At 41.5% G+C, this 57,671-nt stretch carries 48 protein-coding genes (2 of these 48 cut by a window edge); all 48 read left to right on the forward strand.

Annotation, left to right across the window (positions count from 1 at the left end; translation table 11 throughout):
• A protein-coding gene (gene rnpM / locus C6Y07_RS01470; protein WP_058013969.1) for an RNase P modulator RnpM crosses the window boundary here: on the forward strand, positions 1–281 show its 3' portion. Its footprint begins 10 nt before the window's first position; the window shows 281 of its 291 coding nt (coding positions 11–291); its start codon lies beyond the left edge, outside the window; its stop codon occupies positions 279–281.
• The gene (locus C6Y07_RS01475) at positions 268–570 is read left to right on the forward strand and encodes a YlxQ family RNA-binding protein (protein ID WP_034662287.1); all 303 of its coding nucleotides are present in this window, start codon (positions 268–270) and stop codon (positions 568–570) included. Before rnpM ends, C6Y07_RS01475 begins: the two co-directional genes overlap by 14 nt.
• A 19-nt stretch (positions 571–589) precedes the next feature.
• Positions 590–2,710: a translation initiation factor IF-2 gene (gene infB / locus C6Y07_RS01480; RefSeq protein ID WP_106047799.1), complete on the forward strand. Its 2,121-nt coding sequence runs from the start codon at positions 590–592 to the stop codon at positions 2,708–2,710.
• Complete coding sequence (locus C6Y07_RS01485; protein ID WP_012009994.1) at positions 2,707–2,985, forward strand: DUF503 domain-containing protein; 279 nt, start codon at positions 2,707–2,709, stop codon at positions 2,983–2,985. Before infB ends, C6Y07_RS01485 begins: the two co-directional genes overlap by 4 nt.
• A 17-nt stretch (positions 2,986–3,002) precedes the next feature.
• Entirely contained in the window at positions 3,003–3,353 is a 351-nt protein-coding gene (rbfA, locus tag C6Y07_RS01490) for a 30S ribosome-binding factor RbfA (RefSeq protein ID WP_007499525.1), read from the forward strand.
• Between the two features lie 68 nt (positions 3,354–3,421).
• Positions 3,422–4,351, forward strand: coding sequence for a tRNA pseudouridine(55) synthase TruB (gene truB, locus C6Y07_RS01495; protein ID WP_066030895.1), 930 nt, complete (start codon positions 3,422–3,424; stop codon positions 4,349–4,351).
• Positions 4,352–4,369: 18 nt separating this feature from the next.
• Positions 4,370–5,320 (forward strand): bifunctional riboflavin kinase/FAD synthetase, encoded by a 951-nt coding sequence (gene ribF / locus C6Y07_RS01500; protein WP_060596294.1) that lies wholly within the window; start codon positions 4,370–4,372, stop codon positions 5,318–5,320.
• A gap of 155 nt (positions 5,321–5,475) precedes the next feature.
• The gene (gene rpsO, locus C6Y07_RS01505) at positions 5,476–5,745 is read left to right on the forward strand and encodes a 30S ribosomal protein S15 (RefSeq protein ID WP_008354438.1); all 270 of its coding nucleotides are present in this window, start codon (positions 5,476–5,478) and stop codon (positions 5,743–5,745) included.
• A gap of 181 nt (positions 5,746–5,926) precedes the next feature.
• Positions 5,927–8,044 (forward strand): polyribonucleotide nucleotidyltransferase, encoded by a 2,118-nt coding sequence (pnp, locus tag C6Y07_RS01510; RefSeq protein WP_106038733.1) that lies wholly within the window; start codon positions 5,927–5,929, stop codon positions 8,042–8,044.
• 174 nt (positions 8,045–8,218) lie between these two features.
• Positions 8,219–9,112: a polysaccharide deacetylase family protein gene (locus tag C6Y07_RS01515; RefSeq protein WP_223250457.1), complete on the forward strand. Its 894-nt coding sequence runs from the start codon at positions 8,219–8,221 to the stop codon at positions 9,110–9,112.
• 33 nt (positions 9,113–9,145) lie between these two features.
• Positions 9,146–10,375, forward strand: coding sequence for a M16 family metallopeptidase (locus C6Y07_RS01520; RefSeq protein ID WP_106036798.1), 1,230 nt, complete (start codon positions 9,146–9,148; stop codon positions 10,373–10,375).
• A gap of 73 nt (positions 10,376–10,448) precedes the next feature.
• Positions 10,449–11,372, forward strand: a complete 924-nt coding sequence (locus C6Y07_RS01525) for an aminoglycoside phosphotransferase family protein (protein WP_106038732.1) — start codon at positions 10,449–10,451, stop codon at positions 11,370–11,372.
• Between the two features lie 70 nt (positions 11,373–11,442).
• Entirely contained in the window at positions 11,443–11,715 is a 273-nt protein-coding gene (locus tag C6Y07_RS01530) for a YlmC/YmxH family sporulation protein (protein WP_106038838.1), read from the forward strand.
• Positions 11,716–11,838: 123 nt separating this feature from the next.
• Entirely contained in the window at positions 11,839–12,741 is a 903-nt protein-coding gene (gene dpaA, locus C6Y07_RS01535) for a dipicolinic acid synthetase subunit A (protein ID WP_003212195.1), read from the forward strand.
• Complete coding sequence (dpaB, locus tag C6Y07_RS01540; protein ID WP_060596299.1) at positions 12,738–13,331, forward strand: dipicolinate synthase subunit B; 594 nt, start codon at positions 12,738–12,740, stop codon at positions 13,329–13,331. The genes dpaA and dpaB overlap by 4 nt, the downstream gene beginning before the upstream one ends.
• A 139-nt stretch (positions 13,332–13,470) precedes the next feature.
• Positions 13,471–14,490, forward strand: a complete 1,020-nt coding sequence (gene asd, locus C6Y07_RS01545) for an aspartate-semialdehyde dehydrogenase (protein WP_034662256.1) — start codon at positions 13,471–13,473, stop codon at positions 14,488–14,490.
• Between the two features lie 92 nt (positions 14,491–14,582).
• Positions 14,583–15,797 (forward strand): aspartate kinase, encoded by a 1,215-nt coding sequence (dapG, locus tag C6Y07_RS01550; RefSeq protein WP_034662253.1) that lies wholly within the window; start codon positions 14,583–14,585, stop codon positions 15,795–15,797.
• A gap of 30 nt (positions 15,798–15,827) precedes the next feature.
• Positions 15,828–16,694 (forward strand): 4-hydroxy-tetrahydrodipicolinate synthase, encoded by an 867-nt coding sequence (gene dapA, locus C6Y07_RS01555; RefSeq protein ID WP_044142095.1) that lies wholly within the window; start codon positions 15,828–15,830, stop codon positions 16,692–16,694.
• A gap of 171 nt (positions 16,695–16,865) precedes the next feature.
• The gene (gene rnjB, locus C6Y07_RS01560) at positions 16,866–18,533 is read left to right on the forward strand and encodes a ribonuclease J2 (protein ID WP_060596304.1); all 1,668 of its coding nucleotides are present in this window, start codon (positions 16,866–16,868) and stop codon (positions 18,531–18,533) included.
• 119 nt (positions 18,534–18,652) lie between these two features.
• Positions 18,653–19,381 (forward strand): ClpP family protease, encoded by a 729-nt coding sequence (locus C6Y07_RS01565; RefSeq protein WP_034662249.1) that lies wholly within the window; start codon positions 18,653–18,655, stop codon positions 19,379–19,381.
• A complete protein-coding gene (locus tag C6Y07_RS01570; RefSeq protein WP_060596305.1) occupies positions 19,378–19,614 on the forward strand; it encodes a YlzJ-like family protein in 237 nt (78 codons plus the stop codon). The genes C6Y07_RS01565 and C6Y07_RS01570 overlap by 4 nt, the downstream gene beginning before the upstream one ends.
• Positions 19,615–19,724: 110 nt before the next feature.
• A complete protein-coding gene (locus tag C6Y07_RS01575) occupies positions 19,725–22,097 on the forward strand; it encodes an FtsK/SpoIIIE family DNA translocase (protein ID WP_060596307.1) in 2,373 nt (790 codons plus the stop codon).
• Between the two features lie 165 nt (positions 22,098–22,262).
• Positions 22,263–22,988 (forward strand): GntR family transcriptional regulator, encoded by a 726-nt coding sequence (locus C6Y07_RS01580; protein ID WP_060596309.1) that lies wholly within the window; start codon positions 22,263–22,265, stop codon positions 22,986–22,988.
• Between the two features lie 102 nt (positions 22,989–23,090).
• Positions 23,091–24,320 carry a bacillibactin exporter BcbE gene (gene bcbE, locus C6Y07_RS01585; protein ID WP_223254136.1) on the forward strand — a complete coding sequence of 410 codons (1,230 nt, stop codon included), beginning with the start codon at positions 23,091–23,093 and terminating at the stop codon, positions 24,318–24,320.
• Between the two features lie 317 nt (positions 24,321–24,637).
• Positions 24,638–27,754 carry an MMPL family transporter gene (locus C6Y07_RS01590; protein ID WP_106156156.1) on the forward strand — a complete coding sequence of 1,039 codons (3,117 nt, stop codon included), beginning with the start codon at positions 24,638–24,640 and terminating at the stop codon, positions 27,752–27,754.
• 145 nt (positions 27,755–27,899) lie between these two features.
• Positions 27,900–29,180, forward strand: coding sequence for an EF-P 5-aminopentanol modification-associated protein YfmF (gene yfmF, locus C6Y07_RS01595; protein WP_106036802.1), 1,281 nt, complete (start codon positions 27,900–27,902; stop codon positions 29,178–29,180).
• Complete coding sequence (gene yfmH, locus C6Y07_RS01600) at positions 29,177–30,469, forward strand: EF-P 5-aminopentanol modification-associated protein YfmH (RefSeq protein ID WP_106072727.1); 1,293 nt, start codon at positions 29,177–29,179, stop codon at positions 30,467–30,469. Before yfmF ends, yfmH begins: the two co-directional genes overlap by 4 nt.
• Positions 30,470–30,621: 152 nt before the next feature.
• A complete protein-coding gene (locus C6Y07_RS01605) occupies positions 30,622–31,098 on the forward strand; it encodes a MarR family winged helix-turn-helix transcriptional regulator (RefSeq protein ID WP_060596316.1) in 477 nt (158 codons plus the stop codon).
• Positions 31,076–34,195 carry an MMPL family transporter gene (locus tag C6Y07_RS01610; RefSeq protein ID WP_106156157.1) on the forward strand — a complete coding sequence of 1,040 codons (3,120 nt, stop codon included), beginning with the start codon at positions 31,076–31,078 and terminating at the stop codon, positions 34,193–34,195. Before C6Y07_RS01605 ends, C6Y07_RS01610 begins: the two co-directional genes overlap by 23 nt.
• A 31-nt stretch (positions 34,196–34,226) precedes the next feature.
• Positions 34,227–34,955 (forward strand): elongation factor P 5-aminopentanone reductase, encoded by a 729-nt coding sequence (gene ymfI, locus C6Y07_RS01615; RefSeq protein WP_106071510.1) that lies wholly within the window; start codon positions 34,227–34,229, stop codon positions 34,953–34,955.
• 73 nt (positions 34,956–35,028) lie between these two features.
• Positions 35,029–35,286: a DUF3243 domain-containing protein gene (locus C6Y07_RS01620; RefSeq protein WP_003211590.1), complete on the forward strand. Its 258-nt coding sequence runs from the start codon at positions 35,029–35,031 to the stop codon at positions 35,284–35,286.
• Between the two features lie 131 nt (positions 35,287–35,417).
• Positions 35,418–36,209 (forward strand): DUF3388 domain-containing protein, encoded by a 792-nt coding sequence (locus tag C6Y07_RS01625; protein WP_003211480.1) that lies wholly within the window; start codon positions 35,418–35,420, stop codon positions 36,207–36,209.
• A gap of 23 nt (positions 36,210–36,232) precedes the next feature.
• On the forward strand, positions 36,233–37,144 hold the full coding sequence (locus C6Y07_RS01630; RefSeq protein ID WP_106071509.1) for a helix-turn-helix domain-containing protein: 912 nt from the start codon (positions 36,233–36,235) through the stop codon (positions 37,142–37,144).
• A 75-nt stretch (positions 37,145–37,219) separates the two neighbouring features.
• Positions 37,220–37,801: a CDP-diacylglycerol--glycerol-3-phosphate 3-phosphatidyltransferase gene (gene pgsA, locus C6Y07_RS01635; protein WP_066030887.1), complete on the forward strand. Its 582-nt coding sequence runs from the start codon at positions 37,220–37,222 to the stop codon at positions 37,799–37,801.
• Positions 37,802–37,817: 16 nt separating this feature from the next.
• Complete coding sequence (locus C6Y07_RS01640) at positions 37,818–39,068, forward strand: competence/damage-inducible protein A (protein ID WP_106156159.1); 1,251 nt, start codon at positions 37,818–37,820, stop codon at positions 39,066–39,068.
• A gap of 176 nt (positions 39,069–39,244) precedes the next feature.
• Entirely contained in the window at positions 39,245–40,285 is a 1,041-nt protein-coding gene (gene recA / locus C6Y07_RS01645) for a recombinase RecA (RefSeq protein WP_034662211.1), read from the forward strand.
• Between the two features lie 500 nt (positions 40,286–40,785).
• Positions 40,786–42,348, forward strand: a complete 1,563-nt coding sequence (gene rny, locus C6Y07_RS01650) for a ribonuclease Y (protein WP_003211958.1) — start codon at positions 40,786–40,788, stop codon at positions 42,346–42,348.
• An 88-nt stretch (positions 42,349–42,436) separates the two neighbouring features.
• Positions 42,437–43,231, forward strand: coding sequence for a TIGR00282 family metallophosphoesterase (locus C6Y07_RS01655; protein ID WP_034662209.1), 795 nt, complete (start codon positions 42,437–42,439; stop codon positions 43,229–43,231).
• A 201-nt stretch (positions 43,232–43,432) separates the two neighbouring features.
• Complete coding sequence (gene spoVS / locus C6Y07_RS01660; protein WP_003211281.1) at positions 43,433–43,693, forward strand: stage V sporulation protein SpoVS; 261 nt, start codon at positions 43,433–43,435, stop codon at positions 43,691–43,693.
• Between the two features lie 202 nt (positions 43,694–43,895).
• On the forward strand, positions 43,896–46,940 hold the full coding sequence (locus C6Y07_RS01665; protein ID WP_106156161.1) for an efflux RND transporter permease subunit: 3,045 nt from the start codon (positions 43,896–43,898) through the stop codon (positions 46,938–46,940).
• 175 nt (positions 46,941–47,115) lie between these two features.
• Entirely contained in the window at positions 47,116–48,180 is a 1,065-nt protein-coding gene (gene tdh, locus C6Y07_RS01670; RefSeq protein ID WP_066030885.1) for an L-threonine 3-dehydrogenase, read from the forward strand.
• Positions 48,177–49,358, forward strand: a complete 1,182-nt coding sequence (locus tag C6Y07_RS01675; protein WP_106036803.1) for a glycine C-acetyltransferase — start codon at positions 48,177–48,179, stop codon at positions 49,356–49,358. The genes tdh and C6Y07_RS01675 overlap by 4 nt, the downstream gene beginning before the upstream one ends.
• Positions 49,359–49,460: 102 nt before the next feature.
• Positions 49,461–50,576, forward strand: coding sequence for an MrcB family domain-containing protein (locus C6Y07_RS01680; RefSeq protein ID WP_106071506.1), 1,116 nt, complete (start codon positions 49,461–49,463; stop codon positions 50,574–50,576).
• A gap of 90 nt (positions 50,577–50,666) precedes the next feature.
• The gene (gene miaB, locus C6Y07_RS01685) at positions 50,667–52,193 is read left to right on the forward strand and encodes a tRNA (N6-isopentenyl adenosine(37)-C2)-methylthiotransferase MiaB (RefSeq protein ID WP_060596336.1); all 1,527 of its coding nucleotides are present in this window, start codon (positions 50,667–50,669) and stop codon (positions 52,191–52,193) included.
• Position 52,194: 1 nt separating this feature from the next.
• The gene (ricA, locus tag C6Y07_RS01690; RefSeq protein ID WP_003211238.1) at positions 52,195–52,629 is read left to right on the forward strand and encodes a regulatory iron-sulfur-containing complex subunit RicA; all 435 of its coding nucleotides are present in this window, start codon (positions 52,195–52,197) and stop codon (positions 52,627–52,629) included.
• A 269-nt stretch (positions 52,630–52,898) separates the two neighbouring features.
• Positions 52,899–53,444: an outer spore coat protein CotE gene (gene cotE / locus C6Y07_RS01695; RefSeq protein WP_106156162.1), complete on the forward strand. Its 546-nt coding sequence runs from the start codon at positions 52,899–52,901 to the stop codon at positions 53,442–53,444.
• Between the two features lie 124 nt (positions 53,445–53,568).
• Positions 53,569–56,145 carry a DNA mismatch repair protein MutS gene (mutS, locus tag C6Y07_RS01700; protein ID WP_106156164.1) on the forward strand — a complete coding sequence of 859 codons (2,577 nt, stop codon included), beginning with the start codon at positions 53,569–53,571 and terminating at the stop codon, positions 56,143–56,145.
• Between the two features lie 20 nt (positions 56,146–56,165).
• Positions 56,166–57,671: the 5' portion of a DNA mismatch repair endonuclease MutL gene (mutL, locus tag C6Y07_RS01705; protein ID WP_106156165.1), read on the forward strand. The gene runs 396 nt beyond the window's last position; the window shows 1,506 of its 1,902 coding nt (coding positions 1–1,506); the start codon lies at positions 56,166–56,168; the stop codon falls past the right edge of the window.

The following is a 57,671-nucleotide window of genomic DNA, read 5'->3' on the forward strand; positions in this document are numbered from 1 at the left end:
GAAAAAAAATCCCGCTTAGAAAATGTGTCGTGACGGGAGAAATGAAACCAAAGAAAGAACTGATCCGTGTTGTTCGATCTAAAGAAGGTGAAGTGTCTGTTGACGCAACCGGAAAAAAGAACGGACGCGGAGCTTACCTTTCTCTCGATAAAGAAACCATTCTTGCGGCAAAGAACAAACGCAGTTTACAGCAGCAATTTCAGACACAGATTGACGAACACATATTTGAAGAATTACTAGAACTAGCTGAAAAGGTGAAAAAACCAAATGACTCAATCTGAATGGTATCCTTTGCTTGGTCTAGCAAATCGAGCTCGTAAAGTCGTGTCAGGAGAAGATCTTGTGATCAAAGAAATTAGACATGCGCGTGCTAAGCTGGTTCTTCTTGCAGCAGATGCCTCATCGAACACAGAGAAAAAGGTATCTGACAAATGCAAATTTTATAATGTTCCGGTTAGAAAAGTTGAAGACCGTTCCGTTCTCGGACGTTCTATTGGGAAAGAAGCTCGCGTAGTTGTCGCTGTCACTGACCAAGGCTTCGCTAAGAAGCTGATAAGCTTGCTCGATTAATTTATTTGGGGGTGAACGAATGGCTAAAGTGAGAGTATATGAATACGCAAAAGCCATAGATGTTTCAAGTAAAGATATTATAGCAGCGCTTAAGGATATGAACGTGGAAGTGAACAACCACATGGCGACGCTTGAAAACGACACTGTGAAAAAGCTAGACGCTATCTATAAAAAAGCCAAAGCAAAAGAGACAGCTAACGAGAAACCCGCAGAACAAAAAAAACAATCATCTAACAAAAACAATGATAGAAAGAAGAATGACGTGCAGAATAATCAATTTAATAAAAACAAAAAAAACAACAACCAAAACAAAAACAAAAATAAACGCGGTGGGAATAACAAACCGCAGCATCAGCAAGCTAGACCTGTGAAGCCTAAGAAAGAGCTTCCTGAAAAAATTGAATTTACAAATTCAATGACAGTAGGCCAGTTGGCTGAAGAGCTTGGAAAAGAAACAGCTGAAATTATCAAAAAGCTGATGATGCTTGGTGTTATGGCAACCATTAACCAAGAGCTGGATAAAGATACAGTTGAATTAATCGCTTCTGAATATGGCGTTCCAGTAGAGGAAGTCATTATTTTAGAAGAAACTGAACTTGAAAAGTATGAAGTTGAAGATAAAGAAGAAGATATGCAAGTACGCCCTCCAGTTGTGACGATCATGGGACACGTTGACCACGGGAAAACAACGCTTCTTGACAGCATTCGTAAGACGAAAGTCGTCGAAGGCGAAGCTGGTGGAATCACGCAGCATATCGGTGCTTACCAAATTGAAGAAAACGGCAAGAAAATCACGTTCCTTGATACACCTGGACACGCAGCATTTACAACGATGCGTGCACGTGGTGCTGAGGTAACAGATACGACAATTCTGGTCGTTGCAGCAGATGATGGCGTGATGCCGCAAACGATTGAAGCCATTAACCATGCGAAAGCGGCAGAAGTGCCAATCATTGTCGCTGTCAACAAAATTGACAAACCAACAGCGAACCCTGACCGTGTGATGCAGGAATTAACGGAGCATGGTTTAGTACCAGAAGCTTGGGGCGGCGAAACGATCTTCGTTCCTCTATCTGCAAAAACAGGTGAAGGCATTGACGAATTGATCGAAATGATCCTTCTTGTCAGCGAAGTAGGAGAACTGAAAGCCAACCCAAATCGTGCGGCAAAAGGGACTGTCATCGAGGCTGAGCTTGATAAAGGAAGAGGATCTGTTGCAACCCTTCTTGTTCAAACTGGTACACTTCATGTAGGTGACCCAATCGTTGTCGGAAATACATTTGGCCGCGTTCGTGCAATGGTTAATGACATCGGACGCCGCGTGAAAACAGCAGGACCATCTACACCTGTTGAAATCACTGGTTTAAATGATGTACCGAATGCAGGGGATCAGTTCCTCGTATTCAAAGACGAAAAAACAGCTCGTCAAGTGGGTGAGGCGCGTGCTTCGAAACAGCTTGATGAACAGCGTTCAGACAAAGCGAAATTATCTCTAGATGACCTATTTGAGCAAATCAAACAAGGTGAAGTGAAAGATATCAACTTGATCGTGAAAGCAGACGTACAAGGTTCTGCTGAAGCACTGACGGCCGCTCTTCAAAAAATTGAAGTAGAAGGCGTAAAAGTGAAAATCATCCATACGGGTGTTGGAGCGATTACAGAATCTGATATTATATTAGCAAGTGCTTCTAATGCGATCGTGATCGGATTTAACGTACGTCCTGATGGAAATGCGAAGAGCACAGCTGAAACAGAAAACGTAGATATCCGCTTACACCGCATTATTTATAAAGTCATCGATGAAATTGAAGCTGCGATGAAAGGAATGCTTGACCCTGAATATGAAGAAAAAGTCATCGGTCAAGTTGAAGTTCGTCAAACGTTCAAAGTATCTAAAATCGGTACAATTGCTGGTGGTTATGTCACTGAAGGAACCATCACAAGAGATAGTGGTATCCGCTTAATCCGTGACGGCGTCGTTATTTTTGAAGGCGAAGTTGACGTATTAAAACGATTCAAAGATGACGTGAAAGAAGTTTCACAAGGCTATGAATGTGGTATTACCATTAAGAAGTACAATGATATCCGTGAAGGTGATGTCATGGAATCATTCGTTATGCAAGAAATCGAAAGAAAATGATCGGTTATACCGAATGTGAGTGCATCATCTATGATGCCTCCTCACTGAAGGAAAAACGTGCGGTTCTTCAGCGTATATTGACAAGAACGCGCCATAAATTCAATGTAACCATGGCTGAAATGGATTACCAGGACACATGGCAGCGTACATCAATTGGAATCGCCGTGATTTCCTCCTCTCGGGTTCAAGTGGAAAAGGAATTGCAGCGTGTTTTAAGCTTTATTGATTCTTTTCCTGAAATTGAACGAACGATCACGAAAACTGAGTGGTTTTAATTAGAGGTGATAAGATCATGAGTATGAGAGCAACCCGCGTGGGTGAGCAGATGAAAAAAGAATTAGGTGACATCCTAGGCAGAAAGCTAAAAGATCCAAGAATTGGCTTTTTGACTGTAACCGATGTTGAAGTATCCGGTGATTTGCAAATTGCGAAAGTTTACATTTCTGTTCTCGGTGACGAGAAAAAAAGAGAGGAAACCTTAAAAGGCCTTGCAAAGGCTAAAGGGTATATCCGCTCTGAAATCGGCAATCGAATTAGACTTCGCAAAACACCAGAACTGCACTTTGAATTCGATGAATCCGTAGATTATGGAAATCGAATTGAAAGCCTGATTGCTGAACTAAACACAAAAGATCATGAATAAGACGTTGAAATAAGGATAGGCGATGATCGTCTGTCCTTTTTCATCGTTTATGAAAGGAGAGAACGCAGATGATAAATGGTGTTCTTTTATTACATAAAGAAAGAGGAATGACCTCTCACGACTGTGTGTTCAAAGTGAGAAAGATCTTGCATACAAAAAAAGTCGGACATACAGGCACTCTCGACCCGGAGGTATCAGGTGTTCTGCCCATTTGTATCGGAAGAGCAACGAAGATTGTCGAATACTTAACAGATAAATCGAAAACGTATGATGCAGAAATCACGATTGGCTTTTCTACAACAACAGAAGACCAAACAGGTGAGATCGTAGAAGAAGAAAAGGTTCAAAAACCCATCTCAGAAGAAGAAATTGATGCTGTGCTGAAACAGTTTCAAGGAACCATTGAACAAATTCCTCCCATGTTTTCTGCTGTGAAAATTGGCGGAAAAAAACTCTATGAATATGCAAGAGAAGGCATTGAAATTGAGCGGCCGAGCCGTGAAATTACGATTCACCGTATCGAGCGGACAACACCTGCTTTATTTGAGAATGGAAAGGTATCATTTAGATTCACCGTTTTATGCTCAAAAGGAACGTATGTCAGAACCTTAGCGGTTGATATTGGAAAGAAACTAGGGTTTCCAGCCCATATGTCACATCTCATTCGCACAGGGTCAGGTGATTTTACACTAGATGAATGCATCACCCTTGATGAGCTCCGAAATATAAGCGAGGAAGGAGCAGTAGATGAGCACCTTGTCCCGATCGAGCGCGCGCTCAATCATTTGCCGAAATGGGAGATAAATGATACATTAGCAAGTAAAGTGGAAAACGGTGCAGTCCTGCCAATGCCTGATGAATTCGCTCATTTCGCAGAGGAAGATCGTGTCGCTGTCTTTGCTCCTTCAGGTCGCTGTATGGCGATATATATGAAGCACCCGACCAAACAGAATCTGATGAAGCCGGCGAAGATCTTATCTCAGGACAAGCAATCTTAAAGAAAAGGTGACCATCTCGTGAAGACTATACATATTTCACACCCACATACATTGAATCAAAAGGATCAAGACCCTTCTGTTATGGCTTTAGGGTATTTTGACGGTGTTCACCTCGGACATCAAAAAGTTATTGACGCAGCGAAAAGCATTGCGAGAAAAGAAGGATTGGCTTTAGCAGTCATGACCTTTCATCCGCATCCATCACATGTTTTGCAAAAAGCACGTGAACCAAAGGACTTAATTACACCGCTTGAGGATAAAATTGATTTCATCGAACAGCTGGGCGCTGACTATTTATACATTGTGCAATTCAGCGAAACCTTTGCAGCGCTGTCTCCTCAAGAGTTTGTGGATCAATATTTGGATGAGCTGAATGTGAAGCACGCAGTAGCCGGTTTTGATTTTACGTTTGGCCGTTTTGGTGCAGGCACAATGGAAACATTCGATGAGTACGGAAAAGGGCGTATTACGGCCACCATCGTTCCTAAGTTGTCCAATCAAGACCGTAAAGTCAGCTCTACACTCATACGTTCCGCATTGAAAAATGGGGATGTTGAATATGTGAGTGAGCTTTTAGGAAAACCTTATCAGCTGCGCGGTATTGTCATTCATGGAGATAAGCGAGGACGGACGATCGGCTTTCCGACTGCAAATGTCGGTTTATCTGCTGAATACATTATTCCGCCAACAGGGGTTTATGCAGTAAGAGCAGAAGTCAAAGGCAAAGTGTATGACGGTGTTTGTAACGTTGGCTATAAACCAACCTTTTATGAAAAGCGCCCTGATCAGCCTGCCATTGAAGTAAACCTCTTTGATTTTAACGAAGAAATATATGGTGAACCGATTAAATTACAGTGGTTCAAACGCATTCGCAGTGAACAAAAATTTAACGGAATCCAGGAGTTAACGGCTCAAATCAGTCAAGATAAAGAAGAAGCGATTCAGTTTTTTCAAGATCAGCTAAGGTAAACAAAAAATTCATAGAAAAACAGCTCTACCATTTGCAAATTCAGCATATTTTTAGTATGATTATTCCTGTAGCTTTAAAACCACTTACTTGGCAGGCCGACTTCACCGACGGTTGCGAGGTAGATGGGGCTAACATGATTTGGAGGTGAAACAGGATGGCTATTACTCAAGAGCGTAAAACTCAATTAATTAATGAGTTCAAAACACACGAATCTGATACTGGATCTCCAGAAGTTCAGATCGCTGTCCTAACAGAATCAATTAACAACTTGAACGAGCATTTACGTACTCATAAGAAAGATCACCACTCACGTCGCGGTCTTTTGAAAATGGTAGGTAGACGTCGTAATCTTCTTACGTATCTACGTAATAAAGACGTAACTCGTTACCGTGAGTTAATTAACAAACTAGGCTTACGTCGATAATCGTAAAAAGCGGGAGGATTCCCGCTTTTTTATCGTATAATCACTAATATTTTATGGTTAAAATGTTGAAAGAATGGCAAAAACCCTTCTACATACACCTTTCACATTGATATGTGAAAATCATTTTGTTCATAATAAGAATTAACTAAAATTTCAAGATAAGAGAGGAGTTTTTCTCAGAATGGGACAAGAGAAACATGTCTTCACCATAGACTGGGCTGGACGTCAACTGACAGTTGAAACTGGCCAGCTTGCAAAGCAAGCAAACGGAGCGGTCCTCGTACGCTACGGAGATACAGCTGTGCTTAGCTCAGCAACAGCTTCTAAAGAACCAAAACCACTTGATTTTTTCCCGCTCACTGTGAACTACGAAGAAAGATTATACGCAGTAGGTAAAATTCCTGGAGGCTTCATTAAAAGAGAAGGCCGTCCAAGTGAAAAAGCGATCCTTGCGAGCCGCTTAATTGACAGACCAATCCGTCCATTATTTGCAGATGGATTTAGAAACGAAGTACAAGTCATTAGTATCGTCATGAGTGTGGATCAAGATTGTTCATCTGAAATGGCTGCAATGTTTGGCTCATCTTTAGCATTATGTGTGTCTGACATTCCATTTGAGGGACCAATCGCCGGCGTTACAGTAGGACGAGTTGATGGAAAGCTGATCATCAATCCAAATGTAGAGCAGCTTGAACAAAGTGACATCAACCTTGTAGTCGCTGGAACAAAAGATGCGATCAACATGGTCGAAGCTGGTGCTGATGAAGTACCAGAAGAAACAATGCTTGAAGCCATCATGTATGGTCACCAAGAGATCAAACGCTTAATCGAATTCCAAGAGGAAATTGTCAAGGCAGTCGGTAAAGCAAAAATCGATATTCCTTTATATGAAGTAGATCAAACGTTAGCAGACGAAGTAAAAGCACTTGCTGAAACAGACCTGCTGAAAGCGATTCAAGTACATGAGAAGCATGCACGTGAGGATGCAATCAGTGCTGTGAAAAAAGCTGTGGTTGAGAAATTTGAAGAAGAAGATCGCGACGAAGCGACGATTAAACAAGCGAAGGATGTATTAAACAAGCTTGTCAAAAATGAAGTTCGCCGTCTGATCACTGAAGAGAAAGTACGTCCAGATGGACGCGGTGTAGATCAAATCCGTCCACTTTCTTCAGAAGTAGGACTTCTGCCAAGAACGCACGGTTCAGGTCTATTTACAAGAGGACAAACACAGGCGCTCAGTATTTGTACATTAGGTGCACTTGGCGATGTGCAAATTCTTGACGGTCTAGGCGTTGAAGAATCGAAACGCTTCATGCACCATTACAACTTCCCGCAATTCAGTGTTGGTGAGACAGGTCCAATGCGTGGCCCAGGCCGCCGTGAAATCGGACATGGAGCGCTAGGTGAACGTGCATTAGAACCAGTGATCCCATCTGAAAAAGATTTCCCTTATACGGTTCGCCTTGTGTCTGAGGTACTAGAATCAAATGGATCTACTTCACAAGCAAGTATTTGCGCAAGCACACTTGCGATGATGGATGCGGGTGTTCCAATTAAAGCACCAGTTGCAGGGATTGCAATGGGGCTTGTGAAATCTGGTGAATACTACACAGTGCTGACAGACATTCAAGGAATGGAAGATGCACTTGGCGATATGGACTTTAAAGTTGCCGGTACATCAAAAGGTGTAACAGCGCTTCAAATGGATATCAAAATCGATGGTCTATCAAAAGACATCTTGGAGGAAGCTCTCCAACAAGCGAAAAAAGGAAGAATGGAAATCTTAGAAAGCATGCTGTCAACGATTCCTGCTTCTAGAGGAGAATTGTCTCGTTATGCACCAAAAATCTTAACGATGAAGATCAATCCTGATAAAATTCGTGATGTCATTGGACCAAGCGGTAAACAAATCAATAAAATCATTGAAGATACCGGTGTGAAAATCGATATTGAACAAGATGGTACAATCTTTATCTCTTCTACAGAAGAAGACATGAACCAAAAAGCGAAGAAAATCATTGAAGATCTTGTGAGAGAAGTTGAAGTGGGGCAACTTTACTTAGGTAAAGTAAAACGCATTGAAAAATTCGGTGCTTTCCTTGAAATCTTCAGCGGCAAAGATGGACTTGTTCATATTTCTGAGCTTGCGCTTGACCGTGTAGGCAAAGTAGAAGATGTCGTGAAGATTGGCGATGAATTACTTGTCAAAGTCACTGAAATCGATAAACAAGGCCGTGTGAACCTTTCTCGCAAAGCTGTTTTACGTGAAGAAAAGGAAAAAGAAGAAAAACAGTCTTAATGAAATGTGTTAGAAGCCAGGTATCCGTACCAGGCTTCTTTCTTTTCTTGCGCTAACAATAGTTCTAGCTTGTTTCTCCCCATCATAATTTGTGGTAAAGGGGAGGGACAGCCATTGAAAAAAACGTTACCATTCATTGTGTTTGTATTTTTACTGCTCGTGTCATATCAAACGATGAAGCAGCCGGCTGCTGTTACATATATTGAATCAATGAAAGAGCATGCTGAGGTTGCATCTGTTTCAAAAGATATTTTATATCAAGAGATTGAATCGAAGTCTTCTGACTATGAAGTGAAGGCGCAAAATGCTAAGATTGATAAAGTGTGGAAAAAGATGCCTGGTCTAAATGGACAGACAGTCAATATCGATGCCTCTTATGAAAAAATGAAAAAACAAGGGTCATTTGATGAAAAGCTGCTTGTTTTCAATGAAACAAAACCTTCTATTCATTTACACGAACTTGGTGCTGAGCCCATTTACAAGGGACATCCAGATAAAAAAATGAATGCTTTCCTCATCAACGTGGCTTGGGGTGACGAGCATTTAATCAAGATGTTAAAGACACTGGAAAAGCATCAGGTCAAGGCGACCTTTTTCTTAGAGGGCAAATGGGTGAAAAAAAGCACGGATCTTGCTAAAAAAATCGTGGCAGATGGTCATGAAATTGGAAACCATTCATACAATCACCCGGATATGCGCACACTGACAAGAGAACGAGCATTAGAGCAAATTACCAAAACGAATCGTCAAATTGAAGAATCCCTTGGAAAAAAACCGAAGTGGTTCGCCCCTCCTAGCGGCAGCTTTAAAGAAGAAACAGTGAAACTCGCTGCTGAAGAAGGAATGGAAACCATTATGTGGACGGTAGACACCATTGACTGGCAAAAACCGTCACCAGACATATTACAAAAACGGGTGCTTGGGAAAATTCACAATGGGGCGATGATATTAATGCATCCAACAGATTCGACGGCGAAAAGTCTTGACGCACTTATCACTCAAATTAAGGAAAGAGGATATGAATTAGGAACGGTTTCAGACCTCCTAAGTGAAAAAAGACATCCGTGATCCGATCTGTTTGTTGAATAGGAGGAGCAAAACTTGGTCAAAACGTATACATGCCAAAACGGAGTAAGAATTGTACTTGAAAACAATCCCACTGTAAGATCTGTCGCAATTGGCGTCTGGATTGGAACTGGTTCTAGACATGAGACACCAGAAATTAATGGAATCTCACACTTTCTGGAGCATATGTTCTTTAAAGGGACAAAGACGAGATCTGCACGTGATATCGCAGAATCCTTTGACCGCATTGGTGGTCAAGTGAATGCCTTTACGTCAAAAGAATACACTTGCTACTATGCAAAGGTGCTTGATTCACATGCTGGCTACGCCCTCGATGTATTAAGCGACATGTTCTTCCACTCCGCTTTTGATGAAGAAGAGCTGAAAAAAGAAAAAAATGTAGTCTATGAAGAAATCAAAATGTATGAGGATACACCTGATGATATCGTTCATGATCTGTTGAGCAAAGCGATTTATGGTGATCATTCTTTAGGCTTCCCGATTTTAGGAACAGAAGAAACACTTTCTACTTTTAACGGAGGCTCTCTTAGAGCTTATATGGATGAATTCTACACGCCGGACCGCGTTGTGATCTCTGTTGCAGGGAATGTGGATGACACCTTCATTCGAGAGGTTGAAAAGTTGTTCGGTTCGTATGAAACGAAAGGGAAAAAACAGCCTTTAGAAGCGCCGCAATTTCACTATGACAAGCTCACACGCAAAAAGGAAACAGAGCAAGCGCATCTATGCATGGGCTTTAATGGCCTCCCAGCTGGAGATAAAGGCATCTATGACTTAATCGTCTTAAACAATGTTCTTGGCGGAAGCATGAGCAGCCGCTTGTTCCAGGATGTAAGAGAAGACAAAGGACTCGCTTATTCCGTTTTCAGCTATCACAGTTCATTTGCAGATAACGGCATGCTGACGATTTATGGCGGGACTGGAGCGAAGCAGTTAAACCTGCTCTCTGAAACCATCTTACAAACATTAGACGTCTTAAAACGTGAGGGAATCACGCAAAAAGAGCTTGAAAACTCTAAGGAGCAAATGAAAGGGAACCTCATGCTCAGCCTTGAAAGCACAAACAGCAAGATGAGCCGAAACGGTAAAAATGAACTGCTCCTTGGCAAACATCGTACACTCGATGAAATTATTGACGAAATCAACCACGTCACATTAGACGGCGTGAATAACTTATCAAAACGAATCTTTACAGAAGATTATGCGCTCTCGCTTATTAGTCCGACGGGTGATCAGCCATCATAATGTAAACAACACGGCAGGCTTCTAAGAGGTCTGCCGTTTTATTGTATATAAAGAAGAAGGGAGCACTGCTTTCATGGAACATGAAAAACTGAAACGCCTCTCTCCGCTTCTGACACAAGCCATCTCCTTCCAGCCGATGACATCTGGCTTTTCAGGAAACCGTACTTATCTCGTCACAACATCCTCTAGTGAAAAGCTAGTGCTCAAGCTATCAAACCTCAAAACGTATTCCAGCTTTAAAAGAAAAGCGTCAGTTCAGCGAAAGTTAAAAGATCGAGGGCTTCTATGTTCTGAAGTGATGGAGATTGGAATGAATGCTGAACTTAACTGTACCTATCGTATTTTCTCCTTGATTGAAGGAGAGAATGCTAGAGCATCCATCCATCTGCTCACAAATGAAGAGCAGTATGAAATCGGGAGGCGGGCAGGCAGAGAGCTGAGTTTCATGCATACATGTCACGCACCTTCTCATGTCGCGCCATGGGATGAGAGAGTCATGGCGAAACATGAACGGTATGTACATGCCTATCAATCAAGTGGAGTAACTTTTGCTCAAGATCAATTCGTATTAGATTTTATCAAATCACATGCTGATGCGGTAAAGGCGAGACCGAACCAGTTCCAGCATGATGATTTTCATTTAGGGAATATTATCATTCAAGGAGGTGAGTATGCCGGCGTGATTGATTTTGATCAATCTGACTGGGGTGACCCGGTTCATGACTTTTATAAATTGTCCTTATTTAGTCGAGAAAGCAGTATTCCGTTTTCAGCAGGGCAACTGGATTACTATGTAAGTACGCAGGCCACAGACGATTTTTGGCTTCTTTTTTCCATCTATACAGCAATGAGCTGCTTTTCTTCTATTGTATGGACGCTTTCTTATGACCCTAAACATGTAAAAGAAATGGTGAACCGAGTGGAGAGAATGCTGGCAGACCATGATCGCTTTCATCTACTGAAACCAGCTTGGTATTCAAATTGGCATCATTCATAACTTGAAAAAGCGGGACGGTCTATTTCTTCTTGTGGCTGCATATATGATACGGAAGGGAAGTGATGCGATTTTGAGGCTAAGTGAGCTGTCAGGAAAAGAGATCGTCGATATCAAAAGAGCGGAGCGGCTTGGCGTGCTTGGACAAACCGACCTTGAAATCAATGAACTGGACGGTCAAATAACAGCACTCATCATACCTTCGGTGAAGTGGTTTGGCTTTCGAAAGCAAGGAAATGACATCCGCGTCCCGTGGAATCACATTCAAAAAATAGGATCAGATATGATCATAATCGATGTGCCTGAAGCACTTCAGCCACCCGGAGAAAAAGAGCATCCATCATAAATGGGTGCTCTTTTTCTTTTCTCTCTCCGATTTGTTCACAGGCTGAATCCTCTCCTCATATGCTAGAAGGGAGATTCAGAAAATATTACAGACTTTTTTAAATAAAGAAGGTGAACGGTCAGTATGTTGAGCGGTTTAACGGTTGCGGTGATCGGGGGAGATGCAAGGCAGCTTGAAATTATTCGCAAGCTGTCACAGCAGCATGCCAAAGTGTTTTTGGTTGGATTTGATCAGCTGGATCACGGATTTATTGGGGCTGAAAAGCTAAAAATGTCAGAACTTCCATTCGAACAGGTAGACAGTATGATCCTGCCAGTATCAGGGGCAACGGATGAAGGTGTTGTCGCGACAGTTTTCTCAAATGAACAGGTTTTACTAGAAGCAACATATTTAGAAAGAACCCCTGCCCATTGTACCTTGTACTCAGGTATTTCTAATACGTACTTAGACAATCTGGCAAAGCAGGTGAACCGAAAACTTGTGAAGCTGTTTGAGCGAGATGATATTGCCATATATAACTCTATTCCAACAGTTGAAGGGATTATCATGATGGCCATTCAGCAAACGGATTATACGATTCATGGATCACGTGTTGCTGTCCTCGGGCTCGGAAGAACAGGACTCACCATTGCCCGCACATTTCGGGCACTCGGTGCGGACGTAAAAGTAGGGGCAGCAGATACAGCGCATTTAGCGCGGGCCTTTGAAATGGGACTCGATCCATTTTCAATGGACCGGTTAAAAGAAGAAGTAACGGATGTAGATATCATCATCAATACCATTCCAAGCCTTGTATTAGATTCATCTGTCATCGTCAGTATGACACCAAAGACACTCATTTTGGATATCGCCTCCCGCCCAGGGGGAACAGACTTTGACTTTGCACAAAAACACGGAGTGAAGGCGCTTCTTGCACCAGGACTCCCGGGAATTGTTGCACCAAAGACAGCAGGGCAAATCATTGCAAAAGTGCTTTCTGGGCTCTTATGTGAACTTGCAGAGGAAAAAAGGGGGATGGAATCATGACAACATTAAAAGGGAAAAGAATCGGCTTTGGCTTAACTGGTTCCCACTGTACGTACGAAGCTGTTTATCCGCAAATCGAAGCACTTGTAAAAGAAGGAGCAGAAGTGCGTCCAGTGGTGTCATATACGGTCCAGAGTACGAATACAAGATTCGGAGATGGGGCTGACTGGATTGAGCGGATTGAGAAGCTGACTGGTTTTAAGGCGATTGACTCAATCGTGAAAGCAGAGCCGCTCGGACCTAAGCTGCCACTTGATTGTATGGTCATTGCTCCATTAACAGGGAACTCGATGGCGAAATTCGCAAATGCCATGACAGACAGCCCTGTTTTAATGGCTGCAAAAGCAACCATTCGAAATCATCGTCCTGTCGTTTTAGGAATTTCAACAAATGATGCGCTAGGCTTAAATGGTACAAATCTGATGAGGCTGATGTCGACAAAGAATATTTTCTTTATTCCATTTGGCCAAGATGATCCATTTAAAAAACCGACCTCCATGGTCGCAAACATGGATTTGCTTTCTCAAACAGTAGAAGAGGCGCTCCAGCATAGACAAATTCAGCCGATTTTAATTGGAGCAAACGAATAATAGATTCACTAGAAAATCATGAAAGATTCAAAAAAGATGCTTCAAGCCTTGCTTTTCTATGGTAAAATAAAATGTAAAAAGTCATAGGATGGCCATCCGAAAGAAAAGAATCATGGATGGGTCGGAAGGAGTTTTACTGATGGGAAGAGGATTGCATGTAGCTGTAGTTGGAGCGACTGGAGCTGTCGGTCAACAAATGTTAAAAACACTAGCTGACAGAGATTTTGAAATGGATACACTGACTCTACTATCCTCAAAACGTTCTGCTGGAACAAAAGTGACATTCAGAGGTCAAGAGTATACCGTTCAGGAAGCAACACCTGAAAGCTTTGAAGGAGTGAACATTGCATTATTCAGTGCTGGAGGAAATGTTTCCAAGGCGCTAGCTCCTGAAGCAGTCAAACGAGGTGCGATTGTTGTAGACAACACAAGTGCTTTTCGTATGGACGAAAACATCCCTCTTGTCGTACCAGAGGTAAACGAAAAAGACTTGCATGACCATCAAGGAATCATTGCAAACCCTAACTGTTCAACGATTCAAATGGTAGCGGCATTAGAACCGCTTCGTCAGGCGTATGGCATGAAAAAAGTCATCGTGTCCACTTACCAAGCCGTATCAGGTGCAGGACATGAAGCCATTGACGAACTATACAGCCAATCACAAGCCATTTTAAATAAAGAAGATGTAAAGCCGGAAGTCATGCCTTATCAAATTGCATTTAATGCGATTCCGCAAATTGATAAATTCCAAGACAATGGCTATACATTTGAAGAAATGAAAATGATCAACGAAACGAAAAAAATTATGCATATGCCAGAGCTAGAAGTAGCGGCAACATGTGTGAGACTTCCAATTGAAACAGGACATTCAGAATCTGTCTACGTCGAACTAGAATCAAATGACGCAACAGTTGACGACATTAAGTCAATTCTTAAAGATGCACCAGGCATTACACTGCAAGATGATCCGTCTCAGCAAATTTATCCAATGCCTGCAGATGCTGTTGGAAAAAACGACGTATTTGTCGGCCGCATTCGGAAAGATTTGGACCGTCCAAACGGGTTCCATATGTGGATTGTATCTGATAACCTGCTAAAAGGCGCTGCATGGAACTCAGTTCAAATTGCAGAAAGCTTAAAAGCATTAAAATTAGTTTAACATTCAATGGATGATGAGGACGAACAGAAGAGAGTTAGGCATCTTTCGCCTGCTCTCTTCTGTTACGTCAGAATGAACTTGGAGTGAAAACAGTGAAAATAATTGTCCAAAAATTTGGCGGTACATCTGTCAAAGATGATCAAGGTAGAAAAAGGGCACTTGCACATATCTTATCGGCAAAAGAGAAAGGCTATAAGTCGGTTGTCGTCGTTTCCGCAATGGGACGAAAAGGCGACCCTTATGCGACAGATACGCTGCTTGGTCTGCTTTATGGCAGCGCGCAGCATATGACAAATCGAGAAAAAGACTTGCTCGTTTCCTGCGGAGAGAATATTTCAGCTGTTGTGTTTTCAAGTATGCTGAATGAAAACGGGCTAAAGGCTGTAGCAATGACAGGCGCACAGGCGGGCTTTGTGACAGATAAGGAGCATACGAGTGCGAAAATTATTGATATGAAGTGTGAACGTCTCGAGGCGGCACTGTCTGAACATGATGTTGTCGTTGTTGCTGGGTTCCAAGGAGCTGCGAAAAATGGGGACGTGACCACAATCGGACGAGGCGGCAGTGATACGTCCGCAGCTGCTTTAGGTGCTGCATTACAGGCAGACTTCATTGATATTTTTACAGATGTAGAAGGCGTCATGACAGCAGATCCCCGCATTGTTGAAAATGCAAAGCCGCTCAGAGTCGTGACATATACGGAAATTTGCAACCTTGCATATCAAGGGGCGAAAGTCATTCACCCGAGAGCTGTCGAAATTGCGATGCAAGCAAAAGTACCAATGAGGGTCCGTTCAACATACTCTGATGATGAGGGCACACTCGTCACGTCACACTACTCAGATAAAATGAGCCATGATGTGTACGACCGCCTCATTACGGGTATTGCACATGTCAATGATGTGACGCAAATCAAGGTCCCGGCAAAAGAAGGGCAGTACAGCGTCCAAACAGAGGTCTTCAAGGCTATGGCTAACGCACAAATCAGTGTCGACTTCTTCAACATTACACCGAGTGAGATTGTGTATACAGTGACAGGTGCAATGACTGAAAAGGCAACATCGATCCTAAAAGATCTTGGCTATACGCCAATTGTGACAACAAATTGTGCAAAAGTATCAGCTGTTGGCGCAGGCATCATGGGTGTACCAGGTGTCACATCTAAAATTGTATCGGCTCTATCCGAGCAAAACATTCCGATTTTACAATCGGCTGACAGCCATACAACCATTTGGGTGCTAGTGAACGAAGAAAACATGAGAGCGGCTGTCAATGCCCTGCACGAAGTGTTTGAACTTTCAAGATAAATGTGATTGAATCATGATGAGGTGAAAAAAATGAATTTCGGAAATATCGCAACAGCTATGATTACACCTTTTGATAAAAAGGGCAACATTGATTTCCAAAAGCTATCAATTCTCATTGATTACTTATTAAAAAACGGCAGTGACTCTTTAGTCGTTGCAGGGACAACAGGCGAATCGCCAACTTTATCGACTGAAGAAAAAGTCGCTCTTTTTCAGCAATCGGTGAAATTAGCAAATGGTCGTTGTAAAATCATTGCAGGAACAGGCAGTAATAATACAAATGCGTCTATCAAACTAACGAAAAAAGCAGAAGAAGCGGGCGTTGATGCAGTGATGCTTGTCGTACCTTACTACAACAAGCCATCACAGGAAGGCATGTATGCACACTTTAAAGCCATTGCCGAGTCTACATCTCTTCCTGTCATGCTTTACAATGTACCAGGGAGAACGGTTGCGTCATTAGCCCCAGAAACAACCATTAAACTTGCGCAAATACCTAACATTGTCGCGATCAAAGAAGCAAGCGGTGATCTTGATGCCATGACAAAAATCATTGCAGAGACACCAGAAGATTTCGATGTATATTCAGGTGACGACAGCTTAACACTTCCAGCTGTATCTGTTGGTGCAAAAGGAGTGGTCTCTGTGGCGTCTCATATCGTAGGGCTTGATATGCAGCAAATGCTGAAAAGCTATGCTTCAGGTCAAACGGCCAATGCCGCATTGATCCATCAAAAGCTGCTCCCAATCATGAAACAGCTTTTCACAGCGCCAAATCCAACGCCTGTCAAAACAGCTCTTCAGCTGAAAGGACTAGATGTCGGATCTGTTCGTCTTCCGCTTTTACCTTTGTCAGAAGAAGAGAGACTGGATTTAAGCAGCGTCTTAAACAGCTGATCAAAACAAAAGATTTCGTAAGCGGTCATTCTCAGATGTCCCTGAGTATGACCGTTTTTTATACATAAACACTTTCTTAAAATGTGACTTCATCTTGTTTTCTAAAATTAGATTCAGTTATAATAGCATTAAGCGATGATGGACGGGCTTGAGACTAGGAGGATAAGAATTTTGAAAAAGAAAAATACAGAGAACGTAAGAATTATTGCACTGGGAGGCGTTGGAGAAATCGGGAAAAACCTATATGTCATTGAAATTGATTCCGACATATATGTGGTAGATGCAGGCTTGATGCATCCAGAAAACGAAATGCTAGGCATTGACGTCGTTATTCCTGATATCTCTTATTTAACAGAACGTGCTGATCGGGTGAAAGCAATTTTTCTTACCCACGGACATGATGAAGCAATCGGAGGCGTATTCCATTGCTTAAGCAAATTGTCTGTACCAGTTTACGGAACGAAGCTGACCCTTGCGTTACTTCGAGAAAAATTAAAGCAGTATGGCTTCAATCAAAAAGCTGATTTACGTGAGGTACATGCGAAATCAGTCATTACGTTTGAAACAACAAAGGTATCATTCTTTAGAACGAATCACAGCATCCCTGATTCAGTTGGGATCAGCTTCAAAACCTCTCTTGGTTCAATCGTATGCACAGGTGATTTTAAATTTGATCAAACCCCAGCGCTTAACCAAGCCTGTGACATCGGAGAGATTGCGAAAATTGGAAACAATGGCGTTTTAGCACTACTTTCAGACAGTGCCAATGCTGAAAAACCAGGTTATACACCTTCTGAGGCGCTCGTCCAAGACGAAATCTCAAATGCGATGTACAATGCTGAAAATCGAGTAATTGTCGCTGTATCTTCATCGAACATTAACCGCGTGCAGCAGATCATTAATGCAGCGAATCAAAATGGCCGTAAGCTTGCCGTAGCAGGGAAGAATATGATGACGATTCTTCAGCTGGCGATCAAACTTGGTTATGTCACAGCAGACGAAGAATTATTTGTACCAGTTCAAGAAGTGAAGAAAATGGCGAAAAACGATGTGGTCGTCCTCACAGCTGGAAGCCACGGAGAGCCTCTTGCTGCTTTAACAAAAATGGCAAAACAAAATCACAAACAGCTTCATATTGAAAAAGATGACACTGTTGTGATTGCATCTACACCTCTTCCAGGACAAGAACTCACATATTCAAAAACAGTGGATTTCCTCACAAGAAGCGGCGCACAAGTCATTTTTGCGCAAAAACGTGTGCATGTCTCTGGACATGGCTGCCAAGAAGAGTTAAAGCTGATGCTGAACTTACTAAAGCCAAAGTATTTAATTCCGGTGAATGGTGAATATCGTATGCAAAAAGCACATTCTCGTATTGCTGAAGAAGTGGGAATGAAACGAAGTGACATTTTCTTGATTGATAAAGGGGATGTTGTGGAGTTTAGAGGACAGAACGTAAAAATCGGTGAAAAAGTTCACCAAGGCAATATTTTGATCGATGGTCTTGGCGTTGGTGATATCGGGAACATTGTGTTACGCGATAGACGCCTATTGTCTCAAGATGGTATCTTAATTGTCGTTATTACGCTTGATAAACAAAAGAAACAATTAATTTCTGGACCTGAAATCATCACAAGAGGATTTGTGTATGTCAGAGAATCCGAAGAGCTGATTGTAAAAGCGACAGAAATGGTCAAAGGAATTGTCAAAGAGCAAACGGAAAACTCAATTGTTGAATGGTCAACATTGAAACAATCCATGCGCGACGTACTTAATCAATTCCTATATGAAAAAACAAAACGTAAGCCGATGATCATTCCAATTATTATGGAAGTGTGATGAGAAAGCCCAAGGAGCATAAGCTCTTTGGGCTTTTTTGATGTGGCGCTAGGAATGCGGATTGAATACGGCCTTCTTGTTCATAATAGAAGGAGAGTTTGAGGAAAGGATGGAGACAAATGGACGAAAAGAATGAACAGCAGCCTGAGCGAAAGCCAGAAGAAAAAGACAGCATTATGAGCAAAATACAGCAGCTTGGTGAAACAGCCATACCACAGCTGCCGCAAGATACAAATATACATTGCCTTACCATTATTGGACAAATTGAAGGCCACATGCAACTTCCGCCACAAAATAAAACAACCAAATACGAACATGTCATTCCGCAAATCGTCGCAGTTGAGCAAAACCCGAAAATTGAAGGTCTTTTGATCATCTTAAATACAGTAGGCGGCGATGTTGAAGCGGGACTAGCGATTGCAGAAATGCTTGCATCTTTATCGAAACCGACTGTATCGATTGTACTTGGCGGCGGCCACTCTATTGGTGTCCCGATTGCTGTATCGTGTGACTATTCCTATATTGCAGAAACAGCCACGATGACCATTCATCCTGTGCGTTTAACTGGTCTAGTGATTGGTGTCCCGCAAACCTTTGAATACTTAGATAAAATGCAGGAAAGAGTCATTAACTTTGTAACAAGCCACTCCAATATTACAGAAGAGAAGTTTAAAGAGCTCATGTTCTCAAAAGGCAATTTGACAAGAGACATTGGAACAAATGTTGTTGGTCATGAGGCAGCAGAATACGGACTCATGAATGAAGTAGGCGGCGTAGGACAAGCGATTAAAAAGTTGAACGAACTGATTGGAGACAGGGCATCTCAAAATGAGGGGCTGATCCAATGATTTTATATACACCTATGCCATATGAAGCCATTTACGCGGAGGAACAAGGAGATCGCAAACTTCAACAGGTAAACATCCAAGGCGTGCCAGTTATGGTTGAAATGAAAGAGGATGAAGCAGAAATTGTTCAAGTCATGAGTACCAATCCAATGGACTTTCTGAATCAAGAGCTTGCACCAGGCAAGCGATTGAAGTTACAATTAGGCACCAATCAAACCGACTCATATGAATGATTCTATGCTATAATAAAGGGAAAACTTACAACAAGATGCAGCCAAAACCAGGCTGCTTTCTTTCTGATCTTTCGGTAGGTTATATTTTCTTTCGTAGTAAGGTGATGAGTATGGCTAAAAAGAGAAAACGGAAAACGAGAAAAAAACAAAATAAACAGCTAAAACTGAAATATGAATTAAATGGGTTAGTCTGTATTGCCATAGCGATCATTGCCATTTTACAGCTAGGCGTCGTTGGACAAACCTTCGTACATTTATTCCGATTCTTTGCAGGTGAATGGTTCATTCTCTGCCTTATCGGATTATTTCTTTTTGGCGTGACCATCTTCTGGAAAAAACAAATCCCAGATATGTTGACAAGGAGAAAAGCAGGGCTATACTGCATCATTGCGAGTATCTTGCTTTTGTCTCATGTGAAGCTCTTTCAGCACCTCTCATCTGCGGGCGCGATAGGCTCTCAAAGTGTGATGAGAAATACATTTGAGCTTTTCTTGATGGACATGAAAGGTGAGACTGGGTCGCCTGATTTAGGAGGCGGCATGATCGGTGCCGTATTATTTGCTGCTTCTTATTTCTTATTTGCACAAGCAGGCTCTCAAATTATGGCAATCGTTCTGATGCTGATTGGAATTGTGCTGATTACAAATCGTTCTCTTCAAGAAATGGTGAAAAAAGTGACACTGCCTGTCTCACAATTTATGGTGAAGCAGTGGAAAGCGTTTGTTGAAGATATGAAAGGAATCAGGCAGGCGAAAAAGAGCGCGCCCCCTCAAAAAACAGGTGAAAAGAAAAAACGGTCTCGTATTCAGAAAGAGGACGATGATGATCAGATCTTGATCGAAGAGGAAACGCCGGTTTCTGACAATAGCCAGCCGATTATCTCAAGCTTTGCTGACAGAGATGACATTCTCACCCCGCTCGTTCAAAAAGAGCAGGTGGCAAAAGAGACAGAGCCTCTTCAAGAGTCTGTGCAAAATGCACCGGTTCCATCAGATTCTGCTGATGAACCAAAAGAGGCGCCGCCGATGACATTTACTGAACTTGAAAACAAAGATTACGAATTGCCGTCACTTGATATTTTGGCAGAGCCGCAGCACTCAGGGCAGCAAACAGACAAGAAAAATATATACGAAAATGCAAGAAAGCTTGAAAAAACGTTTCAAAGCTTTGGTGTAAAAGCAAAAGTTACACAGGTCCACTTAGGACCGGCGGTCACCAAATATGAAGTCTATCCAGATGTCGGCGTGAAGGTAAGTAAGATCGTCAATCTAAGTGATGACTTAGCCCTTGCTCTCGCAGCAAAAGACATTCGGATTGAGGCGCCGATTCCTGGTAAATCAGCCATCGGTATTGAGGTTCCTAATGCAGAAATCGCGATGGTTTCTTTAAAAGAGGTATTAGAATCAAAGCAAAATGACCGTCCAAACGCCAAGCTGCTGATTGGACTGGGCCGAAATATTTCTGGTGAAGCTGTGCTGGCTGAAATGAACAAAATGCCGCATTTACTTGTAGCAGGCTCGACTGGAAGCGGAAAAAGTGTGTGCATCAATGGTATTATCACAAGTATTCTCATGAGAGCGAAACCTCATGAAGTGAAAATGATGATGATTGATCCGAAAATGGTTGAACTAAATGTGTATAATGGCATTCCGCATCTGCTCGCTCCCGTTGTAACGGACCCTAAGAAAGCCTCCCAGGCACTTAAAAAAGTAGTCAGCGAAATGGAGCGCCGCTATGAATTATTTTCTCATACGGGGACAAGAAATATTGAAGGATACAATGATTACATTAAACGAATGAATCAATCAGAAGAGGCCAAACAGCCAGAACTTCCTTATATTGTCGTCATTGTAGACGAGCTTGCAGATTTAATGATGGTCGCTTCCTCTGATGTAGAAGATTCCATTACAAGACTTTCGCAAATGGCTCGTGCTGCCGGGATTCATTTAATTATTGCTACACAAAGACCTTCTGTCGATGTCATTACAGGTGTCATTAAAGCCAACATCCCATCTCGCATCGCCTTTAGCGTGTCCTCGCAAACAGATTCAAGGACGATCCTTGATATGGGTGGCGCAGAAAAACTGCTGGGCAGAGGGGATATGCTGTTTCTACCGGTAGGTGCAAACAAACCGGTTCGTGTGCAAGGCGCCTTTTTATCAGATGAAGAAGTGGAGCATGTCGTTGATCATGTGATCACCCAGCAAAAAGCACAATATCAAGAAGAAATGATTCCAACTGAAGAAACGCAGGATCAGCTTACAGCTGTGGATGACGATTTATATGATGAAGCAGTGGAACTCATCATCGGCATGCAGACGGCTTCTGTCTCTATGCTTCAAAGAAGATTCCGCATCGGCTATACCCGAGCGGCCCGCCTGATTGACGCAATGGAAGAGCGAGGCGTTGTCGGCCCTTATGAAGGAAGTAAACCGAGAGAAGTCCTGCTCTCAAAAGAACAATATGACGAGCTCTCTTCATAAATCGAAGAGAGCTTTCCTAAAAAAGAAGTAAACGATAGTATGATTATGTTAACTGGAAGTCAGACTATTTATTTATTTGCAAAAACATGATATAGTTGTGTTCAACTTATCTCGGAATAGAGATTTCTCATCTTATCATTTGCATTGATTAGACGGAGGGAAAACATGTCGACCAAAACAGACAATCGCCATTTATATTTGAAAGTGATTGACCGTATTAAAGAAGATATACAAACAGGCGTATATGCAGAAAAAGAAAAGCTGCCTTCTGAGTTTGAGCTCTCAAAGCTTTTAGGCGTGAGCAGAGCGACACTGCGTGAAGCCCTTCGTGTATTAGAAGAAGAGAAGTATTTAATTAGAAGGCATGGTGTGGGAACGTTCGTCAACTCTAGACCACTCTTTTCAACAGGCATAGAACAGCTGGCAAGTGTCACGAAAATGATCGAGCAGGTCAATATGACGCCTGGTACCATCTTTTTATCCTCGCAAGAAGGGGAGCCAACAGAGAATGATGTGATTCGTTTTCAGTGTGATGAATCTGATGAGATTTTTTCAATGGAACGCGTTCGAACGGCAGATGGACAGCCAGTGGTATATTGTTTAGATAAAATTCCGGTCAAGCATCTTCCCGCTTCTTTTACACATGAAGAAGAGTCTCTTTTTGAGCTGTTTGGAAGAGAACCACACAGCGGGATTAAATATGCAGTTGCTGACATCGAACCAATCGGCTACCACGATCAGGTTTCACCGATACTCGAATGTGACCCTGAAACAGCATTATTATTACTGAAACAAATGCACTATGATCAGGATGATCAGCCGGTCTTATACTCGCTTAATTATTTTCGAGCGGATAAATTCAGCTTTCATGTGATACGTAAACGATTTTAACAAGCAGTCGCTTCCATAAGCGGTTGCTTTTTGTTTGCCCATACATAATACCCGTAAAACTTGCCACACTAATACGTAACAGTATATAGAATTGGGTGAATGATGTTGGGCGAGAAAACAGTCAGTAAAAAGAATATTATTGCATTATCATCAGTGCCTCTAATCATGACACTTGGGAACTCGATGTTAATACCTGTATTGCCAGAGATAGAAAAGACACTCTCCATCACTTCCTTTCAAGTCTCCCTCATTATTACGGTATACTCTGTTGTAGCGATCTTATGTATTCCAATCGCCGGCTATTTATCGGACCGAATCGGGCGTAAAAAGGTACTCCTGCCGTGTCTGTTAATCGCAGGTCTTGGTGGGGCTGTGGCAGCAGTTGCCTCAACGATCATGAAAGAACCCTACATGTGGATTCTATTTGGAAGGGTCCTTCAAGGTGTTGGCTCAGCCGGGGCAGCACCTGTCGTGATGCCGTTTATAGGAGATTTGTTTCATGATGATGAAGAAGTAAGTGCGGGACTTGGCGCCATCGAAACCTCTAACACAGCTGGAAAGGTATTAAGCCCGATTATTGGGGCGCTTCTGGCTTCATGGTTTTGGTTTGTGCCGTTTTGGTTTATTCCGTTCTTTTCAATCATCAGCTTTCTCATGGTACTGTTCATGGTAGAGTCCGCGAAAAAAGAGGAGGACCCGCCTACATTCAAAGAATTTTTAAAATCAACAAAGACCATTTTTAAGCATGAGGGACGCTGGCTTTATGCCATTTTTGCAATTGGCGGTTTTATTATGTTTCTTCTTTTTGGTGTGCTTTTTTACTTATCTGATAACCTAGAGGCAGCTTATCAAATTAAGGGTGTCAAAAAAGGGCTCCTGCTTAGTATCCCGCTCCTTTTTCTATCCATCAGTTCATACATTGCTGGGAAAACGATTGGAAAAGAAAAAGGGAAAATGAGAATCTTTATAATCATAGGCATGGCCTTGTTATCACTTTCCTATATGTTTTTATGGTGGAATCACAGCTTTTACGTATTGTTTATCTGTTTAAGCATTGGCGGTGTTGGCATCGGTATTGTACTGCCTGCACTTGATGCCCTGATCACAGAAGGAATCGAAAAAGAGCAGTGCGGAACCATTACGTCATTTTACAGCAGTATGCGTTTTATCGGTGTCGCTTTAGGACCTCCGATTTACGCCTATCTCATGGATAAAGGGGACTCCATCGTTTTTATTCTCTCGACCATTTGCAGTCTTATTTCACTATTTTTGGTCCTCTTCTTCATCCAGCCAGATGAAAAGGATGAAAGTGAACAATTAAAAACGGTTTAATCTAGAAAAAAGACGGTATTTTGCCATCTTTTTTCTTTTTTATAAATTGACATGTAAAATTTTGATAGTTAAACTAATGTATAGTAATATCTTTTAAATTATCCCAAATAGGAGGTGTTCAAAAACATTCATTTTCTGTCTTTCTTCAGGCAGAAATTGAGCTCGCGTGCTGATGATGAATATGTGTTTCTTCAACACGAAAAGACAATTGAATAGGTCATCCTGCCATTAGCACGTTGAAGGAGACGCAGTCAGCACTTCAGACACGCTCAAATACAGCAAATTGATTGATGAACTAGAAGGAGCTTGAAGCAGCTATGTTGCAAATAATTAAAGCAAGATGGATTGTATTAGTGGTGTGGATGATAACAGCTGTGATTCTGTTTATTACTGCGCCTAATTTAGAGGAATTAACAAGAGAAAAAGGGCAATTAAAGGTTCCGGAGGGGACACCAACAGCTGAGGCACTTCACTTATTGGATAAGCTATCAGATCATAACGGGAAAAAAGATACGGGTGTGATTGTATTCTCCGAACAACATCTGTTCCCTGAGAAAGAGCAGGAATTAAAAAAGGCTTTATCTGCACTCATGACTCATGCCCCAGACCTCCACATTGACGGAATTACTTCGTATTTTCATGTAGATCCGGACATTCAAAAACAACTTTTATCAAAGGATAAAAGTACACTTCTTGTTCCATTCAAATTCGACCACTACGAAACAAAAGCTGTGAAGATTAAAGAACAAATTGAGGAAGTTTTAAAGCCCTATCATGTCTCATATGAAATGACGGGTCAAAAATTTGTGGATTCAGATGTCATTAAAAGCTCTCAACAAGGTCTGAAGAAAACTGAACTTATTACGATGATTTTTATTTTCTTTATTTTAATCATTGTTTTCAGATCGATTTTGGCACCTGTTGTTCCGCTCATTACAATCGGCATTTCTTATGCCGTCAGCCGGTGTATTGTGGCTTTTCTAGTAGAATATATGCAATTTCCTCTATCTAATTTTACTCAGATTTTTATGGTAGCTATTATGTTCGGTATAGGAACAGATTATTGTATTTTGCTGTTAAGCCGTTTTAAAGAAGAGATCGGACAAGGTCGTGATGTCAAAGAGTCGATTATCATCACATATAAATGTGCAGGGAAAACGGTCTTTTTCAGTGGCTTAGCCGTGTTAGTCGGCTTCTCAAGCATTGGGTTTGCCAAATTTCAATTGTATCAATCAGCCGTTAGTGTTGCTGTTGGAGTTGGCATACTGCTGATTGCCCTAGTCACCATCGTTCCCTTTTTTATGTCTGTTTTCGGAAAATCCCTTTTTTGGCCATCTAAAAGAGAAAACATTCGCCACCCGCAAAGTAAAATGTGGGAATGGGCTGGGCGTTTTTCATTTAAAAGGCCGCTGATCAGTTTAGGTTTAGTTGCACTAATTACTGTGCCTCCTATTTTGATGTATGACGGAACTCTTTCTTATAACAGCTTAAATGAGATTGGGACAAAGTATGAATCAGTGTCTGCATTTAATACGATATCAGAGCAATTTGGCTTTGGGGAAGCGCTGCCCCTGAATGTACTTGTTGAAAGTGACAATAAGTTAGATAACCAAGAAAAGATTGTCATGATTGAAAAACTGACCCGTAAATTAAATGACATTGACGAAGTAAAAACAGTCCGCAGTGTCACTAGGCCTGTTGGAGACGGGCTAAGTCAGCTTTACGTCACCTCTCAAGCAAAAGAGCTGGGAGGAGAACTTGGCAAAGGCCACGAAGGAATCGGGAAAATTTCAGATGGCCTGACCGAAACAAATCTTGCCCTTCTCAAACAAAAACCAAAAATTCAAGAATCCGCTAAAGGCATTGATCAGCTGATTGATGGAACAAAAGCGATCAAAAGCGGAATTGGAGAAGTAAGGGAGTCCTTGATCTCTTTAGAAGATGGGGTAAGGCGCAGTAAAGATGGCGTCGGGACCATCCGAAGTAAAATCAAAGAAGCGAAAAAGGAATTAGAGCAAGAATATCGCAGCAGTGAAGCGATGATTCTAGAGCTTAAGCGAATGGTGAGTACGCTAGAACGTCATGCGAAATCCAATCAGCAGCTGATGACCACCATTAAAAAAGTAAAAAATTCCTATGAAAATGTATCGTTTGAAGCACTTGAAAAACGGCTTCCAGAAGTAAAAGATATGGATGAATATAAAGAAATCAAGAAAGTATTCAAAGACACAAAAGAAATGCTTGATCAAGCTGGGGACCAAATGAGTGTGTATGAAGAGGAAGCCTCTCACTTTAAACAAAAGATCAAAAAAGCAGATCAAGTAATTCAAACCTTATCAAGCAAGCAAAAAGACGTAAAACGCCAAGTGCAAGCACTCATGGACGGGCTCGATCAAATTTATGACGGTCTTGAACAAACAAATGAAGGACAAAAACAATTGATTAAAGAAATGCCTAAAATTGAAGATGGCGCAGATCAACTGACAGGCGGACAAAAAGCCATCAAAAAAGGATTTAATCAGCTCTCATCAAAACTTACATTATTAACAGATGGATTAGGTGAAAGTATTGAAGGGCTCGAGCAGGTCAAAAGCGGCTTCACCGAGGCGGACGGCTATTTAAAGCAGCTTCAGCAAGCGCCAGATGAAGAAATAACGGGCTGGTTTATTCCAGAAGAAGTGCTGAAACGCCATGAATTTAAGCAAATCTTTAAAACGTATATGTCTCCAGATCGTAAATTAACAACCTTAGAAGTTATTTTAAATGTGAATCCATACAGCAATGAAGCGATGAAAGGCGTTGCCAAAATTGAGGACACCCTTGATCAATATTTACCTGTCAGCGGGTTAAAGAATGCAAATTACGGTGTGTCTGGTATCTCAAGTTTAAATGTAGATTTAAAAGAAACATCTGACGGTGACTTTATTCGAACGGTCATTTTCATGTTAGTTGGCATCTTTATCATTTTAATTATATTATTACGGTCAATCGTCATGCCGATATACTTAACACTTTCACTCATTTTAACGTATTTTACTTCCGTCGGATTAACAGAATGGATCTTCAAAACATTTTTTGGCTACGACGGTCTTAGCTGGGCTGTCCCATTTTTCAGCTTTGTCATTCTTGTCACCCTTGGCATTGATTATTCGATCTTCCTAATGGATCGCTTTAATGAATGGAAGGGAGAGCATGTGCAAGCATCAATGATATCAGCGATGAGAAATATGGGTTCTGTCATTATTTCAGCAGTCGCGATATTAGCGGGGACCTTCGCCGCCATGCTGCCGTCTGGTGTATTATCACTTGTTGAAATTGCAACGGTCATACTCATTGGACTTTTATTATATGCGTTTGTTGTATTACCTCTCTTTATTCCGGTCATGGTTCGTATTTTTGGAAAATGGAATTGGTGGCCTTTTAGAATGAAATAACGACCGGCGCCTCTGCTCATAGCAGAGGCGTTTTTATTTCCTATCCTTTCCTCTGATTGATATAATGTCTATTAAATGGCTGTTTCACGTATATATCAGCTATGTTCTAATACATAATAAATAGGATGAACAAAGGAGGTTTCTCATGACGTACTTACAAGAGAAGACACTAGACACACCTGGTCTTCATACTCATATTGTCAAAACAGAAAAATTTAAAACGGTCACAATCCTTTTTAAAATGCTTGCGCCTCTATCGAAAGATGACGTCACCATGCGTTCACTTTTCCCGCATGTGCTGTTAAGAGGAACAGAAAAAATGCCGAAAACAGGAGAATTGCGTGCTTATTTTGATGAGCTTTATGGTGCTACTGTTTCAGCAGACATGGCGAAAAAAGGGGAGAATCACATCATTACCTTCCGCCTGGAAATGGCGAATGAAAAATATTTAAAGGATCAAACACCTTTACTAGAAAAAGGAATTGCTTTACTATCTGATCTACTATTCCATCCGTATGTTGAAGATGGAGCGTTTAGTCAATTATATGTAGATCAAGAAAAACGTACTTTAAAACAGCGAATTCAAGCAGTGTATGATGATAAAATGCGTTACTCGAACTTAAGGCTTGTGCAGGAAATGTGCAAAGGTGAACCATATGCACTGCACGTCAATGGAGAAATGGAAGATATCGAAACGATCACAGCTCACTCGCTTTTTGAAGCTTATGAGCATGCGCTTCAATCGAATCAGCTTGATCTTTATGTTGTGGGAGATGTTGACGAACAAGACATCAGCCGAATGGTCTCTCAATACTTCAAAACAAGTGATAGAGAACCGGTCAAACAACACGCTGAGTCAACAAGAACGCAAAAAGAAGCAAAAGAAGTCATTGATGAAGAGGACGTGAAGCAAGGCAAGCTGAATATCGGCTTTCGCACGCATACGACGATTGCAGATGAAGATTATCCGGCGCTGCATTTGTTTAATGGCATATTTGGCGGCTTCTCGCATTCGAAGCTATTCATCAATGTTCGGGAAAAAGCAAGTCTTGCGTACTACGCTGTGTCTAGACTTGAGAGCTTTAAAGGCTTGATGATGGTCATGTCAGGAATTGAAGTCGGCAACTACCAGCAGGCAGTAGACATTATTAAAGAACAATTTGAAGCGATGCAAAAGGGTGATTTTTCAGATGAAGCGATTGACCAAACAAAGGCTGTCGTCAAAAATCAGCTACTTGAAACGATCGATACATCTTATGGGACAGCAGAATACCTGTATCAGCATGCCGTTGTGCCAACAGGAGAAACGCTTGATTCCTTTTTACAAGCACTTGACCGAGTGACAAAAGAGGACATCATCAAAGTGGGTCAGAAAATCGAATGGGATACGACCTATTTTCTTAAAGGAACGGAGGGTGCTTCATGACAGTGAAAACAATTCAATTCGACCAGCTGCAAGAAACGGTCTATCACGAAAAAATGGAGAGCGGACTTGACGTTTATGTGCTCCCAAAGCAAGGGTTTAACAAAACCTATGCGACTTTTACAACCAAATATGGCTCTGTCGATAACGAATTTGTGCCGCTTGGCAAAGAAGACATGATTCGAGTGCCTGACGGAATTGCCCATTTCTTAGAGCATAAACTGTTTGAAAAAGAAGATGGAGACGTATTTCATACATTTAGCAAACAAGGAGCATCCGCAAATGCTTTTACGACATTTACGAGAACAGCTTACTTATTCTCAAGCACCTCAAATGTCGAACAAAATCTTGAGACGCTCATTGATTTTGTTCAAGAGCCTTATTTTACTGAAAAAACGGTCGAAAAAGAAAAGGGCATCATTGGTCAAGAGATTAACATGTATGATGATAATCCGGACTGGCGTTTATTCTTCGGTCTGATTGAAAATCTATATCAAGAGCATCCCGTGAGAATTGATATTGCTGGAACAGTAGAAAGTATTGCTCCGATTACAAAAGATCATTTGTATGAATGCTATGAAACGTTCTATCACCCGAGCAATATGCTTCTATTTGTTGTCGGTCCCGTTGATCCAAAGCAAATATTAGATCAAGTCAGAGCGAATCAGGCGAAAAAGCCATTTACAGACCAGCCAGAGATCAAACGAAAAGACATCAATGAGCCTGAAGGTGTGTACCGAAAAGAATACGAACTTCCAATGAACGTACAAGGCTCGAAATGTATGTTCGGGTTGAAAACAAAGAATCCTCATAAAAAAGGAAATGAGCTGCTAAAACATGAGCTCGGGATGAATCTCATTTTAGAGACGCTGTTTGGTAAAAGCTCCTTACAATATGAACAAATGTATGAAAAAGGCTTAATTGATGAGACCTTCAGCTACGATTATACGGAAGAAGGCGGCTTTGGCTTCACGTCAGTTGGCGGAGATACAAATGATCCTGATCAACTGGCAAAAGTATTAAAAGAAACACTTCTTCAAGCAAAGAACTTGATGTCAGAAGAAAAAATTGAGCTCGCGCGCAAGAAGAAAATCGGCAGCTTTTTAAAAGCCATGAACTCTCCCGAATACATTGCGAACCAATTCACTCGATATGCATTTTTAGACATGAGCTTATTTGATGTCGTGACCATGCTGGAACAAATCCAATTAGCCGACATTCAGCAAATTTTAGAGGAAGAAATTGATGAAGAACGGATGTCCGTTTTCAAAGTCGTCCCGAAAACAAAATAAATAAAAAAAGACAAACTCAGATCAAATGAGTTTGTCTTTTTTATGTCTAATTGATAAAAGCATGTTAATTGTGTGAATTTTCATTGACAATCAATTTGTTCGTTAGTTAAACTCTTTAATAGTTAAACACTTAAACTAAAAAGGAGCAGCGTATGGAACAAAATAAAATTGCACAGCTCATTCAGAGATATGCAGACGTCTATCTCATGATGGAAAAAAAGGTATCGGGTATGATCACGGAAAAGCTTGATAAAGAGCTGACGCTTGATCAGTATTACTCGCTTCGATACATCAATTTACATCCTGGATGTACATCAACTGACCTTGCAAATGTATGTAATGTGAACAAAAGTGCGGTAACCTCCATGACAAATCGTCTTTTTACGAAAAACTATATTGTCCGTGAGCACGATCAAGCCGATCGAAGAAATGTTCACCTGTACGTTACGCCAGAGGGCAAAGATGTGGTCAGCCGAATGGAAAAGCAGCTTCAGGATCTAGTTCGATCTTATTTTGAAAAGCTGGAAGAAAAAGAAATGGAATCATTTATTCAAACATATGAAAAGATCTATCAAGTGATCATCGAAGAGGAGGCACAAAGTACTAATGAGAGCAATCATAAAGGGTAGATGGCTGATCACGATTCTATGGATCGTATTAGCGGCAGTGTTACTCATCACCGCTCCTAATATGGCGCAATTAACAAAAGAAAAAGGGCAAATTTCAGTACCAGATGGCTATCCGTCCTCATATGCAAATCAGTTATTAAAGAAAATGTCTGAAAACGGTGATACAGAAAAATCAATCGTCATTGTCTTTCAAGAAAAGAACATCGTCAAAGAAAGAGAAACATCTTTAAAAAAGGCAATGGAGATTTTAGAAAAGGATCATGATCTACATGTAGAAGATATCACTTCTTATTTTGACGCCAACAAAGATATCAAAAAACAGATGCTCTCTAAAGATCGCACGACGCTCCTTGTTCCAGTTACATATGACTCAAACAAAATCAAAGCTTCCGATTTTAAAGAAAAAGTCAATGAAAAGCTGAAGAGCTTAAACCTAACATTTGAAATGACAGGACAGCCGTTAATTGATGATGATGTGATCACAAGCTCGCAAGAAGGTCTGAAGAAAACTGAGTTCATTACGATTGGGTTTATTCTCATCGTTCTTGTCCTTGTCTTTAGATCAGCTGTGGCGCCTTTCGTACCATTAGTCGCAGTAGCTCTGTCTTACTTGGTGAGTCAATCCATCGTGGCTTATTTAGTTAAATATCTCGACTTCCCGCTCTCGACCTTTACCCAAATTTTCATGGTCGCGATCATGTTTGGAATAGGAACGGACTACTGCATTCTGCTTCTCAGTCGCTTTAAAGAAGAGATCGCACACGGTAAAGATAAAATTGAGGCGATTCTGATTACGTATAAAACAGCAGGAAAGACCGTTTTATTCAGCGGAATTGCTGTGCTAATCGGTTTTACCTGTATAGGCCTGGCGCAATTCCAGCTCTATAAATCAGCTGTTGCAGTAGCAGTTGGTGTCGCTGTGCTGATTGTGGCGCTTCTCACGATTGTTCCGTTCTTTATGGCGGTTTTAGGAAAAGTGTTATTTTGGCCGATTAAAGGTGATATTGCTCATCCGCAGTCAAAAATGTGGGAAACAGCAGGACGCTTTTCATTTAAAAAACCACTTTTCAGTTTATTAATCGTAGGAATCATTACGCTTCCGCCCATTCTCATGTATAAAGGAACGCTTTCGTATAACAGCTTAGATGAAATCGGTAATAAATACGAATCAGTCAATGCATTCAATACCATTTCTGACAAATTTGGGCCAGGAGAAGCACTGCCGGCAACGATTGTCGTCAAATCAGCTGATCTGTTAGACAACAATAAAGGGCTGATTGCTGTTGAAAAACTCAGCCGTGCAATTGAACAAACAGATGGCGTAAGTAAAGTGAGAAGTGCGACACGTCCTGTCGGTAAAGGGCTGAGTGATCTGTACGTGAAATCACAAGCCAAAGAGCTGAATACCGGACTTGATAAAAGCAATGAAGGCTTGAAAAAAATCCAAGATGCACTGACGACAATGAGTAAATCTATTGAAGATCAAACGCCGCAGATCAAATCATCTGGAAAAGGCATTAACCAGCTGATTTCTGGCACTGAATCAGTACAAACAGGCATTCAAAATGTCGAGAAAATGTTAAGAAAACTGCAAAGCGGAATCGATCAAAACAAAAACGGTGTAGCAGAGATTAAAGAAAAAATTAAAAGTGCGAAAAAGGAATTAACGGCTCAAGTCGCACAAGTGAATCAGCAAGTTGCGCTATATAAAAGCATTTCCAAAGAATTAAAGGCAGCATTAGCGCAAGTTGATACGTCATCCTCTGCCGCAGCGGATGTAAAAGCATTAATCACACAAGCAAATCAACAATTTAGTACACTCGAAAAACAAATTCCGCAGGTAAAAGAAAATCAATCGTATCAAGCCATCAAAGCTTCATATAATGAACTTTCTACGACGTTAAAAGAAGGGGCGAAACAGGCAGACAGCTATGCCAAACAAGCAAAAGAAGCCAAAAAACAGCTTGAAGCAGCGGATGCCTTTATCGCAAAAGCTTCAGAGCAGCAGAAAGTCTTGACGAGTCAAATCGATGAGCTCATTGCTGGCTTAGACGCAATTGAAACTGGACTTGATCAAACGTCTAAAGGTCAAGGACAGTTAGCTGATAATATGCCGAAGCTTGCAAATGGAGCTGGCAAAGTGATTGATGGTCAAAAACAAATGAAAGAAAAGATTGGCGGCTTTGGTGATGACCTGACCAAGCTGACAGATGGGCTGAACAAGAGCGCAAGTGGCCTGGAGAAAATTTCAAGCGGGTTAATGGGTGCAGGTGACTACTTAGACGAACTGAAAAATGCACCAGATCAAGACATGGCCGGCTGGTTTATCCCAAAAGACGTGCTGAAAAACAAAGCATTCAAGCAAGTATTTGATTCATACATGTCGGATGACCGCAAGATGACAAAAATTGATGTCATTTTAGAAAAAAATCCATATGGCAATGAAGCCCTGTCGACGATCAAACAAGTAGAAGCTTCTGTCGAGCGGGCACTTCCTGAAACGAACCTAAAAGATGCATCATTCGGCGTTTCAGGTGTATCAAGTATGAACGCTGATTTAAAACAGCTGTCAGACCAAGATTTCAATAAGACGGTTCTTTACATGATGATCGGTATTTTCCTCATCCTGGTGATCCTGTTCCGTTCGCTTGTTATGCCGCTGTACTTGGTAGGTTCACTTATTTTGACTTACTTTACAGCTATCGGGATGACAGAATTTATTTTCACCCATTTCTTCGGATACCCGGGCATTAACTGGGCTGTTCCATTCTTTGGATTTGTCATATTAATGGCGCTCGGAGTCGATTATTCGATTTTCTTAATGGAGCGGTTCAATGAATACAAAACAAAAGACATTCAGTTTGCTATGACCGAATCAATGAAGAATATGGGCTCTGTCATTATGTCTGCTGCTGTTATTTTGGCAGGAACCTTTGCAGCAATGCTTCCTTCAGGAGTGCTGTCTCTCCTGCAGATTGCAACACTTGTTCTAACAGGACTTTTGCTGTACGCACTCGTTGTGCTACCATTGTTCGTACCTGTGATGGTGAAATTGTTCGGATCAGCTAACTGGTTCCCATTTAAACGAAAAGAATAGATATTTCAAATAGAAAGTAGGAATCCATGTGATGAGTCGTTGGGCGCTGATAACAGGTGCCAGTGGCGGGATTGGGCAGGCTGCAGCCAAAAAGCTTGCCCATGAAGGCTGCCACGTGATGCTCCATTATCACAAAAATGAACAGGCAGCCGTGCAGCTTGCCGCTCAGCTGGAAGAAACAAGTCATATTCAGACGCACGTCGTTCAAGCGGATTTAGCTAAAATGGGCGGAGCAGATGAGCTCGTCAGCCGTCTGCCTGTACCCCCAGATATTCTTGTATTAAATAGCGGTAAAAGTCATGTCGGATTAGTGACAGATACAGAAAAAGATGTATTAGCCAGTATGGTGCAGCTGCATGTCACAAGTCCATATGAGCTCACCCAACACCTATTGCCAGCCATGATTCAAAAAAAAGCAGGTCATATTGTTGTAGTAAGCTCGATATGGGGAGAAACAGGTGCATCGTGTGAAGTGCTGTACAGCATGGTGAAGGGGGCGCAAAATGCGTTTATTAAAGGTCTGGCAAAAGAGCTTGCCCCAAGTGGAATTAGAGCAAATGCTGTTTCGCCAGGTGCTGTCCGTACAGACATGATGAAAAGCTTCACACAAGAAGATATTGCAATGCTTGAGGAAGAAATCCCGCTTGGCCGGCTTGCATCACCTGAGGAGATTGCAAATGTCATTTGGTTTCTCGCCTCAAAGCAGTCAAGTTATATGACAGGTCAAATTTTATCCGTTAATGGCGGCTGGTACTGTTAAAAAACGTGTATAATTCGTCTCTCCATGACAAAAGCTATGGCTGTAATTCATCTTTTCGAATGGAGGAATCGACATGTCAGTACTTGAGAACTGGGACCATTGGAAAAACTTTTTAGGTGACCGTTTAAATCATGCGCAGGATAAAGGTTTAAAAGATGATACCATCAATAACCTTGCGTATGAAATTGGCGGATATTTAGCTAACGAAGTTGAAGCAAAGAACGAGCAAGAAAGAGTACTTGCTGACCTTTGGAGCGTTGCATCAGAAGATGAGCAGCGCGCTATTGCCAATATGATGGTCAAGCTGGTTGAAAATAATAGCTCGCACTAAACAAAAAGAGGGGTCGTTTGTGCCTCTCTTTTTATTTTAACCGTTTAGCAACATTGTGCTTTCTAAAAATGTGAAAATGCTTTATGATAAAGGAAGGTAAAAATTTGCCACAATGAAGGGGGTAATATCATTTGGCAAAGCTCGAATGGTATTTTGAATATGAGATACAGGTAAACCGTCCCGGACTATTAGGAGACATTTCTTCTCTAATGGGGATGCTTTCAATTAATATTGTGACAATTAATGGTGTTGATGTATCAAGACGCGGAATGCTTTTGCGCTGTGACCACACAGATCAAATTAAGCGCCTTGAATCAATTTTAAATACAATGGAAACGATAAAAGTAACGAAATTAAGACAGCCAAAACTTCGTGACCGCTTAGCGGTTCGTCACGGCAGATATATTCAGCGTGATGCGGATGACAAAAAGACGTTCCGTTTTGAAAGGGACGAGCTTGGTCTTCTTGTTGATTTTATGGCTGAACTATTTAAAAAAGAAGGACATAAATTGATTGGGATTCGCGGGATGCCGCGTGTCGGAAAGACAGAATCAATTGTGGCTTCAAGTGTATGTGCCAGCAAGAGATGGCTTTTTGTATCGTCCACTCTTTTGAAACAGACGATCCGAAGTCAGCTGATTGCGGATGAATACAGCCCAGATAACGTCTTTATTATTGATGGGATTGTGTCGACGCGAAGAGGTTCTGAGAAGCACTTGCAGCTTTTAAGAGAAATTATGAGACTGCCGGCAACGAAGGTGGTTGAGCATCCAGACATCTTTATTCAAAATTCAGAATATACAATGGATGATTTCGACTATATCATTGAATTGCGTAATAGTGCAGATGAAGAGATTACATATGAGCACGCTGAAGAACCACAAGTGTTTGATCATTCTGGTTTTTCTGGCTTCGATTTTTAATATGGTAATGGTAGGTGTTTGTTTTGACTGAATTGGGAAAACGGCTCATTGAGGCCAGAGAGGAAAAAGGGATGTCGCTGGAGGATCTTCAGACGGTGACCAAAATCCAAAAGCGCTACTTGCTAGCAATCGAACAAGGAAACTATGATATTATTCCAGGTAAATTTTACGTCAGAGCGTTTATTAAACAATATGCCGAAGCCGTTGGACTAAATCCTGAACAATTGTTCGAAGAATTTCGTAAAGATGTACCGAGCACGTATAACGATGAAGTATCTGATAAATTATCAAATATTAAGCCGCAAAGAGAGCTGCCAAAGCCTGCCTCGAAGGTGCTTGAGCTGCTGCCGACCATCTTGATTATTGGAGGCGTCCTTGTGGTCATCGCGATCATTTATGTAATTGTGCAGGCGGTCAATCATGATAGCGGGCAGAAGAACAATCAGGCGGCTCCTCAGCAGTCAGAATCTAAATATGAAGTATCTGAGGATTCATCTCTTGCAAAGGATCAAAAGAAAAAAGAAAAAGCTTCGTCAGATGATCAAGAAAAATCATCTAAAAAAGATGATTCATCAAAGGATTCATCCAAAGACGATGAAACGGTCTCTTTGAAGGCAGCGAATACGGAAGGCTCAACGACAACGTATGAAGTGTCAGGTGCAGATGAGATGGAGTTAACCATTTCTGCAACAAAAGCTTCATGGCTGCGCGTCAGAGACGAATCTGGAAAATTGCTGAAGATGGGTGAACTAAAAGATGGCGAATCGTTTAAAACAGACTTGTCTGAGCTCTCTCAGGTCGATATCCGTCTAGGCAATGCGACTGGAATTGATATCAAGGTGAATGACGAAACGCTTAAGTACGAATTAGACCCTAAAAACACCATGACACAAAACATTGTGATTGTGAATAAAGGAAAGGAAAAGTCATCTTAAGCAAGTAGATGACTTTTCTTTTGTTCCTACTATTATATATACATAAAAAAATGGCTTATTGGAGGATTGAATTTCATGTTTAACTTACCGAATAAAATAACTCTTTCCAGGATCGCCTTGATCCCTGTTTTTATGATCATTATGCTTGCACCTTTAGATTGGGGTGTTGCGCGTTTTGGTCACGTCAGCATCGAAGTGACGCATCTTGTTGGAGCAATCCTGTTTATTGTCGCTTCGACAACTGACTGGATTGATGGGTACTATGCGCGTAAACTTAACTTAGTGACAAACTTTGGTAAATTTTTAGATCCGCTTGCAGATAAATTGCTTGTTTCAGCTGCTTTAATTATACTTGTTCAATACAACCTCACACCGGCATGGATGGCGATTGTGATCATTAGCCGTGAATTTGCTGTAACCGGTCTAAGGCTTGTATTAGCCGGAGGCGGTGAAGTGGTAGCAGCTAATATGCTTGGAAAAGTGAAAACATGGGCGCAAATCATTGCGATTTCAGCACTTCTATTGCATAACCTGCCATTTGAACTTGTATCATTCCCGTTTGGTGACCTTGCGATGTGGGTAGCAGTGTTCTTCACTGTTGTGTCAGGCTGGGATTACTTTGCAAAAAACTGGGAAGCTTTAAAGAATTCTAACTAAAAAGGACGTGTACGCTTTGAAGTCAGAGAGAAAAGCAGAAATTATTGCAGTCGGGTCCGAACTTTTGCTAGGGCAAATTACGAATACGAATGCACAATTTATCAGCAAACAGCTAGCTGAAATTGGTGTGAATGTTTATTACCACACAGCAGTTGGTGACAATCCAGAGCGTTTAAAAAGGGCCATTCAAGTGGCGCAGGAAAGATCGAATTTTATTATCTTCTCAGGTGGTCTTGGACCAACCAAAGATGATTTAACAAAAGAAACCATTGCGAGTACGCTCGGAAAAGAGCTCGTGCTAAATGAAGAAGCATTTGAATCCATTCATGACTACTTTCGAAAGACTGGACGAGACATGTCGCCGAATAACCGTAAGCAGGCACTCGTTCTAGAAGGATCTGATGTGCTCGTAAACCGGTTTGGGATGGCCCCAGGTATGTTTATTCAAGAAGACGATACATTTTATATGTTGCTTCCTGGACCGCCAAGTGAACTGCATCCGATGTTTGAGAACGAGGCGAAGCCGCTGATTTCTGAGAAACTGGGTTTAAAGGAAAAAATCGTGTCTGTTGTTCTCCGCTTCTTCGGAATCGGTGAATCACAGCTTGAAACAGACCTAGAAGATTTAATTGATGCTCAAACCAACCCAACGATTGCACCTCTCGCATCTGACGGTGAAGTGACACTTAGGCTCACGGCTAAGCATGAGGATGAAAAAGAAACGGAGCGTCTGTTAAAAGAAACAGAAGCGAAAATTTTAGCGCGGGTAGGTGAGTACTTCTACGGGTATGGTGATACATCACTTGTCCGTGAAGCTTCCAAGGCCTTGCACGAACACGGGAAAACAGTGGCAGCGGCTGAGAGCCTGACTGGCGGAATGTTTTCTGAATGGCTGACAGATCTTGAAGGTGCATCGTCGATTTTAAGCGGCAGTGTCGTTTGTTATACAAATCAAGTCAAACAGCAGGTGCTTGGCTGCCGGGAGGAAACGTTGTCTTCTCATGGTGCTGTCAGCAAAGAGTGTGCTCTAGAGCTTGCTGAAGGTGCTAGAAAGCTCGCGGGAAGTGATATTGGCATTAGTTTTACGGGTGTAGCAGGCCCTGATACCCACGAGGGACAGCCTGTCGGAAAAGTGTTCATTGGGCTATCTACGAAAGACCATACAGACGTGTTTGAATGGATGTTTACAGGAAGCCGGTCGGGCATTCGAAAGCGCGCTGTGAAATACGGTCTGCATCACTTGCTCAATTTATTAAAAGAGAGTTAATTTTGTTTTTTGTTAGGTTTACTCCTTTATAAAAGAGTGTTTTTTCTAATAGAAATCACTCTTTTCTTAAAAATCTGCCAAGAAAAAATCGAATATGTGTTCGTTTTTTTCTTGGCAAATGACGTAAAACAAGGTATAGTATAGATAGTGGAATTGATAAAGGAGGAAACAATAGAATGAGTGATCGTCAAGCAGCCTTAGATATGGCTCTTAAACAAATAGAAAAACAGTTTGGTAAAGGCTCTATTATGAAACTAGGAGAGCAAACAGATACACGCATTTCAACAGTACCGAGTGGTTCGTTAGCACTTGATACTGCACTTGGAATAGGTGGATATCCTCGCGGCCGTATTATTGAAGTATATGGTCCAGAGAGTTCTGGTAAAACGACAGTAGCACTTCATGCCATTGCTGAGGTTCAGCAGCAGGGAGGACAAGCTGCATTTATCGATGCAGAGCATGCGCTCGATCCAGTTTACGCTCAAAAACTAGGTGTCAATATTGATGAGCTGTTACTTTCTCAGCCTGATACAGGAGAACAAGCACTTGAAATTGCAGAAGCTCTTGTCCGCAGTGGTGCAGTTGATATTGTTGTTATTGACTCAGTAGCTGCTCTTGTACCAAAAGCAGAGATTGAAGGGGACATGGGTGATTCACATGTTGGTTTACAAGCACGTTTGATGTCCCAAGCACTTCGTAAACTATCAGGTGCCATTAATAAATCGAAAACAATTGCCATCTTTATTAACCAAATTCGTGAAAAAGTTGGGGTCATGTTCGGTAACCCTGAAACAACGCCAGGTGGACGTGCGCTGAAGTTCTATTCGTCTGTTCGTTTAGAAGTGCGCCGTGCTGAACAGCTGAAGCAGGGCAATGACATTATGGGGAATAAAACGAGAATTAAAGTGGTGAAAAACAAAGTAGCACCGCCATTCCGTATTGCAGAAGTAGACATTATGTACGGTGAAGGAATCTCAAAAGAGGGAGAAATCATCGACCTTGGAAGCGAACTAGATATCGTACAAAAGAGCGGTGCTTGGTATTCTTATCAAGAGGAACGTCTTGGGCAAGGCCGCGAAAATGCGAAACAGTTCCTTAAAGAAAACAAAGATATTCTTCTCATGATTCAAGAACAAATTAGAGAGCACTACGGTTTGGACACAAACGGAGTGAAAGCAGCTGAAGAAGAAGAAGGACAAGAGGAATTGGAAATTTAAAGACTAAAAGACGCTGAAAAGCGTCTTAGATGGTTGACAAAGGGCTAAAATGATCTTTATTTTAGCCCTTTGTCTTCTTTTCAGCGTGATAGAAAACCTTTGAAGTCTAGGAAGGGCGAGTACCGGAGCGGAGCGAATTAAACATTCGTGAGCACCGGAGCGCAGACCTGACACCGAATGCGAGGGTTTGTCTACACGCTAAAGACGCTGAAAAGCGTCTTTTTTTTACATTTACATGACAGCTAGCAGGTCAAAAGTTCTGTCTTTGCTTGAAATAACGACTTACGCCTCAGTCTGACTAGCTTGACAAGTATTTCCGACACAATTACAATGGGAATGTATCACTTGTTTTTCTTAACATGATTGATAACTAATTTAAACTTGACAAGGGCAGTGAGGATCTCATTCCCTGTGAAGGCCCTGTATGTTGAGACACAAAACAATGTACATGCCGACACTTTATTTGTAAAACCAAGTTCATAGCAAGAGGAGGTGAAAATATGTCGCCTACGATGTTTACGATCATCTCCATTTTGCTGAGCCTAATCTGTTTAGTTGTTGGCTACTTTGTTCGTAAAACCATTGCAGAAGCAAAAATATCCGGCGCAAGAAACATGGCCGAACAAATTGTTGAGGATGCAAAGCGTGATGCGGAAGCATTGAAGAAAGAAGCGCTCTTGGAAGCGAAAGATGAAATTCATTCCTTTCGTGTAGAGGCGGAGCAAGAAGTTCGTGAAAGACGTAATGAGCTTCAAAGACAAGAAAACCGTTTACTTCAAAAAGAGGAAAATCTTGATCGCAAAGACGAATCTTTAGATAAACGGGAGTCCCTGTTGGAGAAGAGAGATCATTCTCTGAATGAACGACAACAACATATTGAAGAGATGGAAAGCAAAGTGGATGATATGATTCGTTTGCAGAAAGCCGAGTTAGAACGCATTTCTAGTTTAACTCGAGATGAAGCGAAACAAATCATTCTGGATCAAGTTGAAAATGAGCTTTCCCACGACATTGCAGTCATGACGAAAGAATCTGAAAACCGAGCGAAAGAAGAGGCTGATAAAAAGGCGAAAAACATTCTTTCACTTGCGTTACAGCGTTGTGCAGCTGATCATGTAGCTGAAACGACGGTATCTGTAGTCAATCTTCCAAATGATGAGATGAAAGGTCGTATTATCGGACGTGAAGGACGAAATATCCGTACGTTAGAAACGTTAACAGGTATTGACTTGATCATAGATGATACACCTGAAGCTGTTATCCTATCGGGCTTTGATCCGATTAGACGTGAAACAGCGAGGATAGCTCTGGACAAGCTAGTCCAGGATGGCCGCATTCATCCTGCACGAATTGAAGAAATGGTGGAAAAATCACGCCGTGAAGTCGATGATTATATCCGTGAGATGGGTGAGCAAACGACATTCGAAGTCGGAGTTCACGGTCTGCATCCGGATCTCATCAAAATTCTCGGTCGCTTAAAATTCCGTACAAGTTATGGACAAAATGTCCTGAAGCATTCAATTGAGGTTGCACATCTTGCAGGTCTCATGGCTTCAGAGCTTGGAGAAGATGCAAAGCTTGCAAAACGAGCAGGTCTTCTGCATGACATTGGAAAAGCCATTGATCATGAAGTAGAAGGAAGCCACGTAGAAATTGGCGTTGAGCTTGCGACGAAATATAAAGAGCATCCTGTTGTCATCAACAGTATTGCCTCTCACCACGGTGACCAAGAACCGACATCCATTATCGCTGTTCTTGTTGCGGCAGCAGATGCATTATCTGCAGCACGCCCTGGTGCAAGAAGTGAGACGCTTGAAAATTACATTCGGAGACTTGAGAAATTAGAAGATATCTCTGAATCTTATGAAGGTGTTGAAAAATCGTTTGCGATACAGGCTGGACGTGAAGTACGTATTATGGTGAAGCCAGATTCAATTAATGATCTTGAAGCTCACCGTCTAGCAAGGGATATTCGTAAGCGGATTGAGGACGAGCTCGATTACCCTGGTCACATTAAAGTGACGGTCATTCGAGAAACTCGCGCAGTAGAGTATGCAAAATAGAGCGGTGCGCTTAGCGCCGCTTTATTTTTTTGTGTAAATATGCAACACTGATAAGAAGTCAATTTATAAGAGAAAGGGTTCAAAGCGCATGAAAATATTATTTGTTGGAGATATCGTCGGTTCACCTGGACGAGACACACTGAAAGAATACTTACCAAAGCTAAAGAAGAAATATCAGCCCCACTTTACCATTGTCAACGGAGAAAATGCTGCTCATGGGAAAGGGATAACTGAAAAAATCTATCATGAGCTGCTGCAAGCAGGAGCTGACGTGCTTACAATGGGCAACCATACATGGGATAAAAGAGACATTTTTGATTTCATCGATGACGCAGCCAACATGGTTCGTCCGGCGAACTTCCCAGAAGGCACACCTGGTAAAGGTCTTACATTTATAAAAAAACAAGGAAAAGAACTGGCCGTCATCAATTTACAAGGACGCACTTTTTTACCGCCAATTGACTGCCCGTTTCAAAAAGTAGACGAGTTAATTGCGGAAGCATCCAAACGTACACCGTTCATTTTTATTGATTTTCATGGTGAAGCCACAAGTGAAAAGCAAGCGATGGGCTGGTATACAGACGGCCGTGCATCATGTGTCGTTGGAACGCATACACATGTTCAAACAGCAGATAACCGCGTTTTGCCAAAAGGAACTGCGTATATTTCAGATGTGGGAATGACAGGACCTTATGATGGCATTTTAGGTGTTGATCGGGAGACGATTATTAAACGATTCAAAACGAGTCTTCCAGTCCGTTTTGAGATTGCAGAAGGACGCACAACATTAAGTGCAGTAATCGTAGAAATTGACGAACAGTCGAAAAAAGCTGTCAAAATTGATCGAATTTTGATAAATGATGACCATATTTTCTTTGAATAAATGTTCACATATTTATTTCAGAAAAATATTAATCAGAAAGAAGGAATATGCGCCCTCTATCGTGAATATAGTAAAAATGGTAGGTAGCCTGCTATTTTTGAAAAACATTTTGGGGATGGATTTTCAAAAAATAGCATCATCTAACAAAGATTGTTCTAATGAACACTCACTTATCCATTGTAAATTTAAGGGGGAGCAGAAATGGAAATTTTAAAAGTTTCAGCAAAGTCAAATCCGAATTCAGTAGCAGGAGCATTAGCAGGCGTTTTACGTGAACGCGGTGCAGCGGAAATACAAGCAATCGGCGCTGGAGCGCTGAATCAGGCGGTCAAGGCTGTAGCCATAGCAAGGGGATTTGTTGCACCAAGCGGAGTGGATTTGATATGCATTCCAGCCTTTACTGACATTCTTATCGATGGAGAAGAAAGAACAGCAATCAAATTGATTGTTGAACCGCGATAATTCTAATTTTATTATTTTCAACCTGCTTACATCATGTGAGCAGGTTGTTTTTGTTTACCACTATACATTTCTTATATAACATATTCAGTTCATGAAATAGATAAAAATGACATATTAGAGCTTGCATTTTTTCACCAGGATGATAAATTAAGATGAAGTTAAAAATACTTCATCAAAAATAAATATTTAAGTAGGTGAAATAATGTTCGAAGCTTTTTTGAAAAGAGGAAAGCTTGTTTTTATTTTATTTTTTATTGTTCTCATTGCTGGCGGCTATTTATTCGCGCAGCTCCCTAAACGAGAACTGCCAGAATTCCAAGCGAATATCGTCACGATTTCCACCGTGTTTCCTGGTGCGGATGCAAAACAGGTGGAAAGTGATGTAACCAATAAGCTCGAATCAGCCATATCTGATATCAATGGTGTAGAGAAAACGAGCTCTGTTTCTGCCATTGGTTTTTCAAATATTGTGCTTGAAATTGATGATCAAGCCGACTTTCAAAAGGTGGCAAGTCAGATTAAGAATGAAACCACGAGTGCTGCGTCGTCCTTTCCTAACGGAGTGATGGAGCCGGATGTAAAGGATGAGTTCGGCAACGTGCCGGTTGGTTCTTATATGGTTGTGGCGAGTCAATTAACGGACTTGGCAAAAAGTCAGGAATCGCTGCGTGCGTTGAAGGAAAAGGTTGAGGACATCAAAGGGGTAGACAGTGTCGTCATCAAAGGATTCAATGACAAACAAGCGGTATTAAACTTAGACTCGAGTAAACTGGAGGATGAAGGGTTAAATGTAACGGATGTTACAAATGCCATCAATCAGGAATTTGACACATCTCCACTAGGCGACATTCGGGCAGGTGGCGAGAAGGTTAAGCTGTCCATTGATGCCTATGACCGTTTGGATCAAGTGACAAAGATTGAGCTTTTCTCCAAAACGAACCGTGAGCCGGTCACAATCAGTCAGCTTGGCAGCTTAAAAGAAGTAGAAAAAGAGAAAAGTGACATTGTGTCGTATAACGGAAAGCCCGCCTATTCATTTACAGTCAATATCAAACCAGGGCTTGATATTCCTAAAATGTATGACAAAGTCAGTGATGTTATTAAGAAAGAGAAGCAGCTTCCAAATGGTGTGGAGTGGGTAGACTACTATTCACAAAAAAGTGATGTGGATGCCATTTTTAATGATTTAATAAAAGAAGCCATTGTTGCGGTCATCGCTGTCATTATCGTCACCACACTTGGTCTTACCATTGGCGGTGCGTTCATCGTTTCACTTGCCATCCCATTATCGATCACAATCGGAACGATTCCGCTGCCATTTTTACAAGTGGACCTCAATCAGATTTCGATTATCGGCTTTATCATTGCCCTAGGAATACTTGTCGATGATGCCATTGTCGTCAACGATAATATTTTAAGGCAGATGAAAAAATACGAAAGTCCGCTTAAAGGAACGATTGCAGGTGTGAAAGAAGTTGCAGGGTCTATTTTGACTTCAACACTTGCGGTTGTGTTTGCTTTCTTGCCACTTGTTTTCTTATCAGGTGCAAACGGTTCATTTATACGAGCATTACCGTCTGTCCTAGTCACGACTGTACTTGCGTCTATGGTGATTTCTCTGACACTAGTGCCAGTCTATCAATATACCGTGAACCGAAAAAGAAAGAACAAGAAAATTCAAAAAGAGCCAGGGTTCCTAGGCAAACCGTTAAAAAAATTAGCTGATTTTTATGCAGACCGTGTGCTGACGAATATTGTGAAGCGTCCGCTGCTTATTGGCCTAAGTGGTTTGCTCGTTGCAACGCTTGCCTTTTTACTGATTTTCGTCACACCATTTGAATTTTTCCCTGCAGCGAATAAGAAAGAAGTGGTTGTCACTGTCACACTTCCAAGTGAAACAACATTAGACAAAACAAATGAAACATTAGAGAAAATAGAACAAGAGATGAAACAGCAGAAAGGCATTGAAGAGACGGCGATCTTTGCAGGCGGCGGTGTACCGAACCTGTTTAATGAAAGTATCTCAAATGCAAGTGATCATACTGGTCAGGTTGTTGTGAGAGTAGACAATGATCAGATGACGAGTAAACAATTGATAGATCGTATGACAGAGCCTTTGCGTAAGAAATTCAAAGATGCTGATATCTTTATGAAAACCATTGTTCAAGGGCCGCCAACCGGTGCGCCTGTGACTGTAACCATTGCGGGTGACTCTTTTGCAAAGCTCATTAATATCAAAGAAACGCTCACAAGTGAAATGAAAGAAAAAGGAGCGAGCTTGATCACTGACGATGTCAATCAGCCGGTAAAAACCATCTCCTTTGAATTAAACCGTGACCGAATGGCAGAGGATGGACTCAGCGCTCAGTTTGTCAGCAGACAGCTCGGTCTAGTGACAGAAGGCATGCCATTAGGCAGCTTTAAACAAGGAACAAAAGATATCGACCTAGTGGTCAAACAGGATATGGCTACACACCAAAATGGATTAAAGCTAAAAGAAATAAAAGTGCCTGTCAATTCAAATGAAGGTGGTATGCCTTCACTCGAGCCGCTTAGCCGATATGTAAAAGAAAAAGAAACAGAGCAGTATGAAAGCATTCCACATGAAAATGGAATTCCGACCATTACGCTGAAGGCGTACCCTGGCACGTCAGAGTCGTTTAAAGATGACATGAAAGAAGTCGTCAATCAAGTAGGAAAAACGGATGCAGCGAAGGAGCTAACCATTTCTCAAGGTGGAGAAAATGAAGATCAAACTCAGTTCTTTATTGAAATTAGTCTCTTATTTGGGGTTGTCTTGCTGCTCATTTATGTGACCATCGCTTTTCAGTTCAATTCATTGATGCTTCCATTGTTAGTTCTAGGTACGGTTTACTTAGCGATATCTGGAGCTGTTATAGGACTGTTTGTCACACAAACACCGTTCAGCTTCATGGCAACAATGGGAATTGTCTCATTAGCTGGTATCGTGGTCCGAAATGCGGTTGTCTTGTTCGAATTTATTGAGCAGCGGCGTAAGCAAGGATTCGATCAACAGACAGCTGTCATTGAAGCTGGAAGAGCAAGGATTAGGCCAATTTTACTAACAGCCTTTACAGCACTGGTTGCCCTTATGCCTGTAGCATTAAGTAATGACCCGCTCTTTAAGCCGCTGGCAATCTGCATAGTTTCGGGTGTCTTTTTCTCAACGATTCTCACACTCTTCATTGTGCCAGCCTTATATATTGCCGTTTCAAAAAGACGGTGACGCAAAAAGCAAATCTCCTTCTCTACGGGGATTTGCTTTTTTTTTAGAAAAATATCCAAAAAAATATGTGGAGTGTTCATTTGTCTTTTTACAGTAGACAGTGGTATTTACGACTAAAATAAGACGTGTTAAAATCTCATTGGGAGAAGTTTTTTTAACAAAGGGGTTGTACGTCATGTGTGGAACGATGAAAGCAATTGTTAAAAAAGAAAGCGCTTACGGAGCGGTACTGATGGAAATGCCGATTCCAGAAATCAATGATCATGAAGTATTGATTCAGGTGAAAGCCACTTCGATATGCGGAACAGACGTGCATATTTATAACTGGGATGACTGGGCAAAGGGAAGAGTTAAAGCGCCCTACATTTTTGGACATGAATTTACAGGGGAAGTTGTCAAGGCGGGAAAGCAAGTCTCGCGTGCAAAAGTAGGGGATTTTGTATCGGCAGAGACACATGTTGTATGTAATCAGTGCTATATGTGTTTAACCGGTCAGCAGCATTTATGCAGTGAAACGAAAATTTTAGGGGTAGACATTGACGGCTGCTTTGCTGAATATGTCAAAGTACCTGAACAAAATGTGTGGCACAATCCAGCTCAAATGCCAGTAGAGCTTGCGTCTATCCAAGAGCCGCTTGGAAATGCTGTTCATACAGTGCTGCACACACCCGTTTCAGGTAAGTCGGTGGCGATTTTTGGCTGCGGACCAATCGGTTTAATGGCGATCGCCGTCGCGAAAGCTTCCGGTGCTGTTCAAGTGTTTGCCGTCGATCAAAACGAATACAGGCTGGATCTTGCCCGAAAAATGGGGGCAGACCATATCGTGGATATTGGAAAAGATGATCCTGTTGAGGTGATTAAGCAGTTCACACGGATGGAAGGAGCAGATGTGATATGCGAGATGTCAGGACATCCAGTTGCCATTAATCAAGCTCTCGAAGCTTGTGCAAATGGAGGGAAAGTCAATATACTAAGCTTGCCAGAACGGCCAGTGACAATTGATATTACGAATCAAATTGTTTTTAGGGGATTAACCGTCCAAGGAATCACGGGGAGAAAAATGTTTGAGACGTGGCGTCAAGTATCTGAGTTATTAAGAACGAATACCATCGATGTCCAGCCAGTTGTCACCCATACGCTGCCATTTGAACAGTTCGAAAAGGGATTTGAACTCATGAGAAATGGTACGTGCGGAAAGGTCGTACTGATGCTGCCATCAAATCAAAGGGGGAAGAAATGATGAAAGAATTCACGTATTTACAAGATGAATTAGAAACAATGAAGCAGCAAGGCACCCACCAAACATTGAAAGAGATCGACTCAAAACAATCATCCACTGTGACATTAAATGAACAATCTGTCATACAGCTCTCCTCAAATAACTACTTAGGCCTCACCTCACATCCAAGGCTGATGAAAGCGGCAAAAGAGGCAATTGATGAATTTGGTGCTGGTACAGGGTCTGTACGAACCATCGCCGGCACAATGACGATGCACGAACGTCTTGAAAAAAAGCTCGCTGCATTTAAAAAGACAGAGGCAGCCCTTGTGTTCCAATCAGGCTTTACGACCAACCAAGGGGTCTTATCAAGTATCCTGACAAAAGATGATATTGTGATTTCAGATGAACTGAATCATGCCTCAATCATTGACGGCATCCGATTAACAAAAGCAGATAAAAAGGTATACGGTCATTCCAATATGGAACAGCTTGAGAAAATTTTAAAGAAATCTATGAATTACCGCATGCGTCTCATCGTCACAGATGGTGTGTTCTCGATGGATGGAGATATTGCGCCACTTCCTGAGATTGTCAGGCTCGCAGAAGCATATGATGCATTTGTGATGGTAGACGATGCGCATGCCTCGGGCGTGCTTGGTGAAAATGGCCGCGGGACAGTCAACCATTTCAAACTCGACGGCAGAGTGCATATTCAGGTTGGGACACTTAGCAAGGCTGTCGGAGTGCTCGGCGGCTATGTAGCGGGTTCAGCAGTTTTAATTGATTATTTAAAACATAAAGCAAGACCGTTTTTATTCAGCACCTCACATCCGCCAGCAGTGACTAGAGCGTGTGAAGAAGCGATTGAAGTGCTGTTAGATGAACCGGAGCGAATTGGCACGCTCTGGGAGAACGCCGCCTATTTTAAAGAAAAAGTCGTCAGTCTTGGATTTCAGGTTGCACCCACAGAAACACCGATTATTCCAATTATGATTGGAGACGAAGCCCTTACTTTCCGCTTTTCAAAGGCTTTAATAGAGCGAGGCGTGTTTGCTCAAGGCATCGCCTTCCCAACTGTGGCAAAAGGAAAAGCGAGAATTAGAGCCATCATCACAGCAGAGCACACAAAAGAAGAACTAGACCGTGCACTGACGGTGATCAAAGAAGAAGCAAAAAAACTGAATATACTTGATTGAGAGAGCGCAGGCTCTCTTTTTTTTGCACTATTCTTTCCATATTTCATCAAATCTACCGTTTGTTATGTATAATGTATGTAAAAAGATCTATTGAGGTAAGTGATGAGAGAAATGTTATTTAATAAAGATGAGTTTTATAAGCAATTTTTAGATTATAAGAACAATGCAAGAACAGATAAGAATCACCCTTTTCACAAAATGTTTAATAAAGAAATACCAAACAAAATTCAATGTGAATTAGAAAAACGTCATATGAGGAATTTGGATAGGATCGATATTAAAGCATCTACAGGAAATGGAAAAGTTGCAGAATGTTTTTGGATTGCACTTTTAGACAGGAGATTAACCACAAATCCTAATTCCCAAAAAACAACGACACAAAAAGGAATATTTATTGTTATTTTATTTGCTGAGAACGGGGAAGATTTTTATTTAACAATTGAAACTGGAACTGAAAATTTATCTTTGTCTGAAATTAAAGAAGAGGCAGCCGTTTGGAGGGAAAGGCTACAGCCAGAATTAAAGCACCATAAAAGATTAGAGGGCTTTCATATAGGTGATTTTCATTTGGGTAAATCATTAAGACCTAAAAAATATGTAGCAAGCTCATTGGTCTTTAAAAAGTATAATATTGATCATTTTGACCATCACCAATTAATAGAAGATATCAATTCTTTAAACGAGTTTTTTTATGATTTTGTTTACGAAGTATATTTGGATCAGGACCTTACTCCAAAAGTGGAACATCAGAACAAATTTAAAAGAAAAAGAATCATTCATAGAGATGTTTATAAACAATTAAGAGAAGAAAGAGCAAAGCAAAACGAAGAGACAGGTAGAATAGCTGAGAAATTTGTTTATCATATGGAAGTAGAGCAATTAAAAGCAGCGGGTCAGGAACAATTAGCGGAAGCTGTCAATTGGGTGGCTGAAACGGAAGATGGTCATGGATTTGATATCAAATCTTATTACCCCGATGGAAAAGAGAAACTAATAGAAGTAAAAGGATCTAAACTTACTCATCAAGACTTTCCATTTTTCTTATCTGAACAAGAAAGAATGGTAGCAGAAGAGGAAAAAGAAGCATATGTGATTACTTTAGTTGAGAGTGTCGGTACACAGCAGATGAAAATTGTCAAAGAAATACAAAACCCTTTAGGCAAAGACGATCTACATCTGAAACCTACTCAATATTCATGCAGAATTCGTGTGGATTGAAAAGTGATGGCACATATGAATTTATTTTCAATTCATCACAAAATAGTCTATACTGTAGGGTGGAGCTTGGTTTGAAAGGAGTACAAATTCATGAATGAAGAGCAGAGAAAAGCGAGCGGACAAGTAAGTTCATCGGACAAAAAATCCGAGAAGGACTACAGCCAGTATTTTGAAGCTGTGTACATTCCGCCTTCCTTAAAAGAAGCAAAAAAACGGGGTAAAGAAGAAGTCGAATACAATCAATTTCAAATTGACGAGCGGTTTCAAGGTTTAGGGAACGGCCGCAAGTTTTATATTCGCACATATGGCTGTCAAATGAATGAGCATGACACAGAAGTGATGGCTGGTATCTTTATGGCGCTTGGTTATGAGCCAACAAACTCAACGGAAGATGCAAATGTCATCTTATTAAACACTTGTGCGATTCGTGAAAATGCGGAAAACAAAGTGTTCGGAGAGCTTGGTCATTTAAAAGCATTAAAGCGTGAAAAGCCAGATTTAATTTTAGGTGTCTGCGGATGTATGTCGCAAGAGGAATCTGTCGTCAACCGTATTTTGAAGAAACATCCATTTGTTGATTTGATTTTCGGTACACACAACATTCACCGCCTGCCAGAGTTGTTATCTGAATGCTATCTTTCAAAAGAAATGGTCATCGAGGTTTGGTCAAAAGAAGGCGATGTCATTGAAAACCTTCCGAGAGCCCGCCAAGGAAAAATTAAGGGCTGGGTGAATATTATGTACGGCTGTGATAAATTCTGTACATACTGTATCGTCCCTTACACGCGCGGTAAGGAAAGAAGCCGCCGCCCGGATGAAATTATTCAAGAGGTCAGACGTTTAGCGGCAGAAGGATATAAGGAAATTACCCTTCTTGGTCAAAACGTGAATGCATATGGAAAAGATTTTGAAGACATGGAATATGGTCTTGGACACCTGATGGATGAGCTGCGTAAAATCGATATTCCGCGTATCCGTTTTACAACAAGCCACCCGCGTGACTTTGACGATCACTTAATTGAAGTGCTTGCTAAGGGTGGGAACCTTCTCGATCATATTCATTTGCCAGTTCAATCAGGCAGTTCTTCTGTATTGAAACTCATGGCGAGAAAATATGACCGTGAGCGTTATCTTGATCTTGTGCGCAAAATCAAAGAAGCCATGCCAAATGCTTCATTAACAACGGACATTATTGTTGGGTTCCCAAATGAGACAGATGAGCAGTTTGAGGAAACACTTTCCCTCTATCGCGAGGTTGAGTTTGATGCCGCTTATACGTTCATTTACTCTCCAAGAGAAGGAACACCAGCAGCGAAAATGCAAGACAACGTGCCAATGCATGTGAAAAAAGAACGTCTGCAGCGCCTGAATGCCCTCGTGAATGAAATTTCCGCGAAAAAAATGAAGGAATATGAAGGGCAGACTGTCGAAGTATTAGTAGAGGGTGAAAGTAAAAACAACCCTGAAATCCTAGCCGGATATACAAGTAAAAGCAAGCTTGTGAATTTTAAAGCACCAAAAGAAGCGATTGGCAACATCGTCAAAGTGAAAATCACACAAGCCAAAACTTGGTCTCTTGACGGAGAAATGGTTGGAGAAGCTATCGAGGTGAATTAAAATGACGCTTTATTCAAAAAAAGAGATTGTCGAGCGTGCAAGAGAGCTCGCTAAAATGATTTCTGAAACAGAAGAAGTTGATTTCTTCAAGAAAGCAGAAGCGCAAATCAATGAAAATACAAAAATTTCAACGATTATTAATCAAATTAAGGCGCTTCAAAAACAAGCTGTGAATTTAAAGCATTACGGCAAACATGAAGCCTTAAAGCAAGTGGAAGAAAAAATCGATGCCCTGCAAGAAGAACTGGATGAAATCCCGGTGATTCAAGAATTCAAAGAATCACAAGTGGAAGTCAATTCCCTGCTTCAGCTCGTAGCGCATACGATTTCTAATCAAGTAACAGATGAAATCATTCTTTCAACCGGCGGTGACCTCTTATTAGGAGAAACCGGTTCAAAAGTGAAAAACTCATCACCAAGTTGCTCCATTAAATGAGAAAACCCCGCAGATGCGGGGTTTTTTGCTTTGCTATCATCATTTTTTGAAAGAACAGAAGAAATTCACCCTTCCTGTTCTACCTCTTGCTTCGTCACCCCAAAATCTCTCACTCTCCAACTTTTCCAATTTTCAAGGCAAGTTTATGGGCGACCATGCATACACTGAAACAGAAATGAATTTAATTGAACATGAAGTTCAAAATCGTGACACACTAGACGAATGCCCAGCATAAGATAAAACGATCAAGAACAAGGAGGCATGCCGGAATGTCTGAATACAGAGAGATTATTACAAAAGCGGTGGTTGCAAAAGGGAGGAAATTCACCCAAAGCACACACACCATTTCTCCATCGCAAAAACCAACCAGCATCCTAGGTGGTTGGATCATTAATCATAAGTATGATGCTGAAAAGGTCGGTAAAACTGTTGAGATTGAAGGAACCTTTGATATTAACGTATGGTATTCTTACGCTGATAACACAAAAACAGAAGTCGTCACAGAACGGGTGAAATATGTAGACATCATCAAACTGAGATATAAAGATAAAAATTTCCTTGATGATGAGCATGAAGTGATTGCAAAAGTGCTGCAGCAGCCGAATTGCTTAGAAGTGACCATTTCTCCAAACGGCAATAAAATTATCGTTCAGGCAGAGCGGGAATTCATTGCTGAAGTGGTAGGAGAAACAAAAATTGTTGTAGAGGTCAATTCAAGCTGGAAAGAAAAAGATGATCACGAGTGGGAAGAAGAGGTGGATGAGGAGTTAGAGGATATTCATCCAGAATTCCTAACGGGTGATCCAGAAGAGTAATTGATGACTAGGGCGCATATCCCCCTAGTTTTTTTGTGTCCTATCTAGGAGAAAAAAGGGGATTTTTTATGCTATAATGAAAGATGGTATGAATTCGAATGTAGTATAGTGAGGGATTAGAAATATGGCAAGTTATACGCCCATGATACAGCAATATTTAAAAATCAAGGCAGAGTATCAAGATGCCTTTTTATTTTTTCGCTTAGGCGATTTTTATGAAATGTTTTTTGATGACGCAAAAGAAGCGGCACAAGAATTGGAAATTACGTTAACAAGCAGAGATGGCGGGACAATACCAATGTGCGGTGTTCCTTATCATTCTGCTTCTGCATACATAGAACAATTGATTTCAAAAGGCTACAAGGTCGCGATTTGTGAGCAGGTGGAAGATCCTAAAACGGCAAAAGGTGTCGTCAAAAGAGAAGTCGTTCAACTCATTACACCAGGTACGGTGATGGATGGTAAAGGCTTAAGTGAAAACGAAAACAACTTCATTGCATCTGTTACAAGATTTGAAAATGGATACGGACTTGCACTTTCTGATTTATCTACAGGTGAAAATATGGCGGCTTTCATCGATCGATTAGATGAAGTCGTGTCTGAAATTTATTCTGTCGGTGCAAAAGAAATTGTGGTGTCAAAGCAGCTGGATGAGGAAACAGTCAAGACCTTAAAGGAACGGTGCCAAGCGACCATTTCATACGAAGATAGTGATGAATTGATCGATGAAGCTGAGCGGCTCGTGTCCCGCCTGAGCGAGCAACTAAGATCGGCCTTTTTGACATTATATGCTTATTTAAGAAGAACGCAAAAAAGAAGTCTCGATCACCTTCAGCAAGTGCAAGTGTTTGAGCTCGAACAAACAATGAAAATTGATCTTTACTCAAAACGAAATCTTGAATTAACAGAGACGATCCGCTCAAAAAGCAAGAAGGGCTCTTTATTATGGCTGCTAGATGAAACAAAAACAGCGATGGGCGGAAGGCTGCTCAAACAATGGATCGACCGGCCGTTAATTCGTCCTACGCAAATTATGGAACGTCAGGAAATGGTGCAAATTCTCATGGATCATTTCTTTGAACGAGAGGATCTGCGTGAACGATTAAAGCAAGTATATGATCTTGAGCGTCTAGCGGGCCGCGTCGCATTTGGCAACGTAAATGCCCGTGATCTCATTCAGTTAAAAGAATCCTTAAAGCAAGTGCCAGCCATTAAAGAGCTTGTGCACTCACTGCCAGAGGAAATGGCGAAATCAAGAGCGAATGATATTGATCCTTGTGGTGACTTACTTGATTTATTAGAAGATGCGCTATATGAGAACCCGCCGATGACGTTAAAAGAAGGCAATTTGATTAAAGACGGCTACAATGCAAAATTAGATGAATACCGTGATGCCAGCCGAAATGGGAAGGACTGGATTGCACGGCTTGAACAGCAAGAAAGAGAATACACAGGCATTCGCTCCTTAAAAGTCGGGTTTAATAAAGTGTTCGGTTATTATATCGAAGTGACACGCGCGAATACGCATCTTCTGGAGGAAGGGCGTTATGAAAGAAAACAAACGCTTGCCAATGCAGAGAGGTATATTACACCTGAATTGAAAGAAAAAGAAGCGCTGATTCTTGAGGCAGAATCAAATATAAGCGAACTGGAATATGAACTATTCGCAGCTCTCAGGGAACAAGTGAAAGTCTATATTCCGAGATTACAGCTGCTCGCAAAACAAATGAGTGAGCTGGATGCCCTCCAATGTTTTGCGACTGTCAGTGAAAAGCGCCGTTATATCCGTCCGGAATTCTCAGAGGATGAGGTGGATGTCATAGATGGCCGTCACCCAGTCGTTGAAAAAGTGATGGATCATCAGGAGTATGTGCCAAATGACTGCCATATGGGAAATGGCCGGCAAACCTTACTCATTACTGGGCCGAATATGTCAGGGAAAAGTACGTATATGAGACAAATGGCGCTTATCTCAATTCTTGCGCAAATTGGCTGCTTTGTGCCGGCATCAAAGGCGACCCTTCCGATCTTTGATCAAATCTTTACACGCATTGGTGCGGCAGATGATTTGATTTCTGGTCAGAGTACTTTTATGGTAGAGATGCTTGAAGCAAAAAATGCGATGGTGCATGCAACGAAAAACAGCTTGATCTTATTTGATGAAATTGGACGCGGGACAAGCACTTATGATGGAATGGCTCTTGCGCAGGCAATCATTGAATTTGTTCACGATCATATTGGTGCCAAAACGCTATTTTCTACACATTACCATGAGCTTACAGTCCTTGAGTCTCAATTAAGCGAGCTGAAAAATGTCCATGTACGTGCTGAAGAGCATGAAGGCACGGTCGTTTTCTTACATCAAATCAAAGAGGGGGCAGCTGATAAAAGCTATGGTATTCATGTAGCGCAGCTTGCTGAATTGCCTGATGCCATCATCGATAGGGCCCAGACCATTTTGACGGAGCTTGAGAGCGGATCACATGAAGTGACCCCGCACGTATCTGCAGCCCCAAAAACAGAAAAGACCGAGGGAAAACAGCAGCTTTCTTTCTTTGAAGTAGAAGAAAAACCGCAAACTAAACCAGTTCTAAAACAGAAAGATCAAGCGGTGATCGAGGAATTAAAGTCATTCAACCTAATGGATATGACCCCGCTCGAAGCGATGACAAAGCTATATGAATTGCAAAAGAAATTATAATATAAGGTGAGGTGAGCAAAATGGCAAAGATTATTCAGTTATCCGATGACCTATCCAATAAAATTGCTGCAGGTGAAGTAGTCGAGCGTCCGGCTTCTGTCGTAAAGGAGCTTATGGAAAATGCAATCGATGCAAGCAGTACAGTGATTGAAATCGATGTAGAAGAAGCAGGTCTTTCCTCTATTAGAATGATTGATAATGGTGTTGGAATCGATGCTGAAGATTGTAAGCTCGCCTTTCAGCGCCATGCAACGAGTAAAATCAAAGATGAAAATGATCTGTTCCGTGTCAGAACGCTCGGGTTCAGGGGAGAGGCGCTGCCAAGTATCGCATCTGTCTCTCATCTAGAAATGAAAACAAGTACTGGTGAAGGAGCTGGAACGCACCTGGTACTGCAAGGCGGAAAGATCATTTCAGAGAAAAAAACCTCTGGCCGCCGCGGTACCGAGATTGTCGTTACCAACTTATTTTACAATACGCCTGCCCGTTTAAAATACATGAAAACCGTTCATACGGAGCTTGGCAATATATCGGATGTCGTCAATCGAATTGCGCTGGCTCACCCAGAAGTATCGATTCGCTTGCGACATCAAGGGAAAGTCCTGCTTCAGACGAATGGAAACGGGGATGTGCGGCATGTGCTTGCGGCCATTTACGGGACAGCTGTTGCGAAAAAAATGGTGCCGCTTCACGTGCAATCACTTGATTTTGAAGTGAAAGGATATATCTCCTTGCCAGAAGTGACAAGGGCATCACGGAATTATATGTCTTCTGTTGTAAACGGCAGATATGTTAAGCATTTTCCGCTCGTGAAAGCGGTCCATGAAGGGTATCATACCCTGCTGCCGATTGGCCGCCATCCGATTACATTTATTGAGATGAAGATGGACCCCATTTTAGTGGATGTGAACGTTCACCCTTCGAAGCTTGAAGTGAGACTAAGTAAAGAGCAGGAACTTCATGAGCTAATCAAACAAGGAATTAAGGAAGTATTTCAAAAGCAGCAACTCATTCCAAGTGCTTCGCTGCCAAAGAAAGCACCAATGCCAGCTATCAAAAATGAGCAGCAATCCTTAACCTTTGATGCGAAAAAAATAAACACAAGCGTGTCGGAAACGCCGCTATCCTATCAGCCGGAGCCTCTCGAATCGGTTGTATACGAGACAAGTCAGACGGGTACATATGGGACGCCTGAGCAGGAAAAGACTGAGGCGTCATCACCCGTATTTTATGAAGATGCTCCATCTGAGCGTGTTCAGTTAGAGGAATCCGCCGCTTCACTAGAATATGAAGAGTCGGTACTGAGAGAAGATGTTGCAGAAACCATTTCAGAAAACGAACGTGTTCCAGTCATGTATCCCATCGGGCAAATGCACGGCACATATATTTTGGCTCAAAATGAACGAGGGCTTTATATTATCGATCAGCATGCGGCCCAGGAGCGAATCAAGTATGAGTATTATCGTGAGAAGGTAGGAGAGATCAAGCAGGAAGTGCAAGAAATGCTCGTCCCATTAACATTCCAC

The sequence above is a fragment of the Bacillus sp. LNXM12-1 genome (assembly GCF_003004375.1).
Lineage (GTDB): Bacteria > Bacillota > Bacilli > Bacillales > Bacillaceae > Bacillus.

What these genes read in the sequence shown, in the direction of transcription:
- C6Y07_RS01475 (WP_034662287.1), top strand. Translation starts at nt 268, where the DNA reads ATGACTCAATCTGAATGGTATCCTTTGCTTGGTCTAGCAAATCGAGCT.
- infB (WP_106047799.1), top strand. Translation starts at nt 590, where the DNA reads ATGGCTAAAGTGAGAGTATATGAATACGCAAAAGCCATAGATGTTTCA.
- recA (WP_034662211.1), top strand. Translation starts at nt 39,245, where the DNA reads ATGAGTGATCGTCAAGCAGCCTTAGATATGGCTCTTAAACAAATAGAA.
- C6Y07_RS01590 (WP_106156156.1), top strand. Translation starts at nt 24,638, where the DNA reads ATGTTGCAAATAATTAAAGCAAGATGGATTGTATTAGTGGTGTGGATG.
- rny (WP_003211958.1), top strand. Translation starts at nt 40,786, where the DNA reads ATGTCGCCTACGATGTTTACGATCATCTCCATTTTGCTGAGCCTAATC.
- cotE (WP_106156162.1), top strand. Translation starts at nt 52,899, where the DNA reads ATGTCTGAATACAGAGAGATTATTACAAAAGCGGTGGTTGCAAAAGGG.
- C6Y07_RS01515 (WP_223250457.1), top strand. Translation starts at nt 8,219, where the DNA reads ATGAAGCAGCCGGCTGCTGTTACATATATTGAATCAATGAAAGAGCAT.
- ricA (WP_003211238.1), top strand. Translation starts at nt 52,195, where the DNA reads ATGACGCTTTATTCAAAAAAAGAGATTGTCGAGCGTGCAAGAGAGCTC.
- dapA (WP_044142095.1), top strand. Translation starts at nt 15,828, where the DNA reads ATGAATTTCGGAAATATCGCAACAGCTATGATTACACCTTTTGATAAA.
- ymfI (WP_106071510.1), top strand. Translation starts at nt 34,227, where the DNA reads ATGAGTCGTTGGGCGCTGATAACAGGTGCCAGTGGCGGGATTGGGCAG.
- mutS (WP_106156164.1), top strand. Translation starts at nt 53,569, where the DNA reads ATGGCAAGTTATACGCCCATGATACAGCAATATTTAAAAATCAAGGCA.
- C6Y07_RS01665 (WP_106156161.1), top strand. Translation starts at nt 43,896, where the DNA reads ATGTTCGAAGCTTTTTTGAAAAGAGGAAAGCTTGTTTTTATTTTATTT.
- C6Y07_RS01655 (WP_034662209.1), top strand. Translation starts at nt 42,437, where the DNA reads ATGAAAATATTATTTGTTGGAGATATCGTCGGTTCACCTGGACGAGAC.
- C6Y07_RS01525 (WP_106038732.1), top strand. Translation starts at nt 10,449, where the DNA reads ATGGAACATGAAAAACTGAAACGCCTCTCTCCGCTTCTGACACAAGCC.
- yfmF (WP_106036802.1), top strand. Translation starts at nt 27,900, where the DNA reads ATGACGTACTTACAAGAGAAGACACTAGACACACCTGGTCTTCATACT.
- pgsA (WP_066030887.1), top strand. Translation starts at nt 37,220, where the DNA reads ATGTTTAACTTACCGAATAAAATAACTCTTTCCAGGATCGCCTTGATC.
- bcbE (WP_223254136.1), top strand. Translation starts at nt 23,091, where the DNA reads ATGTTGGGCGAGAAAACAGTCAGTAAAAAGAATATTATTGCATTATCA.
- tdh (WP_066030885.1), top strand. Translation starts at nt 47,116, where the DNA reads ATGTGTGGAACGATGAAAGCAATTGTTAAAAAAGAAAGCGCTTACGGA.
- rpsO (WP_008354438.1), top strand. Translation starts at nt 5,476, where the DNA reads ATGGCTATTACTCAAGAGCGTAAAACTCAATTAATTAATGAGTTCAAA.
- miaB (WP_060596336.1), top strand. Translation starts at nt 50,667, where the DNA reads ATGAATGAAGAGCAGAGAAAAGCGAGCGGACAAGTAAGTTCATCGGAC.
- C6Y07_RS01680 (WP_106071506.1), top strand. Translation starts at nt 49,461, where the DNA reads ATGAGAGAAATGTTATTTAATAAAGATGAGTTTTATAAGCAATTTTTA.
- C6Y07_RS01575 (WP_060596307.1), top strand. Translation starts at nt 19,725, where the DNA reads ATGGCTAAAAAGAGAAAACGGAAAACGAGAAAAAAACAAAATAAACAG.
- pnp (WP_106038733.1), top strand. Translation starts at nt 5,927, where the DNA reads ATGGGACAAGAGAAACATGTCTTCACCATAGACTGGGCTGGACGTCAA.
- C6Y07_RS01565 (WP_034662249.1), top strand. Translation starts at nt 18,653, where the DNA reads ATGGACGAAAAGAATGAACAGCAGCCTGAGCGAAAGCCAGAAGAAAAA.
- C6Y07_RS01570 (WP_060596305.1), top strand. Translation starts at nt 19,378, where the DNA reads ATGATTTTATATACACCTATGCCATATGAAGCCATTTACGCGGAGGAA.
- C6Y07_RS01620 (WP_003211590.1), top strand. Translation starts at nt 35,029, where the DNA reads ATGTCAGTACTTGAGAACTGGGACCATTGGAAAAACTTTTTAGGTGAC.
- dpaB (WP_060596299.1), top strand. Translation starts at nt 12,738, where the DNA reads ATGACAACATTAAAAGGGAAAAGAATCGGCTTTGGCTTAACTGGTTCC.
- dpaA (WP_003212195.1), top strand. Translation starts at nt 11,839, where the DNA reads ATGTTGAGCGGTTTAACGGTTGCGGTGATCGGGGGAGATGCAAGGCAG.
- spoVS (WP_003211281.1), top strand. Translation starts at nt 43,433, where the DNA reads ATGGAAATTTTAAAAGTTTCAGCAAAGTCAAATCCGAATTCAGTAGCA.
- asd (WP_034662256.1), top strand. Translation starts at nt 13,471, where the DNA reads ATGGGAAGAGGATTGCATGTAGCTGTAGTTGGAGCGACTGGAGCTGTC.
- C6Y07_RS01485 (WP_012009994.1), top strand. Translation starts at nt 2,707, where the DNA reads ATGATCGGTTATACCGAATGTGAGTGCATCATCTATGATGCCTCCTCA.
- rbfA (WP_007499525.1), top strand. Translation starts at nt 3,003, where the DNA reads ATGAGTATGAGAGCAACCCGCGTGGGTGAGCAGATGAAAAAAGAATTA.
- C6Y07_RS01605 (WP_060596316.1), top strand. Translation starts at nt 30,622, where the DNA reads ATGGAACAAAATAAAATTGCACAGCTCATTCAGAGATATGCAGACGTC.
- truB (WP_066030895.1), top strand. Translation starts at nt 3,422, where the DNA reads ATGATAAATGGTGTTCTTTTATTACATAAAGAAAGAGGAATGACCTCT.
- C6Y07_RS01675 (WP_106036803.1), top strand. Translation starts at nt 48,177, where the DNA reads ATGATGAAAGAATTCACGTATTTACAAGATGAATTAGAAACAATGAAG.
- C6Y07_RS01580 (WP_060596309.1), top strand. Translation starts at nt 22,263, where the DNA reads ATGTCGACCAAAACAGACAATCGCCATTTATATTTGAAAGTGATTGAC.
- yfmH (WP_106072727.1), top strand. Translation starts at nt 29,177, where the DNA reads ATGACAGTGAAAACAATTCAATTCGACCAGCTGCAAGAAACGGTCTAT.
- C6Y07_RS01610 (WP_106156157.1), top strand. Translation starts at nt 31,076, where the DNA reads ATGAGAGCAATCATAAAGGGTAGATGGCTGATCACGATTCTATGGATC.